The sequence below is a fragment of the Ramlibacter aquaticus genome, assembly GCF_015159745.1.
Taxonomy (GTDB): Bacteria; Pseudomonadota; Gammaproteobacteria; order Burkholderiales; family Burkholderiaceae_C; genus Ramlibacter; species Ramlibacter aquaticus.
Window position 1 is genome coordinate 1 of record NZ_JADDOJ010000007.1, and the last position, 56,285, is coordinate 56,285.

Here is a 56,285-nt window from a genome sequence, read left to right on the forward strand (position 1 = left end):
TCGCTCAAACAGGCGCCGTGAGCATGAAACGACGCGCGGACCTGCGGACCGCGCTCCCGACCCCAGGCCGCAAATTCCAGCCGCGTCACAAATCGCCCCCGCCACAGGCCGGCCAGCGGGGCGAGAACACCATGTGGGCGCGCCGCCCGTGGAACGCCCGCATCACCCGAGAATGAATTGACGCGGGCGCTCAACGGCTGCGCGCCCACACGTGTTGGGCCCACCCGGTCCCGGCTGCCCTGTGCCGCGCCGTGTGGGGCGCCCGAGAAGCGCAGGGCCAGGCCCTTCGTCCTCTGACTTGCGGCGTCTGTCTGAGCGAAGCGGTCGCCGCAGGCGAGCGCGTAGCGAGTTACGCCGCAGGGCCTGGACCGAGCATCGCAGGGGAAGTCGGACACGAAGTGCCGACCGCCACAGTCGGCGCGGCACAGGGCAGCCGGGGCCGGGTGGGCCTGAGGTCACGCAGGCATGAAACCCGACGGATCAGCGAGCCGCCACGGATCCGGGTTGCCGGAATTGACGAAGACGCCAAAACCCGGCGCCAGAACTCCCGCGCGAATCCAACCCACTCCAGAGCAGCAGCGACAAAAAAGAAGGCCATGCCGGGCAGAACCCCGCATGGCCTTCACCGACCGATGTCGCCAGGGAGCCTGGCGCCGGTTCAACCCGCCTGCACGTTCCGCAGGCGGATGTGCAGCTCGCGCAGCTGCTTCTCGTCGACCGGGCCGGGCGCCTGGGTGAGCAGGTCCTGGGCGCGCTGGGTCTTGGGAAAGGCGATGACGTCGCGCAGGCTCTCGGCGCCGGTCATCAGCATGACGAAGCGGTCCAGGCCGATGGCGATGCCGCCGTGCGGGGGGGCGCCGTACTGCAGCGCGTCCAGCAGGAAGCCGAACTTGGCCTGGGCCTCCTCGGCGCCGATCTTCAGGGCGCGGAACACCTTGCTCTGCACGTCCTCGCGGTGGATACGAACCGAGCCGCCGCCCAGCTCGATGCCGTTGAGCACCGCATCGTAGGCCTTGGCCACGCAGCGGCCGGGGTCGGTCTCCAGCCAGTCCTCGTGGCCGTCCTTGGGCGAGGTGAAGGGGTGGTGCACCGCGTTCCAGCGCTGGGCGTCGTCGTCGTACTCGAACATGGGGAAGTCGATCACCCACAGCGGGCGCCATTCGCCTTCCACCAGGCCGTGCGACTTGCCGAATTCGCTGTGGCCGATCTTCACGCGCAGCGCGCCGATCGCGTCGTTGACGATCTTGGCCTTGTCGGCACCGAAGAAGACCAGGTCGCCGTCCTGGGCGCCGGTGCGCTTGAGGATCTCGGCCAACGCCTCGTCATGCAGGTTCTTCACGATGGGCGACTGCAGGCCCTCGCGGCCCTTGGCCATCTCGTTGACCTTGATCCAGGCCAGGCCCTTGGCGCCGTAGATCTTCACGAAGTCGGTGTAGGCGTCGATCTCGCTGCGCGGCATCTGGCCGCCCTGCGGCACGCGCAGGCCCACCACCCGGCCGTCGGGCATGTTGGCGGCACCGGCGAAGACCTTGAAGTCCACCGTCTTCATCACGTCGGTGAGTTCGGTGAACTCCATCTTCACGCGCAGGTCGGGCTTGTCCGAGCCGTACAGGCGCATCGCGTCGGCGTGCTTCATCACCGGGAAGGCGCCGATGTCGATGCCCACCACGTTCTGGAAGGTCGAGCGGATCATGCCCTCGAACATGGTGCGGATCTCGTCCTCCATCATGAAGGAGGTCTCGATGTCGATCTGCGTGAACTCGGGCTGGCGGTCGGCGCGCAGGTCCTCGTCGCGGAAGCACTTGGTGATCTGGTAGTAGCGGTCGTAGCCGGCCACCATCAGCAGCTGCTTGAACAGCTGGGGCGACTGCGGCAGCGCGAAGAACATGCCGTCGTGCACGCGGCTGGGCACCAGGTAGTCACGCGCGCCTTCGGGCGTGCTCTTGGTCAGCATCGGCGTCTCGATGTCGATGAAGCCGTTGGCGTCCAGGAACTTGCGCACCTCCATGGTCACCTTGTAGCGCAGCATCAGGTTCTTCTGCATGTACGGCCGGCGCAGGTCCAGCACGCGATGCATCAGGCGCGTGGTCTCCGAGAGGTTCTCGTCATCCAGCTGGAACGGGGGCGTGACGGAGGGGTTGAGCACCGTCAGCTCGTGCGCCAGGATCTCGATCTTGCCGCTCTTGAGGCTGTCGTTGGTCGTGCCCTCGGGGCGCGCGCGCACCACGCCGGTCAGCTGCACGCAGAACTCGTTGCGCAGGCCCTCGGCCACCTTGAAGGTGGCGGCGCGGTCCGGGTCGCACACCACCTGCACATAGCCCTCGCGGTCGCGCAGGTCGACGAAGATCACGCCGCCGTGGTCGCGCCGGCGGTTGACCCAGCCGCAGAGCGTCACGGTCTGGCCCAGGAGGGCTTCGGTCACGAGGCCGCAGTAAGTGGTACGCATGTGCATGGCAGACACAACGCCGCGCCACGGGGCGCCGCGTCCTTCCTCTTCAATGGTTTCTTGGGGAGACGACGCCCATGGAGATGACGTACTTCAGCGCCTCGTCCACGGACATCTTCAGTTCGACGCAATCGCTCTTGCGAAGCATCACGAAATAGCCGCCGGTGGGGTTCGGCGTGGTGGGCACGTACACGCTCACGTAATCGCCCACCAGGTAGTTGCTCACCTCGCCGCCCGGCGTGCCGGTGACGAAGCCGATGGTCCACACGCCCGGGCGCGGCCACTCGACCAGCACCGCGGTGCGGAAGGCATTGCCGCTGGGGGAAAACAGCGTGTCCGAGACCTGCTTGACGCTGGAATAGATGGAGCGAACCACCGGGATGCGCGCGACCAGGCGGTCGCCCCACATGACCAGGCGCTTGCCGACCAGGTTGCTGGTGATGCCGCCGACGACCAGCAGGATGGCCAGCGTGAGCAGCACGCCGAAGCCAGGCAGGTGGAAGCCCAGGAAGTGCTCGGGCCGCCAGGCCTGCGGCAGGATGAGCAGGGTCTGGTCCAGCGTGCCGATGATCCACTGCAGCACGGCCAGGGTGATGGCCACCGGCACGATGACCAGCAGGCCGGCCACCAGCCATTTGCGCAGGGCGGACATCACGTACCCGGCCTTCCTGCCGTCAGTGGCAGGCGCAGGACGCGCCGCAGCCGCCCGCCGCCGCCGGGGCGTCGCCCTTGGAGCCGCCGTCGGGCTTGGACTCGGCGGACTTGGTTTCCGTGGGCTTGGTGTCGGCCGGCTTGGCATCCCCGCCCGAGACGGGCGCGGTGGTCGAGGCCGGCGTGGAGCCGCCCCGGAAGTCGGTGACGTACCAGCCCGAGCCCTTGAGCTGGAAACCGGCGGCCGTGACCTGCTTGGTGAACGATTCGGCGCCGCAGGCCGGGCAGGTCGTCAGCGGCGCGTCGGAGATTTTCTGCAGGACATCCTTGGCATGGCCACAGGATGCGCACTTGTAAGCGTAGATGGGCATGGCTGTGAAGTCGGGAAGTTCTGCGGGTGCAAAGCCTTCAATTATAGGCGCCGGGGGGAAAGGCAAGCCCCCGGGGGCTTGGGCCGGCGCTCGCCCATGGGCGCGCCACGGTTTCACGTCCTTGGCCATCCTGGGGCTGGGGCGGTGCGGCTGGCACATGGATCTCGCGTTCGCCTCGCTGGTTTTGGCTGGTGTCGGGCTTCGCTCATCGACCTCGCACTCAACCCGCTCGTTCTGCTGGCGTGGCGCTTCGCTCTTAGACCTCGCGCTCGCCCCGCTGGCCGGCCTGTGACGGGGGCTCATACTGCCGCGGTCCGCTGCGCGGACTCCGCTGGAATTTGCGGCCTGGGGCCGGCACGGCGCAACTCGCTACGCGCTGGCTGCGCCACCGCTTCGCTCAAACAGGCGCCGTGAGCATGACACGACGCGCGGACCTGCGGACCGCGCTCCCGACCCCAGGCCGCAAATTCCAGCCGCGTCACAAATCGCCCCCGCCACAGGCCAGCCAGCGGGGCGAGAAGACCATGTGGGCGCACCGGCGGTGGAGCGCCGGCACCTCACAGAGAGTCAGGAGACGCTGGCGCTCAACGGCTGCGCGCCACCGTGCCACTGGCAAACCCAGCCCCGGCCGTCGGCTGCCTGCTGCCGCGCCCTATGGGGCGCCCGAGAAGCGCAGGGCCAGGCCCCAAGCTTTCTGACTTGCGGCGTCTGTCTGAGCGAAGCGCTCGCCGCAGGCGAGCGCGTAGCGAGTTACGCCGCGGGGCCTGGACCGAGCATCGCAGGGGAAGTCGGACACCAAGTGCCGACCGCCCCATTGGGCGCGGCAGCGGGCTGCCGGCGGCCGGGGCTGGGTTTGCCTGACGCGATGCAGGCACGGAACGCAACGGGGTACGCGCAGAAGCCAGACAGAGCCAGCGCCCTGGCGCACCGGCCCTCAGGCCGGGCAGCAGGCCTCAGCGCGACACCTGCGCCCCGTGCGCAGCGGCCGCGTGCTGCACCGACTCCACCCCCACCACCCGGTGGTGCGAGGCCTGGGTGTTGCGGATCGCCTGCGGGCCCAGCGAGCCGAGCACCATGCCGACGATGGCCATCAGGAAGCCGGCGAGCTGCGGCGGGAAGGTGGCGCCGGCGGGCGTGTACAGGAACACCAGCCAGGCCAGCACGCCCAGCACGATGGAGAAGATCGCGCCCTGCGTGGTGGCGCGCTTCCAGTAGAGGCCGGCGGCCAGCGGCACGAAGGCGCCGACGAGGGTGACCTGGTAGGCGCCCGAGACCTGCTCGTAGATGGGCGTGCCCTGCAGGGCGATGGCGTAGGCGCACACGCAGGCGCTGAAGATCAGCACCGTGATGCGCATGGTGCGCAGCTCGTGCTTGTCGGCCTGGCGCGGGAAGAACTGCCGCCAGATGTTCTCGACGAAGGTCACCGAGGGCGCCAGCAGCGTGGCCGAGGCGGTGGACTTGATGGCCGAGAGCAGCGCGCCGAAGAACAGCACCTGCATCACGAAGGGCATGTGGTCGCGCACCAGCGTGGGCAGGATCATCTGGCTGTCGGCCTTGACGCCAGTGGCCATCAGCTTGGCCACCGTGTCCGGCATGATGATCAGCGCGCTGGTGACCAGGAACATGGGCACGAAGGCGAAGACGATGTAGCAGACGCCGCCGATCACCGGCCCGCGCGTGGCGGCCTTGATGTCCTTGGCCGACATCACGCGCTGGAACACGTCCTGCTGCGGGATGGAGCCCAGCATCATGGTCATGCCGGCCGCGATGAAGCCGACGATCTCGCTGGCGCTGGGCTCGGGCAGGAACTTGAAGAGGTCCTTGCTGGTGGCCAGGGCGATCACCTTGTCGGCGCCACCAGCCTGGTGGCCGGCGAAGACGGCCAGGATGAACAGGCCGATGACCAGGATGATCATCTGGATGAAGTCGGTGACGGCCACCGACCACATGCCGCCGAACAGCGTGTAGGCCAGGATGGAGCCGGTGCCTATCACCATGCCCAGGGGCTTGCTGATCGCGCCCTCGGACAGCACGTTGAACACCAGGCCCAGCGCCGTCACCTGCGCCGCCACCCAGCCCAGGTAGCTCAGGATGATGACCAGCGAGCAGGTCACCTCGATGGTGCGGCCGAAGCGCTCGCGGTAGTAGTCGCTGATGGTCAGCAGCGTCATGCGGTAGAGCTTGGCGGCGAAGAAGATGCCGACCAGGATCAGGCAGGTGCCGGCGCCGAAGGGGTCCTCCACCACGCCGTGCAGGCCGCTGGTGATGAAGGTCGCCGGGATGCCCAGCACCGTCTCGGAGCCGAACCAGGTGGCGAAGGTGGTGGTCACGATCATGACCAGCGGCAGGTGGCGGCCGGCGATCGCGAAGTCCGCCGTGTTCTTCACGCGCTTGGCGGCCCACAGGCCGATGGCGATCGTGATCAGCAAATATCCGAAGACCAGGGTCAACAGCACGGCACTCTCCTCATGGGCTGGGCGGCATTATCGTCGCGCCGGAGGCCTTCCGCTCAGAACGGATGGGTCCGGGCGATCCACTCCATCACGATCAGGCCCAAAGCAAAGCCGATGCCACCCCAGGCGATGGCCTGCAGCAGGCGGTTGGTGCGGCGCTGCTCGGCCAGCAGCGCCTGCACCTCGGGCGCGGTGCTGGCATGGCGGGCGGACAGGAAACGGTGCAGCAGCAGGGGCAGGTCCGGCAGCAGCTTGGCGTAGCGGGGCGCCTGGGCCTTGAGCTCGTTGAGCAGCTTCTGGGGCCCCACCTGCTCCACCATCCAGCGCTCCAGGAAGGGCTTGGCCGTGGCCCACAGGTCCAGGTCGGGGTCCAGCTGGCGGCCCAGGCCCTCGATGTTCAGCAGCGTCTTCTGCAGCAGCACCAGCTGCGGCTGGATCTCGACGTTGAAGCGGCGCGAGGTCTGGAACAGGCGCATCAGCACCATGCCCAGCGAAATCTCCTTGAGCGGCCGGTCGAAGTAGGGCTCGCAGACGCTGCGTACGGCGCCCTCCAGCTCATCCACGCGCGTGGCCGGCGGCACCCAGCCGGATTCGATGTGCAGCTCGGCGACCCGCTTGTAGTCGCGGCGGAAGAAGGCCGTGAAGTTCTGCGCCAGGTACTCCTTGTCGAACTCCGTCAGCGTGCCGATGATGCCGAAATCCAGCGAGATGTAGCGGCCGAAGGTGCCCGGCTCCAGGCTCACCTGGATATTGCCGGGGTGCATGTCGGCGTGGAAGAAGCCGTCGCGGAAGACCTGGGTGAAGAAGATGGTCACGCCGTCGCGCGCCAGCCGGGGGATGTCCACCCCCGCTTCGCGCAGGCGCGCGACCTGGCTGATGGGCACGCCCTTCATGCGCTCCATCACGATCACCTCGGGGTGGCAGAAGTCCCAGAACATCTCCGGGATCAGCACCAGGTTCAGCCCGGCCATGTTGCGCCGCAGCTGGGCGGCATTGGCCGCCTCGCGCACCAGGTCCAGCTCGTCGTGCAGGTACTTGTCGAACTCGGCCACGACCTCGCGCGGCTTCAGCCGCCGGCCGTCCACCGAGAGCGACTCCACCCAGCCGGCCATGGTGCGCATCAGGCTGATGTCGTTGTCGATCACCGGCAGCATGCCCGGGCGCAGCACCTTGACGGCGACCTCGCGCTCCTGGCCGTCACGCCCGCGCAGCGTGGCGAAGTGCACCTGCGCGATGGACGCGCTGGCCACCGGCGTGTGCTCGAAACTGGTGAACACCGCCTCCAGCGGGCGGCGGAAGGCGCGCTCGATGGTCTGCACCGCGATGGCCGGGTCGAAGGGGGGCACCCGGTCCTGCAGCAGCGCCAGTTCGTCGGCGATGTCGGGCGGCAGCAGGTCGCGCCGGGTGGACAGCACCTGGCCGAACTTCACGAAGATGGGGCCCAGGTGCTCCAGCGCCTGTCGCAGGCGCTGGCCGCGCGGCGCGCGCAGGTCGCGGCCCAGGGTGAGCACGCGGATGAAGCCGGCCAGCCAGGGGCGCCGCAGGCTGGAGAGCACGAGCTCGTCCAGGCCGAAGCGCAGCGCGACCCAGACGATGAAGAAGCCGCGGAAGTAGCGCCTCATGCGGCGGGCCCGGCCGCACCGGCGCCACGGCGCCCGGCGAAGTCGCGCAGGCCGGCCACGAGCCGGCGCACGCCCTCGGCCAGCGCATGCGCGGGCACGTCGCCCATCACGCGGGCGAGGTCGTCCTCCAGGTCCCAGCGCACGTTGTCGGCCAGCCAGTTCACCTCGGCCGCGAACTGCACGTCGCCCTCGATGCGCACCGGCGGCTTGTCGCCGCGCAGCGCCGCCTGCGCGAGCTGGAAGGGGGACTCCTCGATGACGGTGAGGCTGAGGTCCGCCGGCGTGGCCGTCTCGGAGAGCTCGAGCAGGCCGGCGGGCGTGGCCGCCAGCCGCATGAAGAAGTGGCGCCAGCGCGCCTCCAGCACCCGGCCGGCCTGGCGCGCCAGCCGCGCCTGCGCCTCGGGCTCCTGCATCAGCACATGGTTGACGAGCAGCACGATGCGGTGCTGCAGCTCGCTCACCATCCAGGGCGGCGGCTGCAGCCCGGCGGCCAGCTTGCCGAACACGTCGTCGAGGAAGGAAGTGGGGGACTCGGAGGCCATCCCCGGATTCTCGCTGAAAGAAGGGCGGCTACTGGAGCGCCTGGACACCGGCGACCAGCCAGCCGCTGGCGCCGTCCTTGGGCTTGGACATGTTCCAGACCTCGCGGAACGGGCTGGGCCCGGCCGACGGGTCCTCGCGCACCATGCCGGAGAACTCCACGCTGGCGAGGTACTCGCTGCCCAGGTCCTCGATGCCCAGCAGCTGGGCCTGCAGCATGTGCACCTCGGTGCGGCTGGGCTGCGCGCCGGGCTGGCGCTCCCGCTCAGCCAGCTGGGCCTTGATCTCGCCCAGCATGCCGTCGGTCATCATGGCGCGCAGCAGGCCGAGGTCCGCGCGGTCCCAGGCCTCCTGCAGCACCATGAAGTTCTGCTTCGCGTTGGCCACGAAGCCCTGCACGTCGAAGCCGGCGGGAATCGCCCAGCTGCCGCCGCCGGGCAGCGCGGCCCCGATCTGCGAGGCCGGCGCCGCGGGGACGCCAGGCTCGGCGGCCAGGCCGTGCTGCTCCCAGGGCCGGGCCGAGGCGTCGTTGCCGACCTTGTCGGGGCTGTACTGGCGGGGCAGCGCGGCCATCTCGGCCGGCAGGCCGGCCGGCTGCAGCGCGGCGCGGCGCGAGCGGGACAGCGCCGCGGCCAGGGCGACGCCCGCCGCCACCAGCAGCAGGACCATGAGCAGGCCGCCGAAGGCCGGGCCCAGGCCCAGGGCGTTGGCCAGCCAGGCCAGGCCCAGGCCGGCGGCCAGGCCGCCCAGCAGGCCGCCCCAGGGACGCCGCGGCGCGGGTGCCGGGGCCGTGGGCGACGGCGCGGCAGCGGGCGCGGCCTGCTGCTGCGCGGGCGCGGGCGCCACGGACGGGCGCGCGGCTTCGCGCTGGGTCACGTTGGACGACTGCCGGCCGATGGAGCCGCCCCCGCCCAGCCGCTTGGCCGCATGGCCCGTGGACGCGGCCAGGGCCAGCGCGAGCACCAGCAGCGGGAGCGTGCGCCGGATCAGCATTTGATGCCCACGTGCAGGGCCACCACGCCGCCGGTGAGGTTGTGGAAATCGACGTGGCCGAAGCCGCAGCCCTTCATCAGCGCCTTCAGCGCTTCCTGGTCGGGGTGCATGCGGATCGATTCGGCCAGGTAGCGGTAGCTCTCGGCGTCGCCGGCCACCCATTGGCCGAGCTTGGGCAGGATGTTGAAGGAGTACCAGTCGTAGGCGCGCGAGAGCGGCTGCGCCACCTTGGAGAACTCCAGCACCAGCAGCTTGCCGCGCGGGCGCAGCACCCGGGCCATCTCGCGCAGCGCGATCTCCTTGTGCGTCATGTTGCGCAGGCCGAAGGCCACGCTCACGATGTCGAAGCTCGCGTCCGGGAAGGGCAGCTTCTCGGCGTCGCACACCAGCGTGGGCAGCGCCAGGCCGGTGTCCAGCAGGCGGTCGCGGCCGGTGCGCAGCATGGCCTCGTTGATGTCGGTGTGCACCACGCGGCCGGTCGGCCCGACCTTCTTGGCGAACGCCATGGACAGATCGCCCGTGCCGCCGGCGATGTCCAGCACCTGCTGCCCGGGGCGCGGGTTCGCGACCATCAGGGTGTAGGCCTTCCACGCCCGGTGCAGCCCCATGGACATGAGGTCGTTCATCAGGTCGTAGCGCGGGGCCACGGAATCGAACACGCCGCGCACGCGGCTGGCCTTCTCCCGCTCGTCGACGGTCTGGAAGCCGAAATGCGTCTGGCTCATGCTGCCTTCGTCAGTGCCCGCAGGCATGGCCCGCGTTGGCGGGCATGGGTTGGTCGCGGTCGGCGCCCGCGGCGGCCAGGCGGCGCTCGTACTCGGCCCACAGCTGCGCCTCGTCGCGGCCCAGGCGGTACAGCAGTTCCCAGCTGAAGATGCCGCTGTCGTGGCCGTCCGAGAAACGCGGCTGCACAGCGTAGTTGCCCACCGGCGCCAGCGACTCGATGCCGACATCCCGCTTGCCGGTCTGCAGCACCTCCTGGCCGGGCCCGTGGCCCTGCACCTCGGCCGAGGGCGAATACACGCGCAGGAGTTCGAAGGGGATGCGGAAGGCGGCGCCATCGGAGAACGCCACCTCGAGCACGCGGGAGCGCCCATGCACCGTCAGCGCGACGGGCGTGGGCGAATCAGAAGCGAGGCCTGCCATGGGCAAATTCTAGCCAGCGGGCCGGCATGTGGCGTGGCTTTGTCGCTTGACCGCGAGCCCGACATAGAAACGACGGCCTCGCGGCGCCTGGAACGCGGGCCGAGGCTCAGGCCTGGACGCTGGCCAGGGCCGCGCGGATCGCGTCGTCGGCGGCGGCCAGGCGCGCCTGCAGGGCCTGCATCTGCGCGGGATCGTCCTCGCGCCGGGGCGGCGCCCAGATCGGCGCGGGAAAGCGGGAGTCCCAGTGCCAGCGCGCCACCACGTGCCAGTGCAGGTGCGGCACCATGTTGCCGAGCGCAGCCAGGTTGATCTTGTCGGGCGAGAGCACGTCGCGCACCGCCCGCTCGACACGGGCGACGGCGTCCATGCACAGCGCGCGGTCGGCGGCGTCCAGGTCGCTGAACTCGGCGACGTGGTCCTGCCAGACCACGCGCCAGAAGGCGGGGAAGCCGGGCTCCTCGGCCCGGATCACGCGGAAGCGGGCGGCCTGCACCACCGGCAGCCCGCCGGGCGCCTGGCACAGCGGACAGGCCGGATCGTGCACGGCAGCCCCGCTCAGACCAGCACGCGCTCGATGCCGCCGGCGTTGGCGGCACGCACGTACTCGGGCATCCATTCCTCGCCCAGGATCTGGCGCGCCATCTCGACCACGATGTAGTCGGCTTCCAGCAGGCCGTTCTGCAGGTCGTGGCTGTAGCGGTTCAGGCCCTGCAGGCAGCTCGGGCAGCTGGTCAGCATCTTGATGTTGTCCTGCGCGCCGACCACGCCAGCCGCACGCATCGCAGCCTCGTCCTTGCGGATCTCCTCTTCCTTGCGGAAGCGCACCTGCGTGGAGATGTCCGGCCGGGTGATGCCGAAGGTGCCCGACTCGCCGCAGCAGCGCTCGGACTTGCGCACGTTGGGACCGATCAGGGCCTTCACCGTCTTCATCGGGTCCTGCAGCTTCATGGGCGAGTGGCAGGGGTCGTGGAACATGTAGGCCTTGCCCGCCCCGTCCAGCGTGATGCCCTTCTCCAGCAGGAACTCGTGGATGTCCACGATGCGGCAGCCAGGGAAGATCTTCTCGAACTCGTAGCCCTGCAGCTGGTCGTAGCAGGTGCCGCAGGAGACCACCACCGTCTTGATGTCCAGGTAGTTCAGCGTGTTGGCCACGCGGTGGAACAGCACCCGGTTGTCGGTGATGATCTTCTCGGCCTTGTCGTACTGGCCCGAGCCGCGCTGCGGGTAGCCGCAGCACAGGTAGCCCGGCGGCAGCACGGTCTGCACGCCGGCATGCCAGAGCATGGCCTGCGTGGCCAGGCCGACCTGCGAGAACAGGCGCTCCGAGCCGCAGCCGGGGAAGTAGAACACCGCCTCCGACTCCGCCGTGGTGACCGACGGGTTGCGGATGATGGGGACGTAGTCCTTGTCCTCGATGTCCAGCAGTGCGCGCGCCGTCTTCTTGGGCAGGCCGCCCGGCAGCTTCTTGTTGATGAAGTGGATCACCTGCTCCTTGACCGGCGGCAGGCCGCCGCTGGTCGAGGGCGGGCGCGCCACCTGCGGCCGCGCGAAGCCGCGCAACAGGGTGTTGGCGAAGCGCTGCGCCTTGAAGCCCACGCCCACCATGGCGGCACGCACCGCCTTGATGGTCTCGGGCTGGGTGGCGTTGAGCATGAACATGGCCGCGGCGTTGGCGGGGCGGAAGCTCTTCTGCCCCATCTTGCGCAGCAGGTTGCGCATGTTCATGGAGACGTCGCCGAAGTCGATCTTCACCGGGCAGGGCGAGGCGCACTTGTGGCAGACCGTGCAGTGGTCCGACACGTCCTCGAACTCCTGCCAGTGCTTGACCGAGATGCCGCGCCGGGTCTGCTCCTCGTAGAGGAAGGCCTCGACCAGCAGCGAGGTCGCCAGGATCTTGTTGCGCGGGCTGTACAGCAGGTTCGCGCGCGGCACGTGGGTCGCGCACACCGGCTTGCACTTGCCGCAGCGCAGGCAGTCCTTGATGCTGTCGCTGATGGCGCCGATGTCGCTCTGCTGCATGATGAGCGACTCGTGGCCCATCAGCCCGAAGCTGGGGGTGTAGGCGTTGGTCAGGTCGGCGTGCATGCCGCCGTCGGCCGCCGGCCGGGCCACGCGCAGCAGCTTGCCGCGGTTGAAGCGGCCCTGCGGGTCCACCTTCTGCTTGTAGTCAGCGAAGGGCCGCAGTTCCTCGTCGGTGAGGAACTCCAGCTTGGTGATGCCGATGCCGTGCTCGCCCGAGATCACGCCGTCCAGCGAGCGGGCCAGCACCATGATGCGCTTTACCGCCTCGTGCGCGGTCTGCAGCATCTCGTAGTCGTCGCTGTTGACCGGGATGTTGGTGTGCACGTTGCCGTCGCCGGCGTGCATGTGCAGGGCCACCCAGACCCGGCCCTTGAGCACGCGCTGGTGGATGGCGCTGCACTCGGCCAGCACCGGCTCGAAGGCCGTGCCGGCGAAGATGTCCTGCAGGCGGGCGCGGATCTGCGTCTTCCAGCTCGCGCGCAGCGAATGGTCCTGCAGCTGCGGGAAGAGCGCGGCCACGCGGGCCAGCCAGTCCTGCCACTGCGCGCGCACCTCGCGCACCACGGCCAGGGCCTGCTGCACGCGGTCTTCCAGCAGCTCGGCGGAGGGAATCTCGCTGGCGTCGTCCTGGCGGCCCAGCGGCAGGTTGCCGCGCGCCAGGAAGGTCTCCAGCTCGTCGGCCAGGCGGATCTTGTTGGCCAGCGAGAGCTCGATGTTGATGCGCTCGATGCCGTCGGTGTACTCCGCCATGCGCGGCAGCGGGATCACCACGTCCTCGTTGATCTTGAAGGCGTTGGTGTGGCGGCTGATGGCGGCCGTGCGCTTGCGGTCCAGCCAGAACTTCTTGCGCGCCTCGGCGGACACGGCCACGAAGCCCTCGCCGCTGCGCGAGTTGGCGATGCGCACCACCTCGGAGGTGACGCGGGCGACCGCGTCGGCGTCGTCGCCGGAGATGTCGCCGATCAGCACCATCTTGGGCAGGCCGCCACGGCGCGACTTGGTGCTGTAGCCCACCGCCCGCAGGTAGCGGTCGTCCAGGTGCTCCAGGCCGGCCAGCAGCACGCCCGAGCGCTTCTGCTCGGCGAACATGAAGTCCTTGATCTCGACGATGCTGGGCACGGCGTCCCGCGCGTGGCCGAAGAACTCCATGCACACCGTGCGGGTGTGGGTGGGCATGCGGTGCACCACCCAGCGCGCGCTGGTGATCAGGCCGTCGCAGCCTTCCTTCTGGATGCCGGGCAGGCCCGACAGGAACTTGTCCGTCACGTCCTTGCCCAGGCCCTCCTTGCGGAAGGCGCGGCCCGGGATGGTGAGGGTCTCGCTGCGCAGCGGCGTGCGGCCGTCGGCGGCGAAGTACTTCAGCTCGAAGGTGGCGACCTCGGCGTCGTGGATCTTGCCCAGGTTGTGGTCCAGGCGGGTGACCTCCAGCCACTCGGCCTCGGGCGTCACCATGCGCCAGGACACCAGGTTGTCCAGCGCGGTGCCCCACAGCACGGCCTTCTTGCCGCCCGCATTCATGGCGACGTTGCCGCCGATGCAGGAGGCCTCGGCCGAGGTCGGGTCCACGGCGAAGACGAAACCGCCGCGCTCGGCGGCGTCGGCCACGCGCTGGGTCACCACGCCGGCTTCGGTCCAGATGGTGGGGCGCGGCTCGGCATGGCCGGGGATGCGGGTCATCTCGACCTCGGTCATCGCCTCCAGCTTCTCGGTGTTGATCACCGCGCTCTTCCAGTCCAGCGGGATTGCGCCACCGGTGTAGCCGGTGCCGCCCCCGCGCGGGATGATGGTCAGGCCCAGCTCGATGCAGGCCTTGACCAGCGCCGCCATCTCGGCCTCGCTGTCGGGCGTGAGCACCACGAAGGGGTATTCCACGCGCCAGTCGGTGGCGTCCGTGACGTGGGCCACGCGCGACAGGCCGTCGAACTTGATGTTGTCCTTGGCCGTGTGCCGCCCCAGGGCGCGCTGGGCCTGGCGGCGCAGGTCCGCCATCTGGCGGAAGCTGGCGTCGAAGGCGTCCACGGCCTGGCGGGCCGCGGCCAGCAGCTCGACGACCAGCGCATCGCGCGCCGGGTCGGCCTGCGGCGTGCGGCGCTTCTGCACCTCGGCCAGCCGGTGGTTCAGGGCCTCGACCAGCAGCTTGCGGCGGCCCGGGTTGTCCAGCAGGTCGTCCTGCAGGTAGGGGTTGCGCTGCACCACCCAGATGTCGCCCAGCACCTCGTACAGCATGCGGGCCGAGCGGCCGGTGCGGCGCTCCTCGCGCAACTGCCCCAGCACCTCCCACGCCCGGGACCCCAGCAGGCGGATCACGATCTCGCGGTCGGAGAACGAGGTGTAGTTGTAGGGGATCTCGCGCAGGCGCGGGGCGTCCGCGCCCAGCGCGGCCATGAGGTGGTTGATCGGGGTGGGGGCGTTCATGGGGAGCCGGTCATGTTACCGCAGCGCACCATGTTCCTGCCCCAGCGCCGGTGGAAACCCCCTTGCCACCGACGGGGCCGGTCCGTCAAATCCGCGTCACGGGGCCGTCCTAGGCTCAGGCGGCACGGCGCAGGTCGTGGCTGCATCCAACCGGAGTCCAAAATGAAACTAAAGATTGCATTTCTTGCCGCCTGCGCGGCCCTCGCCTCGGCCGCCCAGGCCCAGACCGAGATCCAGTGGTGGCATTCCATGACCGCCGTGAACAACGAGTGGGTCAACGACCTGGCCAAGGATTTCAACTCGCGCCAGAAGGAGTACAAGATCGTGCCCGTCTTCAAGGGCGGCTACGACGAGTCCATGACGGCGGCGGTCGCGGCCTTCCGGGCCGGACAGGCCCCCGCCATCCTGCAGGTGTTCGAGGTGGGCACGGCCACCATGATGGCCAGCAAGGGCGTGGTGGTGCCGGTGGGCAAGGTGATGGCCGACGCCGGCCGCAAGTTCGACCCCAAGGGCTACGTGCCCGCGGTGGCGAGCTACTACACCGCGCCCAACGGGCAGATGATGAGCCTGCCCTTCAACAGCTCGACCACGGTCTTCTACATCAACAAGGACGCCTTCGCCGCCGCCGGCCTGGACGCCAGCAAGCCGCCCACCACCTGGCCCGAGGTGGCCCTGGCCGCCGCCAAGCTCAAGGCCAGCGGCCACAAGTGCCCGCTGACCATCGCCTGGCAGGGCTGGACCCAGCTGGAGAGCTTCTCCACCTGGCACAACACCCTGCTGGCAACCAAGCGCAACGGCCTGGACGGCCTGGACGCCCGGCTGGTCGTGAACTCGCCGCTGCACGTGCGCCACATCGAGAACCTGGCCAACATGGCCAAGCAGGGCCTGTTCGTCTACAAGGGCCGCGCCAACATCCCCGAGGCCAGCTTCGTCTCGGGCGAGTGCGCCATGATCACGACCTCCTCCGGCTTCTACGGCAACGTGGCCAAGAACGCCAAGTTCAAGTTCGCGGTCGCCACCCTGCCCTATTACCCCGACGTGCCCGGCGCGCCGCAGAACACCGTCATCGGCGGCGCCAGCCTGTGGGTGATGGCCGGCCGCAAGCCCGAGGAGTACAAGGGCGTGGCCGCCTTCTTCGACTACCTGTCCGACCCGCAGGTGCAGTCGGCCAGCCACAAGCGCACCGGCTACCTGCCGATCACCATGGCGGCCTTCAAGGCGACCGAGGATTCCGGCTTCTACAAGCAGAACCCCGGCACCGACACGGCGGTGAACCAGATGATCCGCAAGACCACCGACAAGTCGCGCGGCATCCGACTGGGCAACTACGTGCAGATCCGCGCGGTGGAGGACGAGGAGCTGGAGCAGGTCTGGGCCGGCAAGAAGTCGGCCAAGGAAGCGCTGGACAGCATCGTCAAGCGCGGCAACGAACTGCTCGAGCGCTTCCAGCGCGCGAACAAGTCCTGATGCGGGCGGCCGGGGCCGCGGCCTGAGAATAGTGGCCCATGGAAAAGCGGGTCCACTTCAAGTCGTCATGGCTGCCCTGGGTGCTGCTCGCGCCCCAGCTGGTTGTCATCGCGGTGTTCTTCTTCTGGCCGGCCGGCCAGGCGCTGCTGCAATCGCTGCAGCAGCAGGACGCCTTCGGCACCTCGGTGCAGTGGGTGGGCCTGCAGAACTTCCGCGACCTGTTCCATGACCAGAGCTACCTGGGCTCGTTCCAGGTCACGGCCAAGTTCTCCCTGCTGGTGGCCTTCTTCGGCATCGCGCTGTCCCTGGTGCTGGCGGTGTTCGCCGACCGCGTGGGGCGCGGCGCGCTGGCCTACCGAACCCTGCTGATCTGGCCCTATGCGGTGGCCCCGGCGGTGGCCGGCGTGGTGTGGCTGTTCATGTTCGCGCCCAGCATCGGCATCGTCTCGTACGCGCTGCGCGAGGCCGGCATGAACTGGGACCCGCTGCTCAACAGCGACCACGCCATGGCCCTGATCGTGATGGCGGCGGTGTGGAAGCAGTTCTCCTACAACTTCCTGTTCTTCGTCGCCGGGCTGCAAAGCATCCCGAAATCGCTGATCGAGGCCGCGGCCATCGACGGCGCGGGCCCCTGGCGGCGCTTCTGGACCATCCAGTTCCCGCTGCTGTCGCCCACCACCTTCTTCCTTCTGGTGATCAACATCGTCTATGCCTTCTTCGACACCTTCGCCATCGTCGATGCGGCGACCAAGGGCGGCCCCGGCAAGGACACGGCCATCCTGGTCTACAAGGTCTACTTCGACGGCTTCAAGGCCATGGACCTGGGCGGCTCGGCCGCGCAGTCGGTGGTGCTCATGGCCATCGTGGTGGGGCTGACGGTGTTCCAGTTCCGGTTCGTGGAGAAGCGGGTGAAGTACTGATGGTCGAGCGCAACCGCTTCCTGGACCTGCTCGCCCACGCCGTGCTGCTGCTGGGCGTGGCCGTGGTCGCCTTCCCCTTGTGGATCACCTTCGTCGCCTCCACCCACACCGTGCAGGAGGTGGTGCAGTCGCCCATGCCGCTGTGGCCCGGCAGCCACCTGCTGGAGAACTACCACGCCGCCCTGTTCGGCGAAGGCAGCGGCGGCGGCTCGCACGCGCCGGTGGGCCGCATGATGTGGGTCAGCCTGGTGACCGCCCTGGCGATCAGCATCGGCAAGATCGCGATCTCGCTGCTCTCGGCCTTCGCCATCGTGTGGTTCCGCTTCCCGTTGCGCATGACGGTGTTCTGGGCGATCTTTGTCACGCTGATGCTGCCGGTGGAGGTGCGCATCGGGCCGACCTACCAGGTGGTGTCGGACCTGGGCATGCTCAACTCCTACGCCGGCCTGGCGGTGCCGCTCATCGCCTCGGCCACGGCCACCTTCCTGTACCGGCAGTTCTTCCTCACCGTGCCGGACGAACTGGCCGAGGCGGCGCGCATGGACGGCGCCGGCCCCATGCGCTTCTTCAAGGACGTGCTGCTGCCCCTGTCGGCCACCAGCACGGCCGCGCTCTTCGTCATCCAGTTCATCTACGGCTGGAACCAGTACCTGTGGCCCCTGCTGGTGACCACCGAGGAGCGCATGTACCCAGTGGTGATCGGCATCAAGCAGATGATCTCGGGCGGCGATGCGCAGACCGAATGGAACACCGTGATGGCCACCGCCATCCTGGCCATGCTGCCGCCGGCGGCCGTGGTCATCCTCATGCAGAAATGGTTCGTCAAGGGCCTGGTGGATTCGGAAAAATAAGATGGCAGCGATCTCGCTACGCAAGGTGGTCAAGCGCTACGGGCGCGGCGCGCAGGCGCTGCAGGTGATCCACGGCGTGGACGCGGAAGTCGGCGACGGCGAGTTCGTCGTCATCGTCGGCCCCTCGGGCTGCGGCAAGTCCACCCTGCTGCGCATGGTGGCGGGCCTGGAGGAGATCTCCGGCGGCGAGATCGCCATCGGCGGCCGCGTGGTGAACGACCTGGAGCCCGCCGACCGCGACATCGCCATGGTGTTCCAGAACTACGCGCTCTACCCGCACATGAGCGTGTTCGACAACATGGCCTATGGCCTGAAGATCCGCAAGATGCCGCCGGCGCAGATCCGCGAGCGGGTGGACAAGGCCGCCGCGATCCTGGAGCTGGGCCACCTGCTGCAACGCACGCCGCGCCAGCTCTCGGGCGGCCAGCGCCAGCGCGTGGCCATGGGCCGCGCCATCGTGCGCGAGCCGCAGGTCTTCCTGTTCGACGAGCCGCTCTCCAACCTGGACGCGAAGCTGCGCGCGCAGACGCGGCTGGAGATCCAGAAGTTGCACCGCGAGCTGGGCATCACCTCGCTCTTCGTCACGCACGACCAGGTCGAGGCGATGACGCTGGCGCAGCGCATGCTGGTGATGAATGCGGGCCACATGGAGCAGTTCGGCACGCCCGAGGAGGTGTACCACCGGCCGGCCTCCACCTTCGTCGCGAGCTTCATCGGCTCGCCGCCCATGAACCTGCTCAAGGCGGCGCCGGGCGGGCGCGAGGGTTTCATCCTGGGCATACGGCCCGAGCACCTGGACATCGTCGACCAGGGCTGGGAGGCCACCGTGGACACCGTGGAGCTGCTGGGCGCCGAGCGCCTGGTCTACGCCACGGTGGGCGGCGAGCCCGTCATCGTGCGCACCGAGGAGCACGCCACCCCGCCCGCGCCCGGCGCCCGCATCCGCCTGCGGCCGCGGCCCGACCGCGTGCACTGGTTCGACGCCGGCAGCGGCAAGCGGGTGCAGGCATGAGCGCCGCCCCTTCCCCCTGGCCCTACCCGCGCTGGATCGCGCACCGCGGGGCCGGCAAGCTCGCGCCCGAGAACACGCTCGCCGCCTTCCGCCTGGGCGCCGCGCAGGGCTTCCGCATGGCCGAGTGCGACGTGAAGCTGGCGGCCGACGGCCTGCCCTTCCTGCTGCACGACGCCACGCTGGACCGCACCACCAACGCGGTCACTCAGTTCGGCCCGGCCGCCAGCCGCGTGGCTGGCGAGCACCCCTGGGCCGAACTGGCGACGCTGGACGCCGGCAGCTGGCACTCCCGCGCGTATGCGGGCGAGCCCCTGCCCACGCTGGAGGGCATCGCCCGCCACTGCCTCGCCAACGGGCTGCTGCTGAACATCGAGATCAAGCCCACGCCCGGCACCGAGCGCTTCACCGGCGAGGTGGTGGCCCGGCATGCGGCGCGGCTGTGGAACGACGCCCCCGTGCCGCCGCTGCTGAGCTCCTTCAAGCCCGAGGCGCTGGAAGGCGCGCGCGCCTCGGCCGGACACCTGCCGCGCGGCCTGCTGCTGGACAGCCTGCACGGCGGCTGGTGTGCGCAGGCGCTGGGCCTGGGCTGCGTGGCGGTGGTGCTGAACCACACGCTGTGGTCCCTGGAGACGGTGCGCGAGGCGAAGGACGCCGGGCTGCGCTGCCTGGCCTACACGGTCAACGACGAATGGGCCGCGCAGCGGTTGCTGGCCCTCGGGCTGGACGGCATCATCACCGACCGGGTGGACCTCTTCTCGCCCGGCTGAGCCGGTGCGGCCCGGCCTGCAGGGCCCGGGCCACGGACGGCCCGCCCCGCGCCACCGTGCGCGAACTCAGCGCAGGTCGCCCGCCAGCGAGGCCAGGGTCTCGGCCGGGATGTGCACGTGGGCCGGGTAGTTGCGGTGGTCGCAGCCCAGCTTCACGCCGGCGCCGGCCTTGATGGCGGCCATGGCGGCCGGGCTGAACTCGAAGCGCAGGAAGTGCACCGCCGAGGTCTTCTCGTCGTTCTCGCGGTCCAGGTCCTCGTCGGCGATGGCGTACACCCGCTCGCGCCCCTCCACCTCCACGAACATGCGGTCCTCGACGCCGATCAGCCGCGCCAGCTCGCGCCGGCGTTCGTTGATGTCGGGGTACTCGATGAGCAGGGTGGCCTTCCAGTTGGTCCCGTCGGGCACCAGGGGGGTGTAGGCCTCGATCTCGGCCAGGATGCCCTCCTCCTCGAAGATGCGCTCGATGCGCAGCATCTCCTGGATCTGGTAGCGGATGGTGGTCTCGCTCTCGAACTGCAGCGTGATGTGCTCGCCCAGGGCGACGCTGCGCAGCTTGCGGTGGGCGATGACGTTGATCTTGTTGGCCTTGCGCCACTTGGCGTAGGCCTCCAGGCTCATGAGGCTGTCGGGGGTGATGTTTCCGGTGAGGTGCATGGTGCTGTCACTCGAGGCCGTAGGCCATGCGAACAAGCGTGATGGGATGTCGGAGCTCTGGGCTGCCCAGCGAGTTCCGCTCGAAGCCCTGGGCGATGTGGTGCCCGCCCAGCGGGCAGTCCGAACTGATGAAGTCGGGCGCGCCGCCGCCCGGGTGCTCGGCCATCTTCTTGAACAGCGGCTTGCCGATCTTCATGGCCTGGTCGTGGAAGCGCTTCTTGACGCCGAAGGTGCCGGCATGGCCGGAGCAGCGCTCGTTGGTCTGCACCGAGGTGCCTGGCACCATCTTGAGCATCTCCTCGGTCTTCTTGCCGATGTTCTGCACGCGCGAGTGGCAGGGCACCTGGTAGCTGACCTTGCCCAGCGGCTGGCTGAACTCGACCTTGAGCAGGCCGTCGCGCTTGCGCGCCATCAGGTACTCGAAGGGGTCCCATAGGGCCTCCTTGACGCGCTGCACCTGCGCGTCTTCGGGGTACATCAGCGGGATCTCCTGCTTGAACATCAGCGTGCAGCTGGGCACCGCCGACAGGATCGCGTAGCCCTGGTCGGCGTACCGCGCCAGCACCGGGATGTTGGCCCGCTTGGAGGCGTCCACGGCATCCAGGTCGCCCAGCTCCAGCTTGGGCATGCCGCAGCACTTCTCCTTGTCGACCAGCACGTAGGGGATCTCGTTGTGCTGCAGCACCTTGAGCAGGTCCAGGCCGATCCCGGGCTCGTTGTAGTTGACGTAGCAGGTGGAGAAGATCGCCACCTTGCCGGGCGTCTTCTCGCCGTCGCGCACCGGGAATTCCTGCGACGACGGCGCCGCGGAGCGAAAGCGGCGCGTGGCCAGGGCGGGCAGCCAGGCGCGCTGGTCCACGCCGGCCAGGCTCTCCAGGGCCTCGCGCGCCACCTTCGTCTGGTTGATCGCGTTCACGGCCTGGACGACGATGGGAATGCCCGCGAACTGCCCGTGCACGTCGGTGGAGGCCAGGAATTTCTCGCCCGCGCCGACCTCGCCCTTCTTGAACTTGATGGCCTTGGCGCGCAGCATGGTGTGCGGGAAATCCAGGTTCCACTCGTGCGGCGGCACGTAGGGGCACTTGGTCATGTAGCAGAGGTCGCACAGGTAGCACTGGTCGACCACCTTCCACAGGTCCTGCTTCTGCACACCGTCCATCTCGCCCGTGGCGCCCTCGTCGACCAGGTCGAACAGGGTCGGGAAGGCGCCGCACAGGCTGACGCAGCGCCGGCAGCCATGGCAGATGTCGAAGATGCGCTCCATCTCCTTGAAGGTGGCCTCCTCGTCGTAGTACGAGGGGTTCCGCCAGTCGATGGGGTGCCGGGTGGGGGCTTCGAGACTGCCTTCTCTTGCGGCCATGTGTGTGTTCTCGCGAGGGACGGGGATCGCTGCGCGCTGCGCCTTCTCTTCTCTCCAGGGCGCATCTTTGCGCATCACGGATGACCCCGGTGATGCAGGGGGCCATTCGTCATGCGTGCCGGGCCCGGCACGCGCCCGGCGCCCCGCGCCACGGGCAGGGCCCGGGCGCGGGGGCGGGCGGCTCAGTCGGCCAGCTCGTTCAGGGCCTTCTGGTAGCGGTTGGCGTGCGAGCGCTCGGCCTTGGCCAGGGTCTCGAACCAGTCCGCGATCTCGTCGAAGCCCTCGTCGCGGGCGGTCTTGGCCATGCCCGGGTACATGTCGGTGTACTCGTGGGTCTCGCCGGCGACGGCGGCCTTGAGGTTGTCGCGGGTGCTGCCGATCGGCAGGCCGGTGGCCGGGTCACCGCACTGCTCCAGCCACTCGAGGTGGCCGTGGGCGTGGCCGGTCTCGCCTTCCGCGGTGGAGCGGAACAGCGCGGCCACGTCGTTCTGGCCCTCGACGTCCGCCTTGTTTGCGAAATACAGGTAGCGCCGGTTGGCCTGCGACTCGCCCGCGAAGGCGGCCTTCAGGTTCTCTTCCGTCTTGGAGCCTTTGAGTGCTGCCATGGGATTCTCCTGGGGTGGGTTGATGAAAACCGATCTGTGTCCCGCCGTGCGGGTCCACAAGACCGGGCTAGGGTAGCCCTGTGGCGCGACCCCGTCCAATTGCCGGGGTTTATGCCCCCGATCGCTTTTGGCTATTCCGTCGATAGCAGGGATAGTACGTAGTCCGCGGCCGGGCGACGGCCGCTGCAGCCGTTACGATACAGTAAACGGATTACGGATAGTTGAATCCAGGAGATCGCCATGGCCGCCCTCCCGCAGGACGCCGCGCTGCCCGCGCCGCCCCCCATCCAGCAGCTGCACCACTACGCCTACCGGGCCCGCGATGCCGAGGAGACCCGGCACTTCTACGAGGACATCCTGGGCCTGCCGCTCTACCACATCATCCAGAGCGACCACGTGCCCAGCACGGGCGAGTACTGCCCCTACACCCACTTCTTCTTCCGCCTGCAGGACGGCTCCTTCATCGCCTTCTTCGACCTGGGCGACGACGTGGCGGCCGAGCCCTCGCCCAACACGCCCCGCTGGGTCAACCACATCGCCTTCCGCGTGGAGTCCATGGACGCCCTGAAGGCCATGAAGGCGCGCCTGGAAGCGCACGGGGTCGAGGTGCTGGGCATCACGGACCACCACATCTTCCACAGCATCTATTTCTTCGACCCCAACGGCATCCGGCTGGAGCTGAGCGCCCAGCTCGCCGACGAGTTCCAGATGCTGCAGGAAAGCCGCACCGCGCATGCCCGGCTGGACGCCTGGACCGCGCGCAAGGCGCAGTGGCGGCGCGAGCGCGCCGAGGGCAGGTCCACCGCGCCGCTGAAGCCCCAGCAGAACGACCGGCCCGAATTCAACAAGCCCTGACGACATGGACGCCGCCTACGACAAGACCGCCTTCACCAACGGCTACGAGTTCGCCCAGGGCAACGGCTACCAGCTGCCCGAATACCCCTTCGTGCCGCCGCCCGAACTGGGCAGCGGTGAGCCCGGCCGGCACGCCATCGTCATCGTGGGTGGCGGCATCACGGGCCTGACGCTGGCGGCCTGCCTGGCCCGGCTGGGCGTGGCGGCCGTGCTGCTGGACGAGGACAACACCGTGGGCGTCAAGGGCGCCTCCTCGCGCGGCATCTGCTACACGCAGCGCTCGCTGGAGATCTTCGACCGCCTGGGCATCTACGAGCGCATCGCGGCCAAGGGCATCCAGTGGAGCGTGGGCCGCACCTTCGCGGGCGCCGACGAGGTCTACGCCTTCGACCTGCGCCAGCAGCCGGGCTACAAGCTCTCCTGCCAGCCGCCCTTCATCAACATCCAGCAGTTCTACATCGAGGCCTTCCTGGTCGACCGCATCCGCGCGCTGGGCCATGTGGACCTGCGCTGGTGCAGCCGGGTGAAGGACTTCGCCCAGGACGAGGCCGGCGCCCGCCTCACCGTCGGCACGCCCGCGGGCGACTACCTGCTGCACGCGCAGCACGTGGTGGACTGCACCGGCTCGCACAGCCCCTTCCGCCGGTGGGTGAACGCCTCCGTCACGGCGAAGAAGGGCGACGACCGCTGGTGCATCGCCGACGTGCGCTTCACCAAGCACCCGCCGGTGGAGCGCCACACCTGGATCGAGGCGCCCTTCAACGAGAACCGCGCCGTCTGGCAGCACCTGATGGGCGACCAGGTCTGGCGCATCGACTACCAGATGGCCCCCGACGCCGACCCGAAGGAGGTCAGCCGCGAGGCGGTGGTGCGCGAGCGCCTGGCGCGGCAGTTCGGCGCCGACTGCGAGGTCGAGATCGTCTGGGTGGGGCCCTATGCCTACCGCAGCGAGTGCATCGACCAGATGCGGCACGGCCGTGTCTTCTTCATGGGCGACGCCGCCAAGGTGGTGAGCCCCTTCGGCGCGCGCGGCGGCAACACCGGCATCGCCGACGCCGAGAACCTGGCCTGGAAGCTGGCCCTGGTGGAACGCGGGCGGGCCTCCCCGGCCCTGCTGGACAGCTACCACGCCGAACGCCACGAGGCCGCGCGCCAGAACGTGATGGTGACCAACCGCACGGCCCGCTTCCTGCGCCCGCAGCCGGGGGTGGAGAAGCTGTTCCGCGACGCCGCGATCAGCCTCGCGCGCCAGCACCCCTTCGCCCGCCAGCTGGTCAACACCGGCCGCATGGCGGTGGCCAACACCTACACCGCCTCGCCGGCCTGCGGGCCGGGCGGCGGCCAGCCGGTGCAGAACGTGGAATTCCGCTGGGCGGACGGCTCGCCCGGCACCCTGAACGAGCTGCTGGCCTGGAGCGGCGACGATTTCCTGCTGCTGGTCTTCGGCGGCGCCAGTCCGGCCGCAGCGGCCCGGCTGCGGGCCCTGGCCGCCAGCGCGCCCGTGCGCTGCGTGCAGGTGCTGGGGGCGGACGAACGGCCCGTGGCGCGCGAGTTCGTGCGCGACCCGCAGGGCCAGCTGCAGGGCGCCTGCCATGTGTTCGGCCATGCCTGGGCGCTGCTGCGCCCGGATGCGTACCTTGCCGCCAGCGGCACCCACGTGGATGCGACGCTGGTGGACGCGATGGCCCGCGCCCTGGCGGCGCTGGAGAAGGAGACGGCATGAAGACCCAGCCCAACTTCCAGGACGCGGACGGCTTCTACGAACAGCTGCTGGACGCCCACACCGGGCTGTCCGAGGCCGAGTCGCAGCTGCTGAACGCCCGGTTGGTGCTGCTGCTGGCCAACCAGGTGGGCGACGCCCGGCTGCTGGCCGAGTGCATCGCCGCGGCCCGGGACCTGCCCGGCCGCTGAGGGGCACCCGCCAGGGGTGGGGCCGGCGCAGGGCCGGGCCGATAAAATCAGCGGTTTAGGGCGCCGCCCACCTGGCGCTGCATTCCCCTGCCTTCCCCACCCATGACCGACACCACCGCCCAACCCGGCCTGAACAGCCTTGCCAAGTCCTTCGAGCCCGCGGCCATCGAGGCGCGCTGGGGGCCGCTGTGGGAGCAGAAGGGCTATGCCCGCGCCGGCTGGCGCGGCACCGGCCAGCCCAAGGCCGGCGAGCCCGCCTTCGCCATCCAGCTGCCGCCGCCCAACGTGACCGGCACGCTGCACATGGGCCACGCCTTCAACCAGACCATCATGGACAGCCTGGCCCGCTACCACCGGATGCGCGGCTTCAACACCCTGTGGGTGCCGGGCACGGACCACGCGGGCATCGCCACGCAGATCGTGGTGGAGCGCCAGTTGCAGGAGCAGAAGCTCTCGCGCCACGACCTGGGCCGCAAGAACTTCGTCGCCAAGGTCTGGGAGTGGAAGGAGAAATCCGGCAACACCATCACCTCGCAGATGCGCCGCATGGGCGACAGCGTGGACTGGTCCATGGAGTACTTCACCATGGACGACAAGTTGTCGAACGTGGTGACCGAGACCTTCGTGCGCCTGTACGAGCAGGGCCTGATCTACCGCGGCAAGCGCTTGGTCAACTGGGACCCGGAACTCAAGTCCGCCGTGAGCGACCTGGAGGTGGAGAGCGAGGAGGAGGACGGATTCCTCTGGCATATCCGCTACCCGCTCAGCGATGGCTCCGGCAGCCTCACCGTGGCCACCACCCGCCCCGAGACCATGCTGGGCGACGTGGCGGTGATGGTGCACCCCGAGGACGAGCGCTACACGGCGCTCATCGGCAAGACGGTGACCCTGCCGCTGGTGGGCCGCGAGATCCCGGTCATCGCCGACGCCTACGTGGACCGCGCCTTCGGCACCGGCGTGGTCAAGGTCACGCCCGCCCATGACGCCAACGACTACGCGGTCGGCCAGCGCCACGGCCTGCCGATGATCGGCGTGCTGACCCTGGACGCGAAGATCAACGAGAACGCGCCGTCCCAGTACCAGGGCCTGGACCGTTTCAAGGCCCGCAAGGCCGTGGTCGGCGACCTGGAGGCCGGCGGCTTCCTGGTCGAGACCAAGAAGCACAAGCTGATGGTGCCGCGCTGCGCCCGCACCGGCCAGGTGGTGGAGCCCATGCTCACCGACCAATGGTTCGTGGCCGTGTCCAAGGTGAGCGACAAGGACCCCACCGGCAAGTCCATCGCGCAGAAGGCCATCGATGCCGTGGCCTCCGGCGAGGTGCGCTTCGTGCCCGAGAACTGGGTCAACACCTACAACCAGTGGATGAACAACATCCAGGACTGGTGCATCTCGCGCCAGCTCTGGTGGGGCCACCAGATCCCGGCCTGGTACGACGAGGCGGGCAACATCTACGTGGCGCGCAGCGAGGCCGAGGCCCAGGCCCAGGCGCCGGGCCGGGTGCTGCGCCGCGACGAGGACGTGCTGGACACCTGGTATTCCTCGGCGCTGGTGCCCTTCTCCACGCTGGGCTGGCCCGAGCACACGGCCGACTTCGACCTGTACCTGCCCTCCTCCACCCTGGTGACGGGCTACGAGATCATCTTCTTCTGGGTCGCCCGGATGATCATGATGACGACGCACTTCACCGGCCGCGTGCCCTTCCGGGATGTCTACATCCACGGCATGGTGCGCGACAGCGAAGGCAAGAAGATGTCCAAGTCCGAGGGCAACGTGGTGGACCCGGTGGACCTGATCCAGGGCGCCGACCTGGACACGCTGGTGCACAAGTCCACCGTGGGCCTGCGCAAGCCCGAGACCGCGCCCAAGGTGGCGGCCCGCGTGAAGAAGGAGTTCCCGCAGGGCATGCCGGCCTACGGCGCCGACGCGCTGCGCTTCACCATGGCCAGCTACGCCAGCCTGGGCCGCAACATCAACTTCGACACCAAGCGTTGCGAGGGCTATCGCAACTTCTGCAACAAGCTCTGGAACGCCTCGCGCTTCGTGCTGATGAACTGCGAGGGCCAGGACCTGGCCGAAGCGGGCGCCGCGCTCACGCAGGCCGACCGCTGGATCGTCTCGCGCCTGCAGCGCGCCGAGGCCGAGGTGGCCAAGGGCTTCGCCGAGTACCGCCTGGACAACGTGGCCAGCGCGATCTACCAGTTCGTCTGGGACGAGTTCTGCGACTGGTACCTGGAGATCGCCAAGGTGCAGGTGCAGACCGGCGACGCGGCGCAGCAGCGCGGCACCCGCCGCACGCTGATGCGCGTGCTGGAGGCCATCCTGCGCCTGGCGCACCCGGTGATCCCCTTCATCACCGAGGAGCTGTGGCAGGTGGTCGCGCCCATCGCCGGCAAGACGGGCGAGACCATCAGCACGGCGCCCTACCCCGAAACCAACGCCCAGGCGGTGGACCCCGGGGCCGAGGCCTGGATGGCGCGCCTGAAGTCGGTGGTGGACGCCTGCCGCAACCTGCGCGGCGAGATGGCGGTGTCGCCCTCCACGCGCCTGCCGGCCTACGTGCATGCCGAAGCGCCCGCCGCGGCCGAGTTCATGCGCGAGATCGCGCCGGTGCTGCAGGCCCTGGCCAAGCTCAGCGAGGTGAAGGTGTTCGCCAGCGAGGCCGAATGGTCCCAGGCGGCGCAGGCCGCGCCCGTGGCCGTGGCCGCCGACGCCCGGCTGTGCCTGTTCATGGAGATCGACGTGGCGGCCGAGAAGGCCCGCCTCGGCAAGGAAGCCGACCGGCTGCGCGGCGAAGTGGCCAAGGCCCAGGGCAAGCTGGCCAACGAGGCTTTCGTGGCCAAGGCGCCCCCCGCCGTGATCGCGCAGGAGCGCGAGCGCATCGCGGGCTTCACGGCCACGCTGGCGCGCATCGAGTCACAGCTGCAGCGCCTGGGCTGACCGCTGGCGGGCCGGCCCTGCGTCCGCCCTCAGCGGGACAGGCCGGCGCGCTGGCTGTCGAAGAAGTCCGCCGTCTCCTCGACGCCCGAGACGTCGAAGGCGCCGGCGCCCAGCGCCAGGGTGTCGTGCAGGCGGTGCGCCACGTACCAGCTCGCGCGCTGCCGTGCTTCGCGCGTGTGCGAGCCCAGGCGCGGCGTGAGCACCAGGTTGCGCAGCTCGTGCAGGGGCGTGCCGCGGGCGGCGAAGCCGGCATCGGCGCCGTCCAGCATGCAGGCCTCGATGCGGCCGTCGGTCAGGGCCGCCGCCAGGGCCTGCGCATCGAACAGCTCGGAGCGGCTGATGCCCACCCACAGCTGGCCCGGCCGGCAATGGGCCAGCACGCGGTCGTTGAAGAAGCCCTGGTAGCGCGAGGCGTACATGACCTGCAGCGACACCGCGTCCGCCTGGGCCAGCACCTCGGGCAGCGACAGCGGCTGGATGCCCAGGCTCTGCCAGAGCGGGGCGTTGCGGTGCACCGCCGGGTCGTAGCCCACCAGCTTCACGCCCAGGCTGCCCAGCATCAGGGCCAGCGCATGGGCCGCCGGCGCCAGCCCGACGATGCCCACGGTGCTGCCGTGCAGCTCACGCCCGAGCCGGGGTTCGGCGTGGCGGTCGCCGGCCAGGGCCGCCGCTATGCCGCGGCGGTACAGCAGCAGCAGGCCGGTGAGCAGGTATTCGGCATTGGAGCGCACGTTGGCGCTGCCGGCCTGGATCACGCGCACGCCGCGGTCGCGGCAGGCTTCCAGGTCGGTGTTGTCGGTGCCCGCGTGCAGGCGGGCCACGGCCCGCAGCACCGGCGCGAAATCGAGCAGGTCGCGGGTCACCACCACCTTGCGCGGCAGCACCAGGGCCTGGGCGTTGTACAAGGCCTTGCGCAGCGCGCTCAGGTCGGCCGCGAGCTCGGGCCGGCACTCCACGTTGTGACGCGCCCCAAGCCATTCCTGCGCTTCGGGCAGCAGCCGTTCCACCAGTAATATGTTCACGCGGTTGCGTCCTTGTCTTACAGGAACGGCTGAACTTCAACCAGATACTGGCAAGCCAACTGCTCGAAAAACGGGCAGACTTTAGCGAGAAACACCACAGCAGTCCATGAAGAAAGTCACAGAACTCCGGAAGGCCGTCTTCCCTGTCGCCGGCCTGGGGACGCGTTTCCTGCCCGCCACCAAGGCGCAGCCCAAGGAAATGCTCCCCATCGTCGACAAGCCCCTGATCCAGTACGCGGTCGAGGAGGCCTACGACGCCGGCATCCGCCACATGATCTTCGTCACGGGCCGCAATAAGCGTGCCATCGAGGACCACTTCGACACCGCCTACGAGCTGGAGCACGAGCTGGAGGCGGCGCACAAGGACGAACTGCTGAACCTGGTCCGCTCGCTGGCGCCCGAGGACATGTTCTGTTCCTTCGTGCGGCAGCCGCGCTCCCTGGGCCTGGGCCACGCGGTGCTGTGCGCGCAGCCGCTGGTGGGCGACGAGCCCTTCGCGGTGCTGCTGGCTGACGACCTGATGCAGGGCGAGGACGGCGGGCCCAACGTGCTGACACAAATGGTCAACGTTTTCCGCGACTGTGGGACATCTTTGCTCGCCGTGCAGGAGGTGCCCGCCGAGCACGTCAAGCGCTACGGCATCGTCGCCGGCCAGCCCGCGGGCGAGCGCCTGCTCAAGGTGGACCGCATGGTGGAAAAGCCGTCGCCGGCCGAGGCGCCCTCGCGCATGGGCGTGGCGGGACGCTACATCCTGACGCCGGGCGTGTTCGAGCAGATCCGCAACAACCCCCGTGGCGCCGGCGGCGAGATCCAGCTCACGGACGGCATCGCCAAGCTGATTCCCACCGAGGGCGTGCACGCCTACCACTACCGCGGCCGCCGCTACGACTGCGGCAGCAAGGCCGGCTTCCTGGAGGCGACCGTCGATTTCGCGCTGCGCCACCCGGAAGTGGCCGCGGAGTTCCGCAACCACCTGCGGGCGCTGGACCTGGGCTGATCCCCGGCGGCGGCGGCGCCGGCCAGGCGGGCCGGGCCGACTTCAGCGCCGCTTGAGCACGTGGACGAATTCCTCGCCCACGGTCTGCTGCTCCACCAGCTCGTTGCCCGTCTGCTTGCAGAAGGCCTGGAAGTCGCGCAGCGAGCCCGGGTCCGTGGCGACCACGCGCAGCAGCTGGCCGGACTGCATGTCCGACAGCGCCTTCTTGGCCTTGAGGATGGGCAGCGGGCAGTTCAGCCCGCGGGTGTCGATGTCCTTGTCGATGTTCATGTGGTGTGCGTGGGGTCAGAGGCGCTGGGCCATGTCCATGAAGCGGGGCTCGTGGCCGCGGCTCTTGAGGAAGTCGGCCAGCGCGTAGCCGGTGCCGGCCGGCCAGCACAACACGTCCTCGGGGGCATACAGCTTGTACTCGGCCAGCTCGGGCGACAGCCGGACCTCGCCCTCGCAGACCGCGTGGTAGGCGATGATGACCTGGTTCATGCGCATGAACTCGTAGGCCCCGACCAGCGTGAGCGGCCCGGCGTCCAGGTTGGTTTCTTCCTTGATCTCGCGGGCGATGCCCTCCTGCGGGGACTCGCCGGCCTCCATGAAGCCCGTGATCAGCGCGAAGCGGCGCCCCGGCCAGGCGGCGTTGCGGGCGAGCAGGATCTGCCCCTGGTACTCGACGATGCCCGCCAGCACGGGCGTGGGGTTGTTCCAGTGCGTCCAGCCGCAGGACGCGCAGCGCAGGCGCTCCTTGTGGCCGCCATCCTCCAGCTGCGCGATGGGCTGCAGCGGGTAGGCACAGCTGGGGCAGTAGCGCCAGACGGGGTCGTTCATCGCGGGCTCAGGCCGGGAACACGCCGGTGGAGAGGTAACGGTCGCCGCGGTCGCAGACGATGAAGGCGATGGTGGCGTCCCGCACCGTCTTGGCGATCTCCTGCGCGACCCAGCAGGCGCCGGCGGCCGAGATGCCGGCGAAGATGCCTTCCTCGCGGGCGAGGCGGCGGCACATCTCCTCGGCCTCGTCCTGCGTCACGGACACCTGCTCGTCCACGGTGGAGGCGTCGTAGATGCGCGGCATGTACTCCTGCGGCCACTTGCGGATGCCCGGAATGCGCGAGCCCGGGGCGGGCTGGGCGCCGATGATGCGCACCTGCGGGTTCTTCTCCTTCAGGAAGCGCGACACCCCGGTGATGGTTCCGGTGGTGCCCATGGCGCTCACGAAGTGGGTGATGCGCCCGCCGGTCTGCTCCCACAGCTCGGGGCCGGTGGTCTCGTAGTGGATGCGCGGGTTGTCGGCGTTCGCGAACTGGTCCAGCACCTTGCCCTGGCCTTCGCGCTGCATGTTCTCGGCCAGGTCACGCGCGTACTCCATGCCGCCGCTCTTGGGCGTGAGCAGCAGCTCGGCGCCGAAGGCCTTCATGGTCTGGGCACGTTCGATGGAGAGGTCCTCCGGCATGATGAGCAGCATGCGGTAGCCCTTGATGGCGGCGGCCATGGCCAGCGCGATGCCGGTGTTGCCCGAGGTGGCTTCGATCAGCGTGTCGCCGGGCTTGATCTCGCCGCGCTCCTCGGCGCGCCGGATCATGGACAGGGCCGGCCTGTCCTTCACGGAACCGGCGGGGTTGTTGCCTTCGAGCTTGCCGAGCACCACGTTGTTGCGCTCGCGGTTGGCCTCCGCGCCGATGCGCTGCAGCGCGACCAGCGGGGTCTTGCCGACCGCGTCCTCGATGGTGGGATAGCGGTGGGATTGCATGCGCGCACTGTGCCATACTTGTGGCCCGCCCTCCCGCCGGAGTGGTGAAATTGGTAGACGCAGGGGACTCAAAATCCCCCGCCCGCGAGGGCGTGCCGGTTCGATTCCGGCCTCCGGCACCACTCTGACTTCCTGCATCGAACCGGCCCGCCCCAAGCGGCCGAACGGGAATGCGCGCGCCCCGCGCGGGCCTCAGCCCTCGCGCGACTGCGAGCTCGGCGGTGCGAGCTCCTCCACCGGGACCACGCGGATGCGGCGCTCGCGCTGGCGCTGCGCGTCGGCCTGCAGCCGCTCGCCCAGCGGCCCCAGCAGGGCCTGCAGGGGCAGCTCGTCCTGAGGAAGCTCGCACAGCACGATGCGGAACTGCGCATACACATCCGGCAGGCTGTTGAGCGGCTGGCGCAGGCCGGCCGCGACCACGCGCGCCGCGATGTCCAGCGCGGCCTGGGCCGTGTCCGTGCCCTCGGACAGCACCGCGAAGCGATGCGGCCCGACCCGGGCGCCCAGGTCGCCCTGCCCCAGCGCGTCGCGCACGCGGGTGCCGGCCTCCAGCACCGCGGCCTCGGCCAGCTCGGCGCCCTTCAAGGCCACGAGGCGCTCGACCTGGTCGACCTGCACCAGCAGCAGGCTGGTCGGGTGGTGGAAGCGCCGCATGAGCAGGCGCGCCAAGTGCAGGCGCTGCTCCAGCACGGCCGGGCGCGACAGGCCGGTCAGCGGGTCCAGCAGCCGCTCGGCCTGCGCACGGGTGCGGCGCTCGCCGAAGATGCGGCTGCGCCACACGCTGGCCAGGTACTGCGCCAGCGACCACACGCACAGCGCGCCGGCCAGCGCCAGCCCCTGGGCGTCGGCCTGGCCCAGGGCGACGGCGAGCGCGCCCGCGAACAACGCGAGTCCGCCGGCCATGGCCCAGACCACCCAGGGCGTGCTCTGCCCATAGGCGCGCACCAGCACGAAGCCTGCGGCGCCGCCCCAGGCGAGCAGCCCCGCCAGCACCGCGAGCTGCGGCTGCCACAGCGCGGCCAGGGCCAGCAGGCCCATGGCCAGCGCGGTGAGGCTGATCCAGCGCCCCGCGGCCCGCAGGGCGCCCACGTGCTGGGTGAGTTCGCGCAGGTTCTGCGTGGACAGCGCGAGCACCGCCAGCAGGCCGGCCGCCGACGGGCCGGGCATGCCCAGGCGCCACAGCACCAGCGCGACGATGCCGGCCGCGATGGCGGCGCAGTGCACATGCAGGCTGCGCTCGCCATAGGCGCTGCCGACCAGAAGCGACAGCAGGGCCAGCACCCCCATCACGCCGACGAGCCCTCCCAGCAGCATGGCCTGGAATTCGGGGCTGAGTGCGATGGACATGGAAAGCGTGCGGGACCCGGGAAACGGTTGAGCCGAGGATAGCGCAGCAACGGGCCGCGGCCCGCGCCGTTACTTCTTCAGCACCAGGGTCTGCTGGTTGGTCGCCAGGGCCACCACGAGCTGCCCCAGCAGTTCGGGCGTGTAGGCCAGGTGCGTCGCCTCCATCACCGCGAAGGCCTCCTGGATCTGCATCTTCAGCATCTGGCGCGCGGCCGTGGCCTGGGGCCCGTCATGCAGCGCATAGGGGTGGATCTGCTCTGCCATGGATGGATGTGTCTCCTCGCAGGATGGTTCTTTTGGGAACGGCGAACCGCAGAGTATGCCGATGCCCGCGATCGCGCGGGCGCCCGGCTTGAGGCCACAATCGCGCCCTAGGTTGAACGCTTCATGAAAATCATCCCCCGCGACATTCCGCCCCGCGCCGCCTGGGCGCTGGAACAGGCCGGCATCCACCCCTTGCTGGCGCGCCTGTACGCCGCCCGCGGCGTGCAGGGCCCGGACGAGCTGGACGACGGCCTGGCCCGGCTGCTCGCGCCCGGCGGCCTGCTGGGCACAGCGGCCGCGGCCGAGCTGCTGGCGGCCCACCTGGACAAGCGCATCTGCATCGTGGCCGACTACGACTGCGACGGCGCCACCGCCTGCGCGGTCGCGCTGCGCGGCCTGCGCCTGCTGGGGGCGCGCCAGGTTGACTACCTGGTGCCCGACCGGGTGGTCGACGGCTACGGCCTGACCCCGTCCATCGCGCGCCGGGTGAAGGAGCGCGGCGCCGACCTGCTGGTCACGGTGGACAACGGCATCGCCAGCGTGGACGGCGTGGAGGCCGCCAACGCGCTGGGCCTGGCCGTGCTGGTTACCGACCACCATCTGCCCGGGCCGGTGCTGCCGCCCGCGGCCGTGATCGTGAACCCCAACCAGCCCGGCTGCGGCTTCGACAGCAAGTCGGTCGCCGGCGTGGGCGTGATGTTCTACGTGCTGCTGGCGCTGCGCTCGCTGCTGCGCGAACGCGGCGCCTTCGACGCCGCCACCCAGCCGCGCCTGGACGCCCTGCTGCCGCTGGTGGCGCTGGGCACCGTGGCCGACGTGGTGAAGCTGGACGCGAACAACCGGCGCCTGGTGGCGCAGGGCCTGCGCCGCATACGCGCCGGCGCCATGCAGCCGGGCATCGCCGCGCTGTTCGAGGCGGCCGGCCGCGACAGCCGCCATGCCACCACCTTCGACTTCGGCTTCGCCCTGGGCCCGCGCATCAACGCCGCCGGCCGGCTGGCCGATATGACGCTGGGCATCGAATGCCTGGTGACGGACGACGCGGCCCGCGCCGGTGAACTGGCGCGCCAGCTCGACGCGATCAACCGCGAGCGGCGCGAGATCGAGGGCGACATGCGCGACCAGGCCATGGAGATCGTGGACGGGCTGTTCGACGCGGACGACGAGCCGCCGCCCGCGGTGACCGTGTTCGACCCGGATTTCCACGAGGGCGTGGTCGGCATCGTCGCCTCGCGCATCAAGGACCGACTGCACCGGCCCACCTTCGTGTTCGCGGCCAGCCAGGCGCCCGGCCGCGAGCACGAGCTGAAAGGCTCGGGCCGTTCCATCCCCGGCTTCCACCTGCGCGACGCGCTGGACCTGGTGGCCAAGCGGCACCCGGGCATCCTGCTGCGCTTCGGCGGCCACGCCATGGCCGCCGGCTGCACCGTGCTGGAAGAGCACCTGGACACCTTCGACGAGGCCATGCAGCAGGTGGCCCAGGAGTGGCTGGATGCGGCCACGCTGCTGCGCCGGCTGCACACCGACGGCCCGCTGGCGCCCGAGTACCGGCGGCCCGAGCTGGTGGACACGCTGCACGCCTCGGTCTGGGGCCAGGGCTTCGCGCCGCCGGTGTTCAGCGAGGAGGTCGAGATCCTGTCGCAGCGGCTGGTGGGGGAGAAACACCTCTCACTCAAGATCCGCCACCAGGGCCAGCCCGTGGACGGCATCTGGTTCGGCCACACCGAGCCGCTGCCGGCGCGCGTGCTGCTCGCCTTCCGGCTGGACGCGGACGAATGGCAGGGCGTGCGCCGGGTGCGCTTCCTGGTCGAGGGGGCCGAGCTCTAGGCCGGACTGCAGCCGGGCTCAGGCGCGCAGGCCGGCTGGCACCGGGCAGCGCTCGTCGTCGAAGTAGGCGAACAGGCGCGCGGCCACCTCGCGCAACTCCGCATCGCCGAAGGTGTGCGCGCGGGCGAGCTGCCACATCGCGTAGTTGCGGTCGCCCAGCATCATGCAGGTGTTGACGCAGCGCCCGTGGCCGGCCATGAGCAGGGTGAAGGCGCCCAGCAGCCGGATGGGGCAGTAGCCCGCGTCCTCGTCAGGCTCGAACTCGTCCGAGGCCTCCAGCGAGGGCAGCGTGGCAGCCCAGCGGGACGCGGAACCGGTGGCGATCTGTTTCTGCATGGTGGTCTCTCCCTGTGCCCATCACCATCGGGCATGGAGGAAGCGTAGGCCCGCCCGGCAAGCGCGTCAGTCGGCCGGACGTCCCTCAATCTGTCGGACGTCCGCGCAGCGCAGGCCCGGCGCGGGGCGCAGCGTCCTGCCGTCCGCGTCCACGATCACGGCCGCGCTGCAGTCCGACGAGGCCACGCGTTCGGCGTGCAGGGCCGCATGGCGGGCCTGGGCCTGGGCGACCTGCCAGCGGCAGAGCTGCCAGAAGCCCAGCAGCAGGGCCAGCGCGAAGACGGCCAGCAGCGCCGCGGTGCCGCGGCGGGCATAGGGGTTGGCGGGAGCGGGGGCGTCATAGCGGTCCATGGCCTCATGCTAGGAGCGCGGGGGCGACGGGCGCGCGGCCAGCCGCTGATCACGCTGTAGGACGGCTTTGGCCCGGCCGTGCGGTGCCGGGCCACACCGTGGCAGCCCGACAGGGCGCCGGGCGCCCGCTCAGGCCTTGGGCAGCGTGACGCCGCGCTGGCCCTGGTACTTGCCGCCGCGGTCCTTGTAGCTGGTCTCGCAGACCTCGTCGCTCTCGAAGAAGAGCACCTGGGCGCAGCCCTCGCCGGCGTAGATCTTGGCCGGCAGCGGCGTGGTGTTGGAAAACTCCAGCGTGACGTAGCCTTCCCACTCGGGCTCGAAGGGGGTCACGTTGACGATGATGCCGCAGCGGGCGTAGGTGCTCTTGCCCAGGCAGATCGTCAGCACGTTGCGCGGGATGCGGAAGTACTCCACCGTGCGCGCCAGCGCGAAGCTGTTGGGCGGGATGATGCACACGTCGTCGTGGAAATCCACGAAGCTCTTCTCGTCGAAGTTCTTCGGATCCACCACGGTGCTGTGGATGTTGGTGAAGACCTTGAATTCGGGTGCGCAGCGGATGTCGTAGCCGTAGCTCGAGGTGCCGTAGCTGATGATGCGCTTGCCCTCGACCTCACGCACCTGGCCGGGCTCGAAGGGCTCGATCATGCCGTGCTGCTCCGACATCCTGCGGATCCATTTGTCGCTCTTGATGCTCATGCGTGCGCTCCTGGGGCGGATTGTAGGGGGCGACGCTCAGGCGGCGATCCAGGGGCGGCCGCCGATGTGCACGCTCTCGACCAGGCGGTCGTCGCCCAGCACGATCATGGAGAACAGCAGCTCGTCCAGGTCGCGCGCCGCTGCCGTCTTGCGCGCCAGCAGGGGCGTGCAGGCGGGGTCCAGCACCACGAAGTCGGCCTCGCAGCCGGGCTGCAGGTTGCCCACCACGCCGTCCAGGCGCAGCGCCTGGGCCGCGCCCGCGGTGTGCAGCCACCACAGGCGCTGCGGCGAGAGCGAGAGCCCGGGCTTGGTCTGGCCCTCGCGGCCGACGTAGTAGGCCGCGAGCATGGTGTGGAAGGGGCTGAAGCTGGTGCCGCCGCCCACGTCGCTGGCCAGGCCGTGCAGGAAGCCGACGCGCTGCGCGCCCTCGAAATCGAAGAAGCCGCTGCCCAGGAACAGGTTGCTGGTGGGGCTCACGGCGGCGGCCGCGCCGCGGGCGCGCATCAGGGCCCGGTCCTCGTCGTCGAAGTGGATGCAGTGGGCGTAGAGCGCGCGCTCGCGCAGCAGGCCGAAATCCTCGTAGACCGAGAGGTAGCTGCGCGAGGCCGGGAACAGCTCGCGCACCCAGCGCACCTCGTCCAGGTTCTCGGCCACGTGCGACTGGATCCACACGTCGGGATACTTCGCCGCCAGGGCCCCGGCGCCGCGCAGCTGGGCCTCGCTGCAGCTGGGCGCAAAGCGCGGGGTGATCGCATAGCCCAGGCGCTCGCGGCCGTGCCAGCGCGAGATCAGCGCCTCGGTGTCGACGAGGCTCTGCTCGGTCTGGTCGCGCACGCCGTCGGGCGAGTGCCGATCCTGCAGCACCTTGCCGGCGATCATGCGCAGGCCACGCCGTTCGCTCTCGGCCATCAGCGCATCCACGGACGAGGGGTGCGAGGTGCAGAAGGCCAGCGCGGTGGTCACGCCATGGCGCAGCAGCTCGTCCAGGAAGAAGCCGGCCAGCGCTTCGGCGTGCGCCGGGTCGGCGAACCTGGCCTCGTGCGGGAAGGTGTAGTTCTCCAGCCAGGGCAGCAGGCCCGGCGCGGGCGAGCCGATCACGTCCAGCTGCGGGAAGTGGATGTGCAGGTCGACGAAGCCCGGGGCGATGATGCGCCCGGGCAGCGACTCCACGGCCACGCCCGGGAAGTTGCCCTGCAGCCGGGCGTAGGGCCCGGCCGCGCGCACCAGCTGGCGGCCATCGGGCGCGGGCCCGGTGACCAGCAGGCCGTCGGCGTCGTACTGCGCCCGGCCTTCGTCGTCGAACCTCAGCAAGCCTGCCCGAAACGCTCTCATGCGGGCGATTGTCCCGCAAGTGCAGGGGCGGGCCAATGGCGGGCACCGCCGGGCGGCGGCCCGGCCCGGCTTACCGGGGCAGGCGGCCGGAGACGCCCTCGGCGAGCCAGTTCATCTCCAGGATCTGCGGGTCGGCCAGGGCGCTGCCGGCGGCCAGCACCGTGTGGCCTTCGTTGTCGCGCAGCGGGCCGGCGAAGGGGCGCAGGCGCCCGGCGGCGATGTCCTTCTGGCGCGCCAGCACTTCCTCGCGCACGGCGGCCGGGACCTTGGGGCCGAAGCCCTCGATGCGGATCATGCCCTCCTTCACCCCGCCCCAGACGTTGCCGCTCTTCCAGGTGCCCTGCAGCACGGCCTGCACCCGCTGCTTGTAGTAGCCGTCCCAGTGGTGGGTGACGGCGGCGATCTGCGCGTCCGGCGTCACCTTGTGCATGTCGGAGTGGTAGGCGATGGCCATCTTGCCGCGCTCCTGGGCGGCGCGCATCACGGCGTCGGAGGCGGTGTGGAAGGTGAGCACGTCCACGTCCTGGTTCATCAGGGTCATGGCCGCCTCGCGCTCGCGCGCCGGGTCGAACCAGGCGTTGAGCCAGACCACCTTGACCTGCGCCTTGGGGTCCACCGAGCGCATGCCCAGGGTGAAGGCGTTGATGCCCTGCAGCACCTCGGGGATCGGGAAGCCCGCGATGTAGCCGGCGGTGTGGGTGCGGCTCATGCGGCCCGCCAGCACGCCGGCGAGGTAGCGGCCCTCGTAGTAGCGCGCGTTGGCCACGGCCACGTTGGGCGCGGTCTTGTAGCCGGTGATGGACTCGAATTTCACGTCCGGGAACTCGCGCGCCACCTTGAGCGTGGGCTCCATGTAGCCGAAGCTGGGCGTGAAGATGAGGCCGTAGCCCTGGCGCGCGAAGTCACGGATCACGCGCTCGGCGTCCGGGCCCTCGGGCACGTTCTCGACGAAGGCCGTCTTGACCTGGCCCGGGAAGGCGGCCTCGACCGCGAGGCGGGCCTCCTCATGCTGGTGCACCCAGCCGGTTTCGGCGACGGGCGCGACGTGCACGACGGCCACCTTGAGCGGCTCGCGCGGGGTGGTCTGTGCAAAGGCGGAAGGGAAAAAACAGGCGGCCGCGATCCACGCGGCTGCGAGGTTTTTGTACATGGTGTTCCTCGACATGGCCCCGGGGCTGGCGGAAAAAAGAAAAGAGGCCGCCGGGGCGCGACCTCTTCAGTCCGTGATTTTAGCCGGCGGGCTAGGGTGCGCCGGCGGGGGAGCCGCAAGGGCCTGCGAACAGGTTGCCCGGCTCGAGGTCGTGAGCGCGCAGAGGCGTGCGCCGTCCGCCTCAGGCGTGGCGGGCGAAAGCCTCTTCCAGCCGGTCGCGCCAGGCCCGCTTGAGGGGGGCGTCCACGAAGCTGGCCTCGAAGCTGTTGGCGGCCAGTTGCCAGGCCTGCGCCGCGTGCAGGTTCACGGCCTGGAAGGTCTGCAGGAAGTTGTCGTTCATGTAGCCGCCGAAATAGGCCGGGTCGTCCGAATTGACGGTGGCCACCAGCCCGGCGTCCAGCAGGGCGCCGAGGTTGTGGTCGGCCAGGCGCGGGAACACGCAGAGCTTGAGGTTGGACAGCGGACAGACGGTGAGCGGGATGCGGTCCTTGGCCAGGCGCGCCATCAGCGCCGGGTCGCGGGTGGACTGCACGCCATGGTCGATGCGCTCCACCCGGAGCAGGTCCAGCGCGGTCCACACGTAGGCCGGCGGCCCTTCCTCGCCGGCATGGGCCACGAGATGCAGGCCGAGTTCGCGGCAGCGGGCGAAGACGCGGGCGAACTTCTCGGGCGGATGGCCCACTTCGCTGGAATCCAGGCCCACGCCGATGAACAGGTCGCGCAGCGGCAGCGCCTGCTCCAGGGTCTGGAAGGCCTCCTCCTCGCTCAGGTGGCGCAGGAAGCACAGGATCAGGGAGGCGCTCACGCCCAGCGTCGCCTGGGCCTGGGTGCAGGCGCGGTGCAGGCCGCGGATGACGGTGTCCATGGCCACGCCGCGCGCCGTGTGGGTCTGCGGGTCGAAGAAGATCTCGGCGTGCACCACGTGGTCGGCCGCGGCCTTCTCCAGGTAGGCCCAGGCCATGTCGAAGAAGTCCTGCTCGGTGATCAGCACGCTGGCGCCGGCGTAGTAGATGTCCAGGAAGCTCTGCAGGTTGCTGAAGGCATAGGCACGGCGCAGGTCCTCCACGCTGGCATAGGGGATGGACACCCCGTTGCGCCGCGCCATGGCGAAGATCAGCTCGGGCTCGAGCGAGCCCTCGATGTGGATGTGGAGTTCGGCCTTGGGCATGGCCGCCAGCAGGGCGGGCAGCCGCTCGGGGGCGATGGGCGGGACGGAGGCGTTCATGGGCGTCGTGTCTGTGTCAGCAGGGTGAGCATACGGGAAGCGCAATCGCGCCGCGGTCCCGATAATGCCGCCCCATGTCCAAGGGAAACAAGTCCTACCTGCCGAGCAAGCCCTGTGCCGTCTGCGGCCGGCCCATGAGCTGGCGCCGGGCCTGGGCCAAGGTGTGGGACGAGGTGAAGTACTGCAGCGAGGCCTGCCGCCGCCGGCGCGGCGGCGCGGGGCCGGCATGAGCTGCCGCCGGCTGGTGCTGGTGCTGGGCGACCAGCTGGACGCGGACGCGCCCGCCCTGGAGGGCTTCGACCCCGCGCAGGACCGGGTCTGGATGGCCGAGGTGGCGGGCGAGTCCACGCACGTATGGACGGCCAAGCCCCGCATCGCGGTCTTCCTGGCGGCGATGCGCCATTTCGCCCAGGCCCTGGCGGCGCGCGGCTGGACCGTGGACTACCTGCGCCTGGACGCCGCCGGCAACCCCGGCACGCTGGGCGAGGCCCTGGCGCAGGCCATCGCCCGGCTCGCGCCGCGCGAGCTTGTCATCACGCACCCGGGCGAGCACCGGGTGCTGGAGATGCTGCGCGAGGCCGCGCGCGGGGCCGGCCTGCCGCTGGAAGTGCGCGAGGACACCCATTTCTTCTGCAGCCTGCCCGAGTTCGCCGCCCACGCCCGCGGCCGGCGCCAGCTGCGCATGGAGTTCTTCTACCGCGAGCAGCGGCGCCGCCACGGCGTGCTGATGGACGGCGACCAGCCCTGCGGCGGCCGCTGGAACTTCGACGCCGAGAACCGGGCCAGCTTCGGCCACGAGGGCCCGGGCCTGCTGGTGGCGCCGCTGCGCTTCGCGCCGGACACGCTCACGCAGGAGGTGCTGGACCTGGTCGAGGCCCGCTTCCCGGACCACCCCGGTTCACTGCAGGACTTCAGCTGGCCGGTCACGCGCAAGCAGGCGCGCGAGGCCCTGCACGACTTCGTGACCCACCGGCTGCCCGAGTTCGGCCTCTGGCAGGACGCGATGTGGACGGGCGAGCCCTGGCTGAACCACTCGCTGCTGTCCTCGGCCATGAACCTGCACCTGCTGGACCCGCGCGAGGTGGTGGCCGCGGCCGAGGCCGCGTACCGCGAGGGCCGGGTGCCGCTGGCCTCGGCCGAGGGCTTCATCCGCCAGGTGCTGGGCTGGCGCGAGTACGTGCGCGGCATCTACTGGATGGAGATGCCCGGCTACCTGGAACGCAACGCCCTGGGCGCGACGCAACCCCTGCCCGCGTGGTACTGGACCGGCGACACCGCCATGGCCTGCCTGCGCGACGCCCTCACCCAGACCCTGCGCCATGGCTACGCCCACCACATCCAGCGCCTCATGGTCACCGGGCTGTATGCCCTGCTGCTGGGCGTGGACCCGAAGCAGGTCCATGCCTGGTACCTGGCGGTGTACGTGGACGCGGTGGAGTGGGTGGAACTGCCCAACACCCTGGGCATGAGCCAGTACGGCGACGGCGGCCTCATGGCCAGCAAGCCCTACGTCGCCAGCGGCAAGTACATCCAGCGCATGAGCAATGCCTGCAAGGGCTGCCGCTACGACCCGGCCAGGAGCACCGGCGAAGGCGCCTGCCCCTTCACCACCCTCTACTGGGACTTCCTCATCCGCCACGAACCCACGCTGAAGAACAACCAGCGCATGGCGATGCAGTTGAAGAACGTGCAGCGGCTGGACGACGCCCAGCGCCAGCAGATCGCAGCGCGCGCCAGCGCGCTGCGACACGAAGGGGCGGCGAAGTGACACGCAGCCGCCCCGGCGGCGCGAAATAACATGCAGCGCCGCCACCCCAGTGGGAATCACGGCTACGCCGGGATTCCCACTCACTTTCAAATTCAACGTCAAAACGCGTCCGCGTTTTGACGTTGCCCCAAAATGAAAACAGCCCGGCAGGTGCCGGGCTGTTTTCTCTGGCCGGACCACTCATAAAACGCGCAGCGTTTTATGAGTGATGCGTGATTACTTTTTGTCGCCCCCAGGAACCTTGCCTTCCACGCCCTTGACGTAGAAGTTGATGCCGCCCAGGAAGGCGTCGTCCGCGGCCTTGTCCTTCTCGACCACCACCTTGCCGGTGTTGTCGGTGATCGGGCCCTTCCAGATCACCAGGCTGCCGTCCTTCAGGCCGGCCTTGACCTCGTCCAGCTTCTTCTTGGCCTCGTCCGGCACGTCGGCGGCGACGGACACGAAATCGATCGCGCCTTCCTTCACGCCCCACCAGGTCTTGTTCGGCTCGGCCTTCCAGGTGTTGTCCAGCAGCGACCGCACGGCCTTGATGTAGTACGGCGCCCAGTTGATCACCGCGGAGCCCAGGTGCGCCTTGGGACCGTAGCTGCTCATGTCGCTGTCCCAGCCGAAGGCGCGCTTGCCCATCTTCTCGGCGGTCTGCAGCACGGCCGAGGAGTCGGTGTTCTGCATCAGCACGTCGGCGCCGCCGTTGATCAGCGAGGTCGCGGCCTCGGTTTCCTTCGGCGGATTGAACCAGTCACCCACCCAGACCACCTTGGTCTTGATCTTGGGGTTCACCGACTGCGCGCCCAGCGTGAAGCTGTTGATGTTGCGGATCACCTCGGGGATCGGCACCGAGCCCACCACGCCCAGCGTGTTGGTCTTGGTCATCTTGCCGGCGATCACGCCGGCCATGTACGCGCCCTCGTAGGTGCGGCTGTCGTACACGTTCATGTTCGGCGCCGTCTTGTAGCCGGTGGCGTGCTCGAACTTGACGTTCGGGTTGTCCGCGGCGACCTTCAGCATGGGCTCCATGTAGCCGAAGGTGGTGCCGAAGATCATCTTGTTGCCCTGCTGGACCAGGTCGCGGAAGACGCGCTCGGCGTCCGCGCCCTCGGGCACCTTCTCGACGAAGCTGGTCTGCACCTTGTCGCCGAACTCCTTCTCGACCGCCTTGCGGGCGTTGTCGTGCGCATAGGTCCAGCCACCGTCGCCCACCGGGCCCACGTAAGCCCAGGCGACCTTCACCGGCTCCGGCTTGGCGGCCGGGGCGGAAGCGGCGGCAGCGGGCGCCGGCGCCGGTGCCGGGGCCTCGGTCTTGCTGCAGCCCGCCAGCGCGGCGGCGCCGACCGCGGTCAGTGCCGCGAGCTTCATCAGGTTTCGTTTCTGCACATCAGTCATCACGGGAGTCCTCTCCGGGAGGTTGTCGTTGGAAAAAAGATTATGAGCCGGGATGGAAGGGTTTGCCCAGCGAAGCAGGCATGTTTGCGCGTATCCAGGCGGGGTTGCGCGAGATCAGCGCCAGCACCACGATGGTGGCCAGGTAAGGCAGCATGGTGAGGAACTGGCTGGGCACGTCGACCCCGCTGCTTTGCAACTGGAACTGCAACATCGTGACGCCGCCGAACAGGTAGGCCCCCAGCAGCACGCGCGCCGGCCGCCAGGTGGCGAAGGTGGTCAGGGCCAGGGCGATCCAGCCGCGGCCGGCCACCATGCCCTCCACCCACAGCGGGGTGTAGACGATGGCCAGGTAGGCGCCCGCCAGCCCGCACAGGGCGCCCCCCGCCACCACGGCCGCGAGCCGGATGCGGCGCACCGGGTAGCCGAGCGCATGCGCCGAGCCGGGCGATTCGCCGACCGAGCGCAGCACCAGCCCGGTGCGGGAGCGGTACAGGAACCACACCAGCCAGAGCGTGAGCCCCACCGTGAGGTAGACCATGGGGTGCTGGCGGAACAGGGCCGGCCCCAGCAGCGGGATGTCGGCCAGGCCCGGAATGGCGAAGTGCGGCCGCTCGGGCAGCTTCTCCTGCACGTAGCGGATGCCGGCGAAGGCCGAGAAGCCGCTGCCGAACAGGCTGAGCGCCAGGCCGGTGGCGTACTGGTTGGTGTTGAGCCAGATGACGAGCACGCCGAACGCGGCCGCAAGAATCGCGCCCGCGCCCATGCCGGCGGCGAAGCCCAGCCAGTCGTTGCCGGTGTGCACCACGGTGGCGAAGCCGGCGATGGCGGCGCACAGCATGATGCCCTCCGCGCCCAGGTTGACCACGCCCGCCTTCTCGTTGACCAGCAGGCCCAGGGCGGCCAGGGCCAGCACGGTGCCGCCGTTCAGGGTGGCGGCGATCAGGAGTGCCCAGGTGTCCATCAGCGGGCTCCCCCGGCGCGGCCGACGCGCACGCGGTAGGCGATCAGCGTGTCGCAGGCCAGCAGCGTGAACAGCAGCAGGCCCTGGAACACGCCGGTGAGGGACTTGGGCAGGCCCAGGCGCGACTGCGCCAGCTCGCCGCCGATGTAGAACATGCTCATGAGGATGCTGGAGAAGACCATGCCCACCGGGTGCAGCCGGCCCACGAAGGCGACGATGATGGCCGCGAAGCCATAGCCCGCCGGCACGTAGGGCGTGAGCTGGCCGATCGGGCCGGCCACCTCCAGCGCGCCCGCCAGGCCCGCCGCCCCGCCCGAGGTGAGGAATGCGATCCACAGCGCCTTGCGCGAGGAGAAGCCGGCATAGCGCGCCGCCGCCGGCGCCAGCCCGCCCACCTGCTGGGCGAAGCCGGCCCGCGTGCGGAACAGGAAGACCCAGAGCACGGCCACGCCGGCCAGCGCCACCAGCAGGCCGATGCTCACGCGCGAGCCCTGCATCAGGCGCGGGATCTGCGTCACGGCCTCGAAGGTCTTGCTCTGCGGGAAGTTGTAGCCCGCCGGGTCCTTCCAGGGGCCGAAGACCATGTAGAACAGCACCTGCTCGGCCACGTAGACCAGCATCAGGCTGACCAGGATCTCGTTGGCGTTGAAGCGGTCGCGCAGCACGGCCGCCAGCCCCGCCCAGGCCATGCCGCCGGCGACGCCGGCCAGCAGGATGGCCAGCACGATCCAGCGGCTGGTGTCCTTGCCGGCGAGCAGCGCGATGCCGGCGGCGCACACCGCACCGATCACGTACTGCCCCTCGGCGCCGATGTTCCAGACGTTGGAACGGAAGCACACCGCCAGGCCCAGCGCGATGATCAGCAGGGGCGTGGCCTTGATGGCCAGTTCGCCCAGCGCATAAGGCGACTTGATCGGCTCCCAGAAGAACACCTGCAGGCCGCGCACCGGGTCCTTGCCCAGCGCGGCGAAGAGCAGCACGCCCAGCACCACCGTGAGCAGCAGCGCCAGCAGCGGCGAGCCCAGGCTCCAGGCCCGGGAGGCTTCGGGCCGTGCTTCAAGCCGCAGCATGGGCGCCCTCCGCGGCCGGCCAAAGGCCGCTCATCCATTCGCCGATCAGCGACACCGTCGCATCGGCCCGCGCGATCGGCGGTGAGAGGCGCCCCTTGGCGATCACGTGCAGCCGGTCGGACACTTCGAACAGCTCCTCCAGCTCCTCGCTCACAACCAGCACCGCGCAGCCGGCGTCACGCAGCGCCAGCAGCTCGCCGCGGATCTGCGCCGCGGCGCCCACGTCCACGCCCCAGGTGGGCTGCGACACCACCAGCAGCCTGGGCCGGGCGTCGATCTCGCGGCCGACGATGAACTTCTGCAGGTTGCCGCCGGACAGGGAGCGGGCCGGGGCGTGCGGGCCGCCGGCCTTGACCTTGAAGCGGCGGATGATGTCCGCCGCCTGCGCCTCCAGCTTCTTCACGTCGATCCAGCCGCCGCGGCCCAGGGCCTCGCGGCGCGTGAGCAGCAGGTTGTGCGCCAGGCCCATGGTGGGCACGGCGCCGCGGCCCAGGCGCTCCTCGGGCACGAAGTGCAGGCCCAGGCCGCGCCGGTGGCCCGGGCCCATGCGGCCCGCGGCCGTGCCGAAGATGCGGATGGCATCCGCGTCGGCCCGGGTGTCCTCGCCCGAGAGCGCGTACAGCAGTTCCTGCTGGCCGTTGCCGGACACGCCGGCGATGCCCACCACCTCGCCGGCGCGCACGTCCAGGCGGATGCCGTCCAGGTCGACGCCGAAGGGGTCCTGGCGCGGCAGGCGCAGGTCCTGGACCTGCAGCACCGGCGCGCCCGGGGTGCGGGCGTGGTGCTCCAGCTCGGGCGGCTCGGCACCGATCATCATGCGCGAGAGCGAGGCGTTGCTCTCCTCGCGCGGGTCGCACACGCCGGTCACCTTGCCGCCGCGCAGCACGGTGCAGGCGTTGCACAGGGCGCGGATCTCGTGCAGCTTGTGGCTGATGTAGAGGATGCTGCAGCCCTGGGCGGCCAGCTTCTTCAGCACCACGAACAGCTTCTCGACCGCCTGCGGCGTGAGCACCGAGGTCGGCTCGTCCAGGATCAGCAGCCTGGGCTCGGTGAGCAGGGCGCGGATGATCTCCACCCGCTGCATCTCGCCGACCGAGAGCGTGTGCACCATGCGCCCGGGGTGCACGTCCAGCCCGTACTCGGCGGCCTTGGCCTCGATGCTGCGGGTGACCTCGGCCAGCGAGAGGCTCTTGTCCAGCCCGAGCCAGACGTTCTCGGCCACGGTGAGGGTGTCGAACAGGCTGAAGTGCTGGAACACCATGGCGATGCCCAGGGCCCGCGCCTCCTGCGGGTTGCGGATGTGGACCGGCTGGCCGTTCCACAGGATGCTGCCCTCGTCGGGCTTGGTCGCGCCGTAGATGATCTTCATCAGCGTCGACTTGCCGGCGCCGTTCTCGCCGAGGACCGCGTGGGTCTCGCCCGGCTGCACGGTGAGCGACACGTCGTCGTTGGCGACGACCGAGGGGTAGCGCTTGGTGACGTGCGCCAGCGCGAGCCGGGGTGTGGTCAAACCTGCCTCTGTCTTGTTCTTGAAGGATTAGGATGGAGCCGGACCGACCGGGCTCGTCGCTGGATCAGCAAAAAGCGGGCCGGGCCGGGCGCCGGGACTGCCCCGAAATCACCCATACTGGACCGCATGGAAACCCGAACGATCCGCTTCGTGCGCGGTGGCAAAACCGTCGCGCTGGACAATGTACCACCCGACCGGACGCTGCTGGAAGTCCTGCGCGAGGACCTGGGCTGCACGGGCACCAAGGAGGGCTGCGGCGAGGGCGACTGCGGGGCCTGCACCGTGGTGCTGGGTGAGCGCACCGACGCGGGCGGCATCGCCTGGCGGGCCGTCAACAGCTGCATACGCCTCGCCCATTCGGTCGATGGCCTGGCGCTGTGGACCGTGGAGGACCTGGCCGCCGAGGGCGCCCCCCTGCACCCCGCGCAGGAGGCCATGGTGCGCTGCCACGGCTCTCAATGCGGCTTCTGCACGCCGGGCTTCGTGATGAGCCTGTTCGGGATGTACCAGAACCATGTCGCGCGCGGCGACACCGTGACGCGGGCGCTGGCGCAGCGCGAACTCTCCGGCAACCTGTGCCGCTGCACAGGCTACCGCCCCATCCTGGACGCGGCCTGCGCCATGGCCGACCTGCCCGCGGTGGCCGTGGACGAGCAGGCCCTGGCACGCCAGCTGGCGGACCTGGCGCCCGCCCCGGCCAGCGAGGCGTATGCAGCGCCCACCACCCTGGCCCAACTCCTGCGCCTGCGCCGCGAGCGCCCCCAGGCCCAGCTGGTGGCCGGCTGCACCGACGTCGGCCTGTGGGTGACGAAGATGCACATGCGATTCACATCCGTGCTGGATGTGAGCCGCGTGGCCGAACTGCGGCGCATCGAGACCTACCCGCACCACATCGCCATCGGCGCCGCGGTGCCGCTGGAGGACGCCTACCGGGCGCTGTGCGAAGAGCGGCCGCAACTCGCGCCCTTCGCCAGCCGCTTCGCCGGCCTGCCGGTGCGCAACTCGGGCACGCTGGGCGGCAACGTGGCGAACGGCTCGCCCATCGGGGACTCCATGCCGCTGCTCATCGCGCTGGGCGCGCACATCGTGCTGCACAGCGAGCGCGGCCACCGCGAGTTGCCGCTGGAGGACTTCTACACCGGCTACCGCAAGACCCTGCTGGCGCCCGACGAGGTGCTGGCCTGGATCAAGGTGCCGCGGCCCCAGCCGGGCGAATTCCTGCGGGTCTACAAGGTGTCCAAGCGCTACGACGACGACATCTCGGCGGTGTGCCTGGCGATCCGGCTGGTCCTGGAGGACGGCCGGGTGCTGCACGCGTCGCTGGGCGCGGGCGGCGTGGCGGCGACGCCGGCGCGGGCGCGCCAGGCCGAGGCCCTGCTGAAGGGCCGCCCCTGGGACGAGGCCGCCGCGCAGGCGGCGGGCGAGGCGCTGCGCGCCGAATTCCAGCCCATCTCCGACATGCGGGCCTCGGCCGCCTACCGGCGCGAGCTGCTGGGCAACCTGATGCGCCGCTTCTGGCTGGAGAGCCAGGGCGTGGGCCCCCTGAACCTCGAATCCTTCACCCTGGCGGAGGACGGGCGATGAACATGCGCGACAAGGACTTCACGGCCGCCACCGGCGGCGGCCCGGCCGGCGCGGCCGATGCCGGGGAACGCAACCTCGCGCCGGCCACGGTCTCGCCCCATGCCGCCGCCGCGACCGCGCCGGCCCTGGGCGTGTCGGTGCCGCACGAAAGCGCACGCGCCCAGGTCGCCGGCCGCGCAACCTACGTGGACGACATCCCCGAGCTGCGCGGCACCCTGCACGCGGCGCCCATCCTGTCCACGGTGGCCCACGGCCGCCTCCGCGGGGTGGACGCCCGCGCCGCACGGGCCCTGCCCGGCGTGCGCGCGGTGCTGCTGGCCGCCGACATCCCCGGCGACCCCATCCTCGCCACCTTCAGCCATGACGAGCCCATCTTCGCCCTGGACACGGTGCAGCACATCGGCCAGGTCGTCGGGCTGGTGGTGGCCGACAGCGTGATGGCGGCGCGCCGCGCCGCGCGCCAAGTGGCCCTGGACATCGAGCCCTTGCCGCACGTGCTGTCCGCGCGCGAGGCGCACTCGATGCAGCGCTACGTGCTCCCGCCGGTGACCGTGCGGCGCGGCGAGCCCGAGGCCGCCATGGCCGGCGCGGCGCACCGGCTCCAGGGCTCGCTCACCGTGGGCGGGCAGGAGCACTTCTACCTGGAAGGGCAGATCGCCTACGCCATCCCCGGCGAGCAGGACACCTGGCGCATCCACTCCAGCACTCAGCACCCGGGCGAGGTGCAGCACTGGGTGGCGCACGCGCTGGGCCTGGAGAACAACGCCGTGACGGTGGAGTGCCGCCGCATGGGCGGCGGCTTCGGCGGCAAGGAGACCCAGGCCGGGCACATGGCGGTGTGGGCCGCCATCGCCGCGCGCCACTGCGGCCGCCCGGTCAAGCTGCGCCTGGACCGCGACGACGACTTCATGGTCACCGGCAAGCGCCACCCCTTCGAGTACGACTGGGAGGCCGGCTTCGACGCCACGGGGCGGCTCACCGCGCTCAAGCTCACCATGCTGGCCAACTGCGGCTTCTCGGCCGACCTGTCCGGCCCGGTGGCGGACCGCGCCGTGTTCCACGTCGACAACGCGTACTTCCTGTCGGACGTGGAGATCGCCTCCTTCCGCTGCCGCACGAACACGCAGAGCCACACGGCCTTCCGCGGCTTCGGCGGGCCGCAGGGCGTGATCGTGATCGAGGCCATCCTGGGCGAGATCGCGCGCCACCTGGGGCTGGACCCGCTGGCCGTGCGCGAGCGCAACTTCTACGGCGTGGGCGAGCGGGACGTCACGCACTACCAGATGAAGGTGGAGGACAACATCCTGGCGCCGCTGGTGGCGCAGCTCGCCCAGGACAGCCGCTACCGGGCGCGGCGCGAGGCCATCGCACGCTGGAACGCGGACAGCCCGGTGATCAAGCGCGGCATCGCGATCACGCCGGTCAAGTTCGGCATCAGCTTCACCGCCACCTTCTTCAACCAGGCGGGCGCCCTGGTGCACGTCTACACCGACGGCAGCGTGCAGGTGAACCACGGCGGCACCGAGATGGGCCAGGGCCTGAACACCAAGGTGGCGCAGGTGGTGGCCGACGAGCTGGGCATCCCCTTCGAGCGCGTGCGCGCCACGGCCGCCGACACCAGCAAGGTGCCCAACGCCTCGGCCACCGCCGCCTCCAGCGGCACCGACCTGAACGGCCGCGCGGCGCAGTACGCGGCGCGCAACGTGCGCGACAACCTGGCCGCCTTCGTGGCCGGGCTGGACGGCTGCGGCGCGGGGGCGGTGCGCTTCGCCGGCGGCAAGGTGGTGACGCCGAAATCCGAGCGCGGCTTCGACGAGGTGGTGAAGGCCGCCTACGCCAACCGCATCCAGCTCTGGAGCGATGGCTTCTACCGCACGCCCAAGATCCACTACGACAAGCAGACGCTGACCGGCCGACCCTTCTACTACTTCGCCTACGGCGCGGCCTGCAGCGAGGTGGCGATCGACACCCTCACCGGCGAGAACCGCGTGCTGGCGGTGGACATCCTGCACGACGTGGGCCACTCCCTGAACCCGGCGATCGACATCGGCCAGGTCGAGGGCGGCTTCATCCAGGGCATGGGCTGGCTGACCACCGAGCAGCTGGTGTGGAACGCCAAGGGCCTGCTGGCCACGCACGCACCCAGCACCTACAAGATCCCCGCCACGGGCGACCTGCCGCCGCACTTCAGCGTGAAGTTCTGGCACGAGCCCAACCGTGAGGACAACGTGGGCGGCAGCAAGGCCGTGGGCGAGCCGCCCTTCATGCTGGCCGTCAGCGTGTGGGAGGCCCTGCGCGACGCGGTGGCCTCGGCCCGCGGCGGTGGCCCGGTCCAGCTCGATGCGCCGGCCACGGCGGAGAACGTGCTGGCGGCGCTGCGGCAGGGCTGAAGCGAGGCGTCCAGGCCTTCGATCTGGCCGGTGCGGCCGTGGTCGCTTGCGGCCCGGCCTCCGAGCTGGGTATGCGTCCTGGAGATGTGCAGGCGCCGGAAGATCGGTACGCGCCCGGACCGGGACGCGGGCGGCTCATTGCGCTCATGTCCCCCGCCGCGCTGCGCGCGGCTCCTCCTTGACTTCGCTCCATGAGCCGCCCGCATCCCAGTCCTCGGCATCGCCGCGTTCGGCGGATTGCCGGGGCCCTTCCCCTTGGAGCGCGGCAGCGAGCGCAGGCGTGCCCATCCATCAAGGACCGGGATGGGGGTGGGTCACGCAGCGAAGTCAAGGAGGAGCCGCGCGCAGCGCGGCGGGGGACATGAGCGTAGTGGCCCACCCCCGTCCCGGTCCGGGCGAGGACCATCCCCTGCGCCACATACTTCGCCCCGGGTCCGGGCGAGCACCACCCCTCGCAACGGCGAATCCTCAGTCACAGGGCATGCACAGTCCCGCCGAGGCACGCGACACCTGCTGCGCCGCAGCGATGCGGCAGTCATCAACACCGTCCGACACGCCGTATCGGCAAAGCGGCGAAACGGACGAGCCAGGCGACTACGGCGCATGCTGCACAGCTTGCCGACCATGAAGCCATGAAGATCCTGAACTTCATCCACCTCATGGTCGCGCAGGCGTTCTACCGCTGGGCCCTGCGTGAGATCAGCCCGCTGCACCCCGACGTGCCGCGCATCATGCTGCGCCAGCAAGAGCTGGCGGACAAGGAGCGGCGCATGTTCGCCTGAGGCGGCAGCCTCACTCCCGGTGGAGGCGCTCCACCACCCCGCGCAGCCATCGGTTGCCCGGGTCGTCCGCGAAGCGCCGGCTCCAGTGCAGGGAGACGGTGAAACGGCGCTGCGGAAAGTCGGGCTCGACGATCGCGTAGTCGGGGCCGAAGGTCTGTGCGATGTTGCGCGGCATGACGGCCGCCAGGTCCGTGGCCCGCACGATGGAAGGCAGCACCATGAAGTGCTCGGTCGTCAGGCGCAGGCGGCCCTGCAGCTGGAGCTGCTCCAGGATGCGCAGCGTGTCGGCGTGGGTGCGCACGGCGACGAAATCCAGGCTCTTCAGCGCGGCCAGCAGCTGCCGCGGCGTGCGCTTCTCGCGCGTCACCGGGTGGCCCCGCCGCACCAGCACGGCGTAGCGGTCGTCCAGCAGCCGCAGGCGCTCGGTCTCGCGCACCATGGGCAGGAAGCCGAAGGCCAGGTCGATCCGGCCGCTGTCCAGCGCCGCCGCGACCTGATCGCGCGGCACCGGCAGGGTCTCCAGCCGGACGCCCGGCGCCTCGTGGCGCAGCGCGGCCATCAGGGGCGGCAGGAAGCGGCCCTCGCCGATGTCGCTCATGTGGATGCGGAAGCTGCGCGTGGAGCGCGCCGGGTCGAAGCCTTCGCTCTCGCCCAGCGCCTGCTCCAGGGCCTGCAGCGCCTGCCGCACCGGCCCGGCCAGGCGCTGCGCCTTGGGCGTGGGCTGCACGCCGCCCGGCGCGCGCACGAAGAGCGGGTCGGCCAGCAGCGCGCGCAGGCGGGTCAGCCCCTGGCTGGCGGCCGGCTGCGTCATGTCCAGCAGCTCGGCCGCACGGCTGACGCTGCCGCAGCGCAGCACCGCATCCATCAGGCGCAGCAGGTTGAGGTCCAGGCGCTGGATCAGGGGCACGGCCTCTCCCGGGAACGGGCGGGGGCGCGCGGCGCTCTGTATGCACACGGCTTATATTGCATAGTCGCTTCATTTTATTGATGAATGAGCAGCGAAGGGGGACACTCCGGCAGCCAACCGGAGACCCCACGTGGAAGTTTCATTCGCCAGGGAAATCGAATCCCTGCGCCTGTCCGCCGGCCAGACCTTCCATGGCGAAGGCATCCTGGCCATCACCAAGGCCCTGCTGCAGTCGGGGGTCGCCTACGTGGGCGGCTACCAGGGCGCGCCGGTCTCGCACCTGCTGGACGTGATGGTGCAGGCCAAGCCCTACATGGACGAGCTGGGCGTGCACGTCGAGGCCTGCGCCAACGAGGCCTCGGCCGCCGCCATGCTGGGCGCCTCCATCCACTACCCGCTGCGCGGCGCGGTGACCTGGAAATCCATCGTCGGCACCAACGTGGCGGCGGACGCGCTGTCCAACCTCAGCTCGCCCGGCGTCAAGGGCGGCGCGCTGATCGTGGTCGGCGAGGACTACGGCGAAGGCGCCTCCGTGATCCAGGAGCGCACCCACGCCTTCGCCCTCAAGTCCGGCATGTGCCTGCTGGACCCGCGGCCCGACCTGACGCGCATGGTCGACATGGTGGAGTACGGCTTCCGCCTGTCCGAAGCGTCCAGCATGCCCTGCATCCTGGAGCTGCGCATACGCGCCTGCCACGTGCGCGGCAGCTTCGAGGCGCGCGACAACCGGCCGCCCGCCATCTCCACCCGCGCGCTGATGGAGAACCCGGCCGCCTTCGACTACATGAAGCTGGCGCACCCGCCCGTCACCTTCCGCCACGAGAAGCTGAAGTCCGAGGAACGCATTCCGGCCGCGCGCCGCTACATCGTCGAGAACGGCCTGAACGAGCTGCGGCCCGGCCGCGGCAGCCGGCTCGGCCTCATCGTGCAGGGCGGCCTGTACAACGCCACCGTGCGGGCGCTGCAGCAGCTGGGCCTGGCCGATGCCTTCGGCGACAGCGAGCTGCCCATGCTGGTGCTGAACGTGGCCTTCCCGCTGGTGCCCGAGCAGGTCGCCGAGTTCTGCGTCGGCCACGATGCGGTGCTGGTGGTCGAGGAGGGCCAGCCCGAGTACATCGAGCAGGAGATCGCCACCCACCTGCGCCGCCAGGACATCCAGACCCCGCTGCACGGCAAGGACCTGCTGCCCATGGGCGGCGAGTATTCGGTGGAGGTGCTGGCGCGCGGCATTGCCGGCCTGCTGGCGCGCCACGGCCAGGCGCTGCCGCCCGCTGCCACCGCCTGGCTGGCGGCCAACGACGCGCGCCGCGCCGAGGTCGCGCAGGCGCTGGCCACGCCGCTGCCCAACCGGCCGCCCTCCTTCTGCATCGGCTGCCCGGAGCGGCCGGTGTTCTCGGCGCTCAAGCTGGCGCAGCAGGAGATCGGGCCGGTGCACGTGGCGGCGGACATCGGCTGCCACGCCTTCGGCACCTTCGAGCCCTTCTCGCAGGGCCACTCCATCCTGGGCTACGGCATGAGCCTGGCCAGCCGCGCCGGCGTCTCGCCCATGATGCAGCGGCGCACCCTGTCCATCATGGGCGACGGCGGCTTCTGGCACAACGGCCTGCTCACCGGCGTGCAGAGCGCGCTCTTCAACGGCGACGACGCGGTGCTGCTGATCTTCAAGAACGGCTACTCCTCCGCCACCGGTACGCAGGACCTGATCTCCACGCCCGGCGCGGCCGCCAAGGCCGCGAGCGAGGACAAGACGCGCAGCCTCACGCACACCAACACCACCATCGAGTCCACGCTGCAGGGCCTGGGCGTGCAGTGGCTGCGCACCGTGCACAGCTACGAGGTGGCGACGATGAAGCGCACCGTGCAGGAGGCGCTGACCAGCGACTTCAACGGCCTGAAGGTGATCGTCGCCGAGGGCGAGTGCCAGCTGGAGCGGCAGCGCCGCATCAAGCCCTGGATCGCCTCGCTGCTGAAGAAGGGTGAGCGCGTGGTGCGCGTGAAGTACGGCGTGGACGAGGACGTGTGCAACGGCGACCACGCCTGCATCCGGCTGTCCGGCTGCCCCACGCTCACGCTCAAGGACAACCCGGACCCGCTCAAGGCGGACCCGGTGGCCACCGTGATCGACGGCTGCGTGGGCTGCGGCCTGTGCGGCGAGAACGCGCACGCCGCCACGCTCTGCCCCTCGTTCTACCGGGCCGAGGTGGTGCAGAACCCGAAATGGCACGAACGCCTGGCCGCCGGCCTGCGCGGCGGGCTGGTGCGCATGCTGCAGGGAGCCTGAGATGGACACGAACGACATCCGGCCCGTGGGCCTGCTGATCTGCGCGCTGGGCGGCGAAGGCGGCGGCGTGCTCAGCGAATGGCTGGTCGAGACCGCGCGCCATGCGGGCTACCCGGTGCAGGCCAGCTCGATTCCCGGCGTGGCCCAGCGCACCGGCGCCACCACCTATTACATCGAGGTCTTCCCGCAGCCCCTGGCCGCGCTGGGCGGGCGGCGGCCGGTGTTCAGCCTGAACCCGGTGCCCGGCGCGATCGACGCGATGGCGTCCTCCGAACTGCTGGAAACCACGCGGCAGATCGGCAACGGCATGACCGACCCGGCGCGCACGCTGGTGATCAGCTCGTCCTCGCGCACGCTGACCACGCAGGAGCGCATGCAGATGACCGACGGCCGCGTGGACAGCGCACGGCTGGTCGCGGTGGTGAAGCGCTTCTCGCGCGCGCACCGGATCATGGACATGGCCGCGCTGGCGCGCGAGGCCGGCACCGTGGTCAGCGCCGTGATGCTGGGCGCGGTGGCGGGCAGCGGGCTCTTCCCCTTCCTGCGGCGCGAGGACTACGAGGCGGTGGTGCGGGCCGGCGGCGGCGCCTCGGCCGAGGCCAGCCTGCGCGGCTTCGCGGCGGGCTGGAAGGCCGCTGCCGAACCGGCGCAGGCGGATGCCGCGCAGCCGGCCCTGCGCGACGCTGGCCTCTTGCAGGCCGGCAGGGCGGACACGGCGAAGGCGGCCATCGCACCGGGCCGCGCCGTCGCAGCCCCGGCCACGGCGGCCGCCGCCCCGGCCGCCACGCCTGCCTCGCCCGGCCAGCCCAGCCCCGACTTCGAAGCCCTGGGCCGGGCCCGCCTGCTGGAGTACCAGGACGCGGCCTACGCCCGCCTGTACGAGCAACGCCTGGCCCGCGTGCGCGAGGCCGAGCGCGCCGCCGACCCGGCGGGCACGCACGGCGGCGCGACCACCCGGGAGATGGCGCGCTGGCTGGCGCTGTGGATGGCCTTCGACGACATCGTGCGCGTGGCCGACCTCAAGAGCCGGGCCTCGCGCTGGGACCGGGTGCGCCAGGAGGTGAAGGCGCGCGAGCAGGACCTGCTGCGCGTGTACGACCACTTCAAGCCCGGCGTGGCCGAGTTCGCCGCCCTGCTGCCGCCCGCCCTGGCGCAGCACCTGCTGCGCTGGGACCGTGCCCGCGTGGCACGGGGCCGCGAGAGCTGGGCCCTGCCGCTGAAGGTGGGCACGCATTCGGTGGGCGGCCTGCTGATGCTGCGCGGGCTGGCCAGCCTGCGCTGGCTGCGCCGGCACGGCAGCCGCTGGGCGGCCGAGCAGGCCATGATCGAACGCTGGCTGGAGGCCGTCGTCGCCGGCACCCGC

49 protein-coding genes and 1 tRNA gene (1 of these 50 running past the window's edge) are annotated in these 56,285 nt (G+C 70.3%); 19 read left to right on the forward strand and 31 right to left on the reverse strand.

The genetic code is table 11. The features are described from left to right. Positions 1-658: 658 nt before the first annotated feature. From aspS to IM725_RS02990, 11 genes are all read right to left on the reverse strand, one after another. Entirely contained in the window at positions 659-2,452 is a 1,794-nt protein-coding gene (aspS, locus tag IM725_RS02940) for an aspartate--tRNA ligase (RefSeq protein ID WP_193779080.1), read from the reverse strand. A gap of 43 nt (positions 2,453-2,495) precedes the next feature. Continuing rightward, positions 2,496-3,098, reverse strand: a complete 603-nt coding sequence (locus tag IM725_RS02945; RefSeq protein ID WP_193779081.1) for a DUF502 domain-containing protein — start codon at positions 3,096-3,098, stop codon at positions 2,496-2,498. A gap of 22 nt (positions 3,099-3,120) precedes the next feature. Next, a complete protein-coding gene (locus tag IM725_RS02950) occupies positions 3,121-3,468 on the reverse strand; it encodes an FmdB family zinc ribbon protein (RefSeq protein ID WP_193779082.1) in 348 nt (115 codons plus the stop codon). Between the two features lie 953 nt (positions 3,469-4,421). Continuing rightward, a complete protein-coding gene (locus IM725_RS02955) occupies positions 4,422-5,924 on the reverse strand; it encodes a sodium:solute symporter family protein (protein ID WP_193779083.1) in 1,503 nt (500 codons plus the stop codon). A 53-nt stretch (positions 5,925-5,977) separates the two neighbouring features. Further along, the gene (ubiB, locus tag IM725_RS02960) at positions 5,978-7,543 is read right to left on the reverse strand and encodes a ubiquinone biosynthesis regulatory protein kinase UbiB (RefSeq protein ID WP_193779084.1); all 1,566 of its coding nucleotides are present in this window, start codon (positions 7,541-7,543) and stop codon (positions 5,978-5,980) included. Continuing rightward, positions 7,540-8,085, reverse strand: a complete 546-nt coding sequence (locus IM725_RS02965; protein WP_193779085.1) for a hypothetical protein — start codon at positions 8,083-8,085, stop codon at positions 7,540-7,542. Before IM725_RS02965 ends, ubiB begins: the two co-directional genes overlap by 4 nt. A 28-nt stretch (positions 8,086-8,113) precedes the next feature. Beyond that, a complete protein-coding gene (locus IM725_RS02970) occupies positions 8,114-9,076 on the reverse strand; it encodes a Tim44 domain-containing protein (RefSeq protein WP_193779086.1) in 963 nt (320 codons plus the stop codon). Beyond that, positions 9,070-9,801: a bifunctional demethylmenaquinone methyltransferase/2-methoxy-6-polyprenyl-1,4-benzoquinol methylase UbiE gene (gene ubiE, locus IM725_RS02975; protein WP_193779087.1), complete on the reverse strand. Its 732-nt coding sequence runs from the start codon at positions 9,799-9,801 to the stop codon at positions 9,070-9,072. Before ubiE ends, IM725_RS02970 begins: the two co-directional genes overlap by 7 nt. Before the next feature lie 10 nt (positions 9,802-9,811). Continuing rightward, positions 9,812-10,222, reverse strand: coding sequence for a gamma-butyrobetaine hydroxylase-like domain-containing protein (locus tag IM725_RS02980; RefSeq protein WP_193779088.1), 411 nt, complete (start codon positions 10,220-10,222; stop codon positions 9,812-9,814). Between the two features lie 106 nt (positions 10,223-10,328). Beyond that, on the reverse strand, positions 10,329-10,766 hold the full coding sequence (locus tag IM725_RS02985) for an HIT family protein (protein WP_193779089.1): 438 nt from the start codon (positions 10,764-10,766) through the stop codon (positions 10,329-10,331). A gap of 11 nt (positions 10,767-10,777) precedes the next feature. Further along, a complete protein-coding gene (locus IM725_RS02990; protein ID WP_193779090.1) occupies positions 10,778-14,659 on the reverse strand; it encodes a DUF3683 domain-containing protein in 3,882 nt (1,293 codons plus the stop codon). A 162-nt stretch (positions 14,660-14,821) separates the two neighbouring features. Here IM725_RS02990 and ugpB point away from each other — a divergent pair, with 162 nt between their 5' ends. Genes ugpB through ugpQ form a run of 5 tightly spaced genes read left to right on the forward strand, consistent with a single transcriptional unit; the run spans position 14,822 to position 19,676 of the window. After that, positions 14,822-16,126, forward strand: coding sequence for a sn-glycerol-3-phosphate ABC transporter substrate-binding protein UgpB (ugpB, locus tag IM725_RS02995; RefSeq protein ID WP_193779091.1), 1,305 nt, complete (start codon positions 14,822-14,824; stop codon positions 16,124-16,126). Positions 16,127-16,164: 38 nt separating this feature from the next. Next, entirely contained in the window at positions 16,165-17,046 is an 882-nt protein-coding gene (gene ugpA / locus IM725_RS03000) for a sn-glycerol-3-phosphate ABC transporter permease UgpA (RefSeq protein ID WP_193779092.1), read from the forward strand. Next, on the forward strand, positions 17,046-17,897 hold the full coding sequence (gene ugpE, locus IM725_RS03005) for a sn-glycerol-3-phosphate ABC transporter permease UgpE (RefSeq protein WP_193779093.1): 852 nt from the start codon (positions 17,046-17,048) through the stop codon (positions 17,895-17,897). Before ugpA ends, ugpE begins: the two co-directional genes overlap by 1 nt. Position 17,898: 1 nt before the next feature. After that, positions 17,899-18,909, forward strand: coding sequence for a sn-glycerol-3-phosphate import ATP-binding protein UgpC (locus IM725_RS03010; protein ID WP_193779094.1), 1,011 nt, complete (start codon positions 17,899-17,901; stop codon positions 18,907-18,909). Beyond that, positions 18,906-19,676 (forward strand): glycerophosphodiester phosphodiesterase, encoded by a 771-nt coding sequence (ugpQ, locus tag IM725_RS03015; RefSeq protein WP_193779095.1) that lies wholly within the window; start codon positions 18,906-18,908, stop codon positions 19,674-19,676. Before IM725_RS03010 ends, ugpQ begins: the two co-directional genes overlap by 4 nt. Before the next feature lie 66 nt (positions 19,677-19,742). On the opposite strand, the gene IM725_RS03020 is transcribed toward ugpQ, so the two are convergent. The 3 genes from IM725_RS03020 to IM725_RS03030 form a co-directional block, all read right to left on the reverse strand. Continuing rightward, positions 19,743-20,333: a DUF3501 family protein gene (locus IM725_RS03020; RefSeq protein ID WP_193779096.1), complete on the reverse strand. Its 591-nt coding sequence runs from the start codon at positions 20,331-20,333 to the stop codon at positions 19,743-19,745. A 7-nt stretch (positions 20,334-20,340) separates the two neighbouring features. After that, positions 20,341-21,693 carry a (Fe-S)-binding protein gene (locus IM725_RS03025; RefSeq protein ID WP_193779097.1) on the reverse strand — a complete coding sequence of 451 codons (1,353 nt, stop codon included), beginning with the start codon at positions 21,691-21,693 and terminating at the stop codon, positions 20,341-20,343. Between the two features lie 182 nt (positions 21,694-21,875). Further along, a complete protein-coding gene (locus tag IM725_RS03030; RefSeq protein WP_193779098.1) occupies positions 21,876-22,298 on the reverse strand; it encodes a rubrerythrin family protein in 423 nt (140 codons plus the stop codon). A 240-nt stretch (positions 22,299-22,538) separates the two neighbouring features. Here IM725_RS03030 and IM725_RS03035 point away from each other — a divergent pair, with 240 nt between their 5' ends. From IM725_RS03035 to IM725_RS03050, 4 genes are all read left to right on the forward strand, one after another. Next, complete coding sequence (locus tag IM725_RS03035) at positions 22,539-23,153, forward strand: VOC family protein (RefSeq protein ID WP_193779099.1); 615 nt, start codon at positions 22,539-22,541, stop codon at positions 23,151-23,153. 4 nt (positions 23,154-23,157) lie between these two features. Next, positions 23,158-24,876 (forward strand): FAD-dependent oxidoreductase, encoded by a 1,719-nt coding sequence (locus IM725_RS03040; RefSeq protein WP_193779100.1) that lies wholly within the window; start codon positions 23,158-23,160, stop codon positions 24,874-24,876. Further along, positions 24,873-25,064, forward strand: coding sequence for a DUF2783 domain-containing protein (locus IM725_RS03045; protein ID WP_193779101.1), 192 nt, complete (start codon positions 24,873-24,875; stop codon positions 25,062-25,064). Before IM725_RS03040 ends, IM725_RS03045 begins: the two co-directional genes overlap by 4 nt. Before the next feature lie 102 nt (positions 25,065-25,166). Further along, on the forward strand, positions 25,167-28,001 hold the full coding sequence (locus tag IM725_RS03050) for a valine--tRNA ligase (RefSeq protein ID WP_193779102.1): 2,835 nt from the start codon (positions 25,167-25,169) through the stop codon (positions 27,999-28,001). Positions 28,002-28,030: 29 nt separating this feature from the next. Here the strand turns inward: IM725_RS03050 and IM725_RS03055 are convergent, their stop codons facing one another. Beyond that, complete coding sequence (locus IM725_RS03055) at positions 28,031-29,023, reverse strand: NAD(P)-dependent oxidoreductase (protein WP_193779103.1); 993 nt, start codon at positions 29,021-29,023, stop codon at positions 28,031-28,033. Between the two features lie 106 nt (positions 29,024-29,129). Between IM725_RS03055 and galU the strand changes: the two genes are divergently transcribed. Then, positions 29,130-30,020: a UTP--glucose-1-phosphate uridylyltransferase GalU gene (galU, locus tag IM725_RS03060; RefSeq protein ID WP_193779104.1), complete on the forward strand. Its 891-nt coding sequence runs from the start codon at positions 29,130-29,132 to the stop codon at positions 30,018-30,020. 42 nt (positions 30,021-30,062) lie between these two features. On the opposite strand, the gene IM725_RS03065 is transcribed toward galU, so the two are convergent. The 3 genes from IM725_RS03065 to cysM are packed head-to-tail and all read right to left on the reverse strand — an operon-like array spanning position 30,063 to position 31,758. Then, positions 30,063-30,290, reverse strand: coding sequence for a sulfurtransferase TusA family protein (locus IM725_RS03065; protein ID WP_193779105.1), 228 nt, complete (start codon positions 30,288-30,290; stop codon positions 30,063-30,065). 15 nt (positions 30,291-30,305) lie between these two features. Continuing rightward, positions 30,306-30,839: an NUDIX domain-containing protein gene (locus IM725_RS03070; RefSeq protein WP_193779106.1), complete on the reverse strand. Its 534-nt coding sequence runs from the start codon at positions 30,837-30,839 to the stop codon at positions 30,306-30,308. A 7-nt stretch (positions 30,840-30,846) separates the two neighbouring features. Next, a complete protein-coding gene (gene cysM, locus IM725_RS03075) occupies positions 30,847-31,758 on the reverse strand; it encodes a cysteine synthase CysM (protein ID WP_193779107.1) in 912 nt (303 codons plus the stop codon). A gap of 35 nt (positions 31,759-31,793) precedes the next feature. Here cysM and IM725_RS03080 point away from each other — a divergent pair. Beyond that, positions 31,794-31,880 (forward strand) — tRNA-Leu (locus IM725_RS03080). Positions 31,881-31,950: 70 nt separating this feature from the next. Here IM725_RS03080 and IM725_RS03085 read toward each other — a convergent pair. Continuing rightward, a complete protein-coding gene (locus IM725_RS03085) occupies positions 31,951-33,105 on the reverse strand; it encodes a GGDEF domain-containing protein (protein WP_193779108.1) in 1,155 nt (384 codons plus the stop codon). A gap of 69 nt (positions 33,106-33,174) precedes the next feature. Next, positions 33,175-33,369: a hypothetical protein gene (locus tag IM725_RS03090; RefSeq protein WP_193779109.1), complete on the reverse strand. Its 195-nt coding sequence runs from the start codon at positions 33,367-33,369 to the stop codon at positions 33,175-33,177. Positions 33,370-33,492: 123 nt separating this feature from the next. On the opposite strand from IM725_RS03090, the gene recJ reads away from it, so the two are divergent. Then, positions 33,493-35,196 (forward strand): single-stranded-DNA-specific exonuclease RecJ, encoded by a 1,704-nt coding sequence (gene recJ, locus IM725_RS03095; protein ID WP_193779110.1) that lies wholly within the window; start codon positions 33,493-33,495, stop codon positions 35,194-35,196. Between the two features lie 18 nt (positions 35,197-35,214). Here the strand turns inward: recJ and IM725_RS03100 are convergent, their stop codons facing one another. The 6 genes from IM725_RS03100 to IM725_RS03125 form a co-directional block, all read right to left on the reverse strand. Then, a complete protein-coding gene (locus IM725_RS03100) occupies positions 35,215-35,532 on the reverse strand; it encodes a hypothetical protein (protein ID WP_193779111.1) in 318 nt (105 codons plus the stop codon). A gap of 66 nt (positions 35,533-35,598) precedes the next feature. Beyond that, positions 35,599-35,883: a hypothetical protein gene (locus IM725_RS03105; protein WP_193779112.1), complete on the reverse strand. Its 285-nt coding sequence runs from the start codon at positions 35,881-35,883 to the stop codon at positions 35,599-35,601. Between the two features lie 129 nt (positions 35,884-36,012). After that, positions 36,013-36,579: a dCTP deaminase gene (gene dcd, locus IM725_RS03110; protein WP_193779113.1), complete on the reverse strand. Its 567-nt coding sequence runs from the start codon at positions 36,577-36,579 to the stop codon at positions 36,013-36,015. 36 nt (positions 36,580-36,615) lie between these two features. Continuing rightward, positions 36,616-37,911, reverse strand: coding sequence for a guanine deaminase (gene guaD / locus IM725_RS03115; RefSeq protein ID WP_193779114.1), 1,296 nt, complete (start codon positions 37,909-37,911; stop codon positions 36,616-36,618). A gap of 70 nt (positions 37,912-37,981) precedes the next feature. Continuing rightward, on the reverse strand, positions 37,982-39,061 hold the full coding sequence (locus tag IM725_RS03120; protein ID WP_193779115.1) for a BMP family ABC transporter substrate-binding protein: 1,080 nt from the start codon (positions 39,059-39,061) through the stop codon (positions 37,982-37,984). A 181-nt stretch (positions 39,062-39,242) separates the two neighbouring features. Beyond that, complete coding sequence (locus tag IM725_RS03125) at positions 39,243-40,286, reverse strand: adenosine deaminase (RefSeq protein ID WP_193779116.1); 1,044 nt, start codon at positions 40,284-40,286, stop codon at positions 39,243-39,245. Positions 40,287-40,360: 74 nt separating this feature from the next. Here IM725_RS03125 and IM725_RS03130 point away from each other — a divergent pair, with 74 nt between their 5' ends. Then, the gene (locus IM725_RS03130; RefSeq protein ID WP_193779117.1) at positions 40,361-40,516 is read left to right on the forward strand and encodes a DUF2256 domain-containing protein; all 156 of its coding nucleotides are present in this window, start codon (positions 40,361-40,363) and stop codon (positions 40,514-40,516) included. Next, positions 40,513-42,054, forward strand: a complete 1,542-nt coding sequence (locus tag IM725_RS03135; protein WP_193779118.1) for a cryptochrome/photolyase family protein — start codon at positions 40,513-40,515, stop codon at positions 42,052-42,054. The genes IM725_RS03130 and IM725_RS03135 overlap by 4 nt, the downstream gene beginning before the upstream one ends. 216 nt (positions 42,055-42,270) lie before the next feature. Here IM725_RS03135 and IM725_RS03140 read toward each other — a convergent pair whose 3' ends face one another. Genes IM725_RS03140 through IM725_RS03155 form a run of 4 tightly spaced genes read right to left on the reverse strand, consistent with a single transcriptional unit; the run spans position 42,271 to position 46,978 of the window. Next, positions 42,271-43,437, reverse strand: a complete 1,167-nt coding sequence (locus tag IM725_RS03140; protein WP_193779119.1) for a BMP family ABC transporter substrate-binding protein — start codon at positions 43,435-43,437, stop codon at positions 42,271-42,273. Positions 43,438-43,477: 40 nt separating this feature from the next. Beyond that, positions 43,478-44,398: an ABC transporter permease gene (locus IM725_RS03145; protein ID WP_193779120.1), complete on the reverse strand. Its 921-nt coding sequence runs from the start codon at positions 44,396-44,398 to the stop codon at positions 43,478-43,480. Continuing rightward, the gene (locus tag IM725_RS03150) at positions 44,398-45,468 is read right to left on the reverse strand and encodes an ABC transporter permease (RefSeq protein WP_193779121.1); all 1,071 of its coding nucleotides are present in this window, start codon (positions 45,466-45,468) and stop codon (positions 44,398-44,400) included. The genes IM725_RS03145 and IM725_RS03150 overlap by 1 nt, the downstream gene beginning before the upstream one ends. Next, positions 45,455-46,978 (reverse strand): ABC transporter ATP-binding protein, encoded by a 1,524-nt coding sequence (locus tag IM725_RS03155; protein ID WP_193779122.1) that lies wholly within the window; start codon positions 46,976-46,978, stop codon positions 45,455-45,457. Before IM725_RS03155 ends, IM725_RS03150 begins: the two co-directional genes overlap by 14 nt. A gap of 126 nt (positions 46,979-47,104) precedes the next feature. On the opposite strand from IM725_RS03155, the gene xdhA reads away from it, so the two are divergent. The 3 genes from xdhA to IM725_RS03170 all read left to right on the forward strand — a co-directional run bounded on the left by xdhA (position 47,105) and on the right by IM725_RS03170 (position 51,734). Then, entirely contained in the window at positions 47,105-48,562 is a 1,458-nt protein-coding gene (gene xdhA / locus IM725_RS03160; protein ID WP_193779123.1) for a xanthine dehydrogenase small subunit, read from the forward strand. Continuing rightward, positions 48,559-50,952 carry a xanthine dehydrogenase molybdopterin binding subunit gene (gene xdhB / locus IM725_RS03165; protein ID WP_193779124.1) on the forward strand — a complete coding sequence of 798 codons (2,394 nt, stop codon included), beginning with the start codon at positions 48,559-48,561 and terminating at the stop codon, positions 50,950-50,952. Before xdhA ends, xdhB begins: the two co-directional genes overlap by 4 nt. A 632-nt stretch (positions 50,953-51,584) precedes the next feature. Beyond that, entirely contained in the window at positions 51,585-51,734 is a 150-nt protein-coding gene (locus tag IM725_RS03170; protein ID WP_193779125.1) for a hypothetical protein, read from the forward strand. 10 nt (positions 51,735-51,744) lie between these two features. Here IM725_RS03170 and IM725_RS03175 read toward each other — a convergent pair whose 3' ends face one another. After that, positions 51,745-52,641, reverse strand: coding sequence for a LysR family transcriptional regulator (locus IM725_RS03175; RefSeq protein ID WP_407692495.1), 897 nt, complete (start codon positions 52,639-52,641; stop codon positions 51,745-51,747). A 130-nt stretch (positions 52,642-52,771) separates the two neighbouring features. Here IM725_RS03175 and IM725_RS03180 point away from each other — a divergent pair, with 130 nt between their 5' ends. Then, positions 52,772-54,922 carry a thiamine pyrophosphate-dependent enzyme gene (locus IM725_RS03180; RefSeq protein ID WP_193779126.1) on the forward strand — a complete coding sequence of 717 codons (2,151 nt, stop codon included), beginning with the start codon at positions 52,772-52,774 and terminating at the stop codon, positions 54,920-54,922. A gap of 1 nt (position 54,923) precedes the next feature. Next, positions 54,924-56,285, forward strand: the 5' portion of a protein-coding gene (locus tag IM725_RS03185; protein ID WP_193779127.1) for an indolepyruvate oxidoreductase subunit beta family protein. 297 nt of this gene lie beyond the right edge of the window; only the first 1,362 of its 1,659 coding nucleotides appear in the window; it begins with the start codon at positions 54,924-54,926; its stop codon lies off the right edge, out of view.

Excerpts from the sequence above, each read along its gene's own strand:
- ugpQ (WP_193779095.1), top strand. The coding sequence starts at position 18,906 with ATGAGCGCCGCCCCTTCCCCCTGGCCCTACCCGCGCTGGATCGCGCAC.
- IM725_RS03025 (WP_193779097.1), bottom strand. The coding sequence starts at position 21,693 with ATGGCCGCAAGAGAAGGCAGTCTCGAAGCCCCCACCCGGCACCCCATC.
- IM725_RS03150 (WP_193779121.1), bottom strand. The coding sequence starts at position 45,468 with ATGCTGCGGCTTGAAGCACGGCCCGAAGCCTCCCGGGCCTGGAGCCTG.
- cysM (WP_193779107.1), bottom strand. The coding sequence starts at position 31,758 with ATGCAATCCCACCGCTATCCCACCATCGAGGACGCGGTCGGCAAGACC.
- IM725_RS03020 (WP_193779096.1), bottom strand. The coding sequence starts at position 20,333 with ATGCACCTCACCGGAAACATCACCCCCGACAGCCTCATGAGCCTGGAG.
- IM725_RS02990 (WP_193779090.1), bottom strand. The coding sequence starts at position 14,659 with ATGAACGCCCCCACCCCGATCAACCACCTCATGGCCGCGCTGGGCGCG.
- IM725_RS03070 (WP_193779106.1), bottom strand. The coding sequence starts at position 30,839 with ATGAACGACCCCGTCTGGCGCTACTGCCCCAGCTGTGCCTACCCGCTG.
- IM725_RS03170 (WP_193779125.1), top strand. The coding sequence starts at position 51,585 with ATGAAGATCCTGAACTTCATCCACCTCATGGTCGCGCAGGCGTTCTAC.
- IM725_RS03135 (WP_193779118.1), top strand. The coding sequence starts at position 40,513 with ATGAGCTGCCGCCGGCTGGTGCTGGTGCTGGGCGACCAGCTGGACGCG.
- IM725_RS03145 (WP_193779120.1), bottom strand. The coding sequence starts at position 44,398 with ATGGACACCTGGGCACTCCTGATCGCCGCCACCCTGAACGGCGGCACC.
- IM725_RS02970 (WP_193779086.1), bottom strand. The coding sequence starts at position 9,076 with ATGCTGATCCGGCGCACGCTCCCGCTGCTGGTGCTCGCGCTGGCCCTG.
- IM725_RS02950 (WP_193779082.1), bottom strand. The coding sequence starts at position 3,468 with ATGCCCATCTACGCTTACAAGTGCGCATCCTGTGGCCATGCCAAGGAT.
- guaD (WP_193779114.1), bottom strand. The coding sequence starts at position 37,911 with ATGAGAGCGTTTCGGGCAGGCTTGCTGAGGTTCGACGACGAAGGCCGG.
- IM725_RS03125 (WP_193779116.1), bottom strand. The coding sequence starts at position 40,286 with ATGAACGCCTCCGTCCCGCCCATCGCCCCCGAGCGGCTGCCCGCCCTG.
- dcd (WP_193779113.1), bottom strand. The coding sequence starts at position 36,579 with ATGAGCATCAAGAGCGACAAATGGATCCGCAGGATGTCGGAGCAGCAC.
- aspS (WP_193779080.1), bottom strand. The coding sequence starts at position 2,452 with ATGCACATGCGTACCACTTACTGCGGCCTCGTGACCGAAGCCCTCCTG.
- galU (WP_193779104.1), top strand. The coding sequence starts at position 29,130 with ATGAAGAAAGTCACAGAACTCCGGAAGGCCGTCTTCCCTGTCGCCGGC.
- IM725_RS02980 (WP_193779088.1), bottom strand. The coding sequence starts at position 10,222 with ATGGCAGGCCTCGCTTCTGATTCGCCCACGCCCGTCGCGCTGACGGTG.
- IM725_RS02945 (WP_193779081.1), bottom strand. The coding sequence starts at position 3,098 with ATGTCCGCCCTGCGCAAATGGCTGGTGGCCGGCCTGCTGGTCATCGTG.
- IM725_RS03085 (WP_193779108.1), bottom strand. The coding sequence starts at position 33,105 with ATGTCCATCGCACTCAGCCCCGAATTCCAGGCCATGCTGCTGGGAGGG.
- IM725_RS03100 (WP_193779111.1), bottom strand. The coding sequence starts at position 35,532 with ATGCAGAAACAGATCGCCACCGGTTCCGCGTCCCGCTGGGCTGCCACG.
- ugpE (WP_193779093.1), top strand. The coding sequence starts at position 17,046 with ATGGTCGAGCGCAACCGCTTCCTGGACCTGCTCGCCCACGCCGTGCTG.
- xdhA (WP_193779123.1), top strand. The coding sequence starts at position 47,105 with ATGGAAACCCGAACGATCCGCTTCGTGCGCGGTGGCAAAACCGTCGCG.
- IM725_RS02965 (WP_193779085.1), bottom strand. The coding sequence starts at position 8,085 with ATGGCCTCCGAGTCCCCCACTTCCTTCCTCGACGACGTGTTCGGCAAG.
- ubiE (WP_193779087.1), bottom strand. The coding sequence starts at position 9,801 with ATGAGCCAGACGCATTTCGGCTTCCAGACCGTCGACGAGCGGGAGAAG.
- xdhB (WP_193779124.1), top strand. The coding sequence starts at position 48,559 with ATGAACATGCGCGACAAGGACTTCACGGCCGCCACCGGCGGCGGCCCG.
- IM725_RS03010 (WP_193779094.1), top strand. The coding sequence starts at position 17,899 with ATGGCAGCGATCTCGCTACGCAAGGTGGTCAAGCGCTACGGGCGCGGC.
- IM725_RS03045 (WP_193779101.1), top strand. The coding sequence starts at position 24,873 with ATGAAGACCCAGCCCAACTTCCAGGACGCGGACGGCTTCTACGAACAG.
- IM725_RS03035 (WP_193779099.1), top strand. The coding sequence starts at position 22,539 with ATGGCCGCCCTCCCGCAGGACGCCGCGCTGCCCGCGCCGCCCCCCATC.
- IM725_RS03120 (WP_193779115.1), bottom strand. The coding sequence starts at position 39,061 with ATGTACAAAAACCTCGCAGCCGCGTGGATCGCGGCCGCCTGTTTTTTC.
- IM725_RS03050 (WP_193779102.1), top strand. The coding sequence starts at position 25,167 with ATGACCGACACCACCGCCCAACCCGGCCTGAACAGCCTTGCCAAGTCC.
- IM725_RS03030 (WP_193779098.1), bottom strand. The coding sequence starts at position 22,298 with ATGGCAGCACTCAAAGGCTCCAAGACGGAAGAGAACCTGAAGGCCGCC.
- IM725_RS03065 (WP_193779105.1), bottom strand. The coding sequence starts at position 30,290 with ATGAACATCGACAAGGACATCGACACCCGCGGGCTGAACTGCCCGCTG.
- IM725_RS03140 (WP_193779119.1), bottom strand. The coding sequence starts at position 43,437 with ATGACTGATGTGCAGAAACGAAACCTGATGAAGCTCGCGGCACTGACC.
- IM725_RS03105 (WP_193779112.1), bottom strand. The coding sequence starts at position 35,883 with ATGGACCGCTATGACGCCCCCGCTCCCGCCAACCCCTATGCCCGCCGC.
- IM725_RS03130 (WP_193779117.1), top strand. The coding sequence starts at position 40,361 with ATGTCCAAGGGAAACAAGTCCTACCTGCCGAGCAAGCCCTGTGCCGTC.
- ugpB (WP_193779091.1), top strand. The coding sequence starts at position 14,822 with ATGAAACTAAAGATTGCATTTCTTGCCGCCTGCGCGGCCCTCGCCTCG.
- ubiB (WP_193779084.1), bottom strand. The coding sequence starts at position 7,543 with ATGAGGCGCTACTTCCGCGGCTTCTTCATCGTCTGGGTCGCGCTGCGC.
- IM725_RS03040 (WP_193779100.1), top strand. The coding sequence starts at position 23,158 with ATGGACGCCGCCTACGACAAGACCGCCTTCACCAACGGCTACGAGTTC.
- recJ (WP_193779110.1), top strand. The coding sequence starts at position 33,493 with ATGAAAATCATCCCCCGCGACATTCCGCCCCGCGCCGCCTGGGCGCTG.
- IM725_RS03090 (WP_193779109.1), bottom strand. The coding sequence starts at position 33,369 with ATGGCAGAGCAGATCCACCCCTATGCGCTGCATGACGGGCCCCAGGCC.
- ugpA (WP_193779092.1), top strand. The coding sequence starts at position 16,165 with ATGGAAAAGCGGGTCCACTTCAAGTCGTCATGGCTGCCCTGGGTGCTG.